49 protein-coding genes and 1 pseudogene (1 of these 50 cut by a window edge) are annotated in these 57,671 nt (G+C 71.6%); 25 read left to right on the forward strand and 25 right to left on the reverse strand.

Annotation, left to right across the window (positions count from 1 at the left end):
* Nucleotides 1-176 precede the first annotated feature (176 nt).
* From ACFYT4_RS09115 to ACFYT4_RS09130, 4 genes are all read left to right on the forward strand, one after another.
* Nucleotides 177-656: an RrF2 family transcriptional regulator gene (locus ACFYT4_RS09115; protein WP_389266816.1), complete on the forward strand. Its 480-nt coding sequence runs from the start codon at nt 177-179 to the stop codon at nt 654-656.
* A 44-nt stretch (nt 657-700) separates the two neighbouring features.
* Nucleotides 701-1,927 (forward strand): MFS transporter, encoded by a 1,227-nt coding sequence (locus ACFYT4_RS09120; protein WP_389266818.1) that lies wholly within the window; start codon nt 701-703, stop codon nt 1,925-1,927.
* 932 nt (nt 1,928-2,859) lie between these two features.
* The gene (gene acnA / locus ACFYT4_RS09125) at nt 2,860-5,580 is read left to right on the forward strand and encodes an aconitate hydratase AcnA (RefSeq protein WP_389266821.1); all 2,721 of its coding nucleotides are present in this window, start codon (nt 2,860-2,862) and stop codon (nt 5,578-5,580) included.
* A gap of 342 nt (nt 5,581-5,922) precedes the next feature.
* On the forward strand, nt 5,923-6,897 hold the full coding sequence (locus ACFYT4_RS09130; RefSeq protein ID WP_389266823.1) for a hypothetical protein: 975 nt from the start codon (nt 5,923-5,925) through the stop codon (nt 6,895-6,897).
* A 93-nt stretch (nt 6,898-6,990) separates the two neighbouring features.
* Here ACFYT4_RS09130 and ACFYT4_RS09135 read toward each other — a convergent pair whose 3' ends face one another.
* The 5 genes from ACFYT4_RS09135 to ACFYT4_RS09155 form a co-directional block, all read right to left on the reverse strand.
* Nucleotides 6,991-7,392 (reverse strand): hypothetical protein, encoded by a 402-nt coding sequence (locus ACFYT4_RS09135; protein WP_389266826.1) that lies wholly within the window; start codon nt 7,390-7,392, stop codon nt 6,991-6,993.
* Between the two features lie 139 nt (nt 7,393-7,531).
* On the reverse strand, nt 7,532-8,158 hold the full coding sequence (locus tag ACFYT4_RS09140) for a hypothetical protein (protein ID WP_389266829.1): 627 nt from the start codon (nt 8,156-8,158) through the stop codon (nt 7,532-7,534).
* A complete protein-coding gene (locus tag ACFYT4_RS09145; protein WP_389266831.1) occupies nt 8,151-8,624 on the reverse strand; it encodes a hypothetical protein in 474 nt (157 codons plus the stop codon). Before ACFYT4_RS09145 ends, ACFYT4_RS09140 begins: the two co-directional genes overlap by 8 nt.
* Nucleotides 8,614-9,666: a hypothetical protein gene (locus ACFYT4_RS09150; RefSeq protein ID WP_389266833.1), complete on the reverse strand. Its 1,053-nt coding sequence runs from the start codon at nt 9,664-9,666 to the stop codon at nt 8,614-8,616. Before ACFYT4_RS09150 ends, ACFYT4_RS09145 begins: the two co-directional genes overlap by 11 nt.
* 185 nt (nt 9,667-9,851) lie before the next feature.
* Nucleotides 9,852-10,364 carry a hypothetical protein gene (locus ACFYT4_RS09155; protein WP_389266835.1) on the reverse strand — a complete coding sequence of 171 codons (513 nt, stop codon included), beginning with the start codon at nt 10,362-10,364 and terminating at the stop codon, nt 9,852-9,854.
* 307 nt (nt 10,365-10,671) lie between these two features.
* Here ACFYT4_RS09155 and ACFYT4_RS09160 point away from each other — a divergent pair, with 307 nt between their 5' ends.
* Together ACFYT4_RS09160 and ACFYT4_RS09165 are read left to right on the forward strand one after the other, a co-directional pair.
* Nucleotides 10,672-11,136 (forward strand): prevent-host-death protein, encoded by a 465-nt coding sequence (locus ACFYT4_RS09160; RefSeq protein ID WP_389266837.1) that lies wholly within the window; start codon nt 10,672-10,674, stop codon nt 11,134-11,136.
* A 2-nt stretch (nt 11,137-11,138) separates the two neighbouring features.
* Nucleotides 11,139-11,489, forward strand: coding sequence for a hypothetical protein (locus ACFYT4_RS09165; protein WP_076094230.1), 351 nt, complete (start codon nt 11,139-11,141; stop codon nt 11,487-11,489).
* Nucleotides 11,490-11,912: 423 nt separating this feature from the next.
* Here ACFYT4_RS09165 and ACFYT4_RS09170 read toward each other — a convergent pair.
* A pseudogene (locus ACFYT4_RS09170) lies at nt 11,913-12,410 on the reverse strand (helix-turn-helix domain-containing protein); the annotation flags it as partial.
* 717 nt (nt 12,411-13,127) lie between these two features.
* Nucleotides 13,128-13,739, reverse strand: a complete 612-nt coding sequence (locus ACFYT4_RS09175; RefSeq protein WP_389266839.1) for a hypothetical protein — start codon at nt 13,737-13,739, stop codon at nt 13,128-13,130.
* A 603-nt stretch (nt 13,740-14,342) separates the two neighbouring features.
* Between ACFYT4_RS09175 and ngcE the strand changes: the two genes are divergently transcribed.
* From ngcE to ACFYT4_RS09220, 9 genes are all read left to right on the forward strand, one after another.
* Nucleotides 14,343-15,788, forward strand: a complete 1,446-nt coding sequence (gene ngcE, locus ACFYT4_RS09180) for an N-acetylglucosamine/diacetylchitobiose ABC transporter substrate-binding protein (RefSeq protein WP_389266841.1) — start codon at nt 14,343-14,345, stop codon at nt 15,786-15,788.
* Between the two features lie 97 nt (nt 15,789-15,885).
* Nucleotides 15,886-16,815: a carbohydrate ABC transporter permease gene (locus tag ACFYT4_RS09185; protein ID WP_389266843.1), complete on the forward strand. Its 930-nt coding sequence runs from the start codon at nt 15,886-15,888 to the stop codon at nt 16,813-16,815.
* Nucleotides 16,815-17,741: a carbohydrate ABC transporter permease gene (locus ACFYT4_RS09190; RefSeq protein ID WP_389266845.1), complete on the forward strand. Its 927-nt coding sequence runs from the start codon at nt 16,815-16,817 to the stop codon at nt 17,739-17,741. The genes ACFYT4_RS09185 and ACFYT4_RS09190 overlap by 1 nt, the downstream gene beginning before the upstream one ends.
* Before the next feature lie 282 nt (nt 17,742-18,023).
* Complete coding sequence (locus tag ACFYT4_RS09195) at nt 18,024-19,223, forward strand: ROK family protein (RefSeq protein WP_389266847.1); 1,200 nt, start codon at nt 18,024-18,026, stop codon at nt 19,221-19,223.
* A 122-nt stretch (nt 19,224-19,345) separates the two neighbouring features.
* Nucleotides 19,346-20,458: a substrate-binding domain-containing protein gene (locus ACFYT4_RS09200; RefSeq protein ID WP_389266849.1), complete on the forward strand. Its 1,113-nt coding sequence runs from the start codon at nt 19,346-19,348 to the stop codon at nt 20,456-20,458.
* A gap of 299 nt (nt 20,459-20,757) precedes the next feature.
* Nucleotides 20,758-21,543, forward strand: coding sequence for an ATP-binding cassette domain-containing protein (locus ACFYT4_RS09205; protein ID WP_389266851.1), 786 nt, complete (start codon nt 20,758-20,760; stop codon nt 21,541-21,543).
* A complete protein-coding gene (locus ACFYT4_RS09210) occupies nt 21,544-22,845 on the forward strand; it encodes a sugar ABC transporter permease (RefSeq protein WP_389266853.1) in 1,302 nt (433 codons plus the stop codon).
* A 336-nt stretch (nt 22,846-23,181) separates the two neighbouring features.
* Entirely contained in the window at nt 23,182-25,104 is a 1,923-nt protein-coding gene (dxs, locus tag ACFYT4_RS09215) for a 1-deoxy-D-xylulose-5-phosphate synthase (protein WP_389266855.1), read from the forward strand.
* Between the two features lie 218 nt (nt 25,105-25,322).
* Nucleotides 25,323-26,849: an amino acid permease gene (locus ACFYT4_RS09220; protein WP_389266857.1), complete on the forward strand. Its 1,527-nt coding sequence runs from the start codon at nt 25,323-25,325 to the stop codon at nt 26,847-26,849.
* A gap of 153 nt (nt 26,850-27,002) precedes the next feature.
* Here ACFYT4_RS09220 and ACFYT4_RS09225 read toward each other — a convergent pair whose 3' ends face one another.
* The 6 genes from ACFYT4_RS09225 to ACFYT4_RS09250 all read right to left on the reverse strand — a co-directional run bounded on the left by ACFYT4_RS09225 (nt 27,003) and on the right by ACFYT4_RS09250 (nt 34,511).
* A complete protein-coding gene (locus ACFYT4_RS09225) occupies nt 27,003-27,395 on the reverse strand; it encodes an NTP pyrophosphohydrolase (RefSeq protein WP_389266859.1) in 393 nt (130 codons plus the stop codon).
* Between the two features lie 144 nt (nt 27,396-27,539).
* Nucleotides 27,540-29,675: a 3-hydroxyacyl-CoA dehydrogenase NAD-binding domain-containing protein gene (locus ACFYT4_RS09230; RefSeq protein ID WP_389266861.1), complete on the reverse strand. Its 2,136-nt coding sequence runs from the start codon at nt 29,673-29,675 to the stop codon at nt 27,540-27,542.
* Nucleotides 29,672-30,892 (reverse strand): thiolase family protein, encoded by a 1,221-nt coding sequence (locus tag ACFYT4_RS09235; protein ID WP_389266863.1) that lies wholly within the window; start codon nt 30,890-30,892, stop codon nt 29,672-29,674. The genes ACFYT4_RS09230 and ACFYT4_RS09235 overlap by 4 nt, the downstream gene beginning before the upstream one ends.
* A 523-nt stretch (nt 30,893-31,415) precedes the next feature.
* Complete coding sequence (locus tag ACFYT4_RS09240) at nt 31,416-32,699, reverse strand: HRDC domain-containing protein (protein ID WP_389266865.1); 1,284 nt, start codon at nt 32,697-32,699, stop codon at nt 31,416-31,418.
* Between the two features lie 90 nt (nt 32,700-32,789).
* Nucleotides 32,790-33,455 (reverse strand): response regulator transcription factor, encoded by a 666-nt coding sequence (locus ACFYT4_RS09245; protein WP_015037008.1) that lies wholly within the window; start codon nt 33,453-33,455, stop codon nt 32,790-32,792.
* A 375-nt stretch (nt 33,456-33,830) separates the two neighbouring features.
* The gene (locus ACFYT4_RS09250; protein ID WP_389266867.1) at nt 33,831-34,511 is read right to left on the reverse strand and encodes a DUF3000 domain-containing protein; all 681 of its coding nucleotides are present in this window, start codon (nt 34,509-34,511) and stop codon (nt 33,831-33,833) included.
* Nucleotides 34,512-34,602: 91 nt separating this feature from the next.
* Between ACFYT4_RS09250 and hemE the strand changes: the two genes are divergently transcribed.
* Entirely contained in the window at nt 34,603-35,667 is a 1,065-nt protein-coding gene (gene hemE / locus ACFYT4_RS09255; protein ID WP_389266869.1) for a uroporphyrinogen decarboxylase, read from the forward strand.
* Between the two features lie 275 nt (nt 35,668-35,942).
* Here the strand turns inward: hemE and ACFYT4_RS09260 are convergent, their stop codons facing one another.
* A complete protein-coding gene (locus ACFYT4_RS09260; RefSeq protein WP_389266871.1) occupies nt 35,943-37,316 on the reverse strand; it encodes an FAD-dependent oxidoreductase in 1,374 nt (457 codons plus the stop codon).
* A gap of 28 nt (nt 37,317-37,344) precedes the next feature.
* Nucleotides 37,345-38,397, reverse strand: a complete 1,053-nt coding sequence (locus ACFYT4_RS09265; RefSeq protein WP_389266873.1) for a DUF4349 domain-containing protein — start codon at nt 38,395-38,397, stop codon at nt 37,345-37,347.
* 127 nt (nt 38,398-38,524) lie between these two features.
* Here ACFYT4_RS09265 and hemG point away from each other — a divergent pair, with 127 nt between their 5' ends.
* Nucleotides 38,525-40,042, forward strand: a complete 1,518-nt coding sequence (hemG, locus tag ACFYT4_RS09270; protein WP_389266875.1) for a protoporphyrinogen oxidase — start codon at nt 38,525-38,527, stop codon at nt 40,040-40,042.
* 4 nt (nt 40,043-40,046) lie between these two features.
* Complete coding sequence (hemQ, locus tag ACFYT4_RS09275) at nt 40,047-40,760, forward strand: hydrogen peroxide-dependent heme synthase (RefSeq protein ID WP_389266877.1); 714 nt, start codon at nt 40,047-40,049, stop codon at nt 40,758-40,760.
* Nucleotides 40,761-40,887: 127 nt separating this feature from the next.
* Here hemQ and ACFYT4_RS09280 read toward each other — a convergent pair whose 3' ends face one another.
* The 6 genes from ACFYT4_RS09280 to ACFYT4_RS09305 form a co-directional block, all read right to left on the reverse strand.
* On the reverse strand, nt 40,888-42,501 hold the full coding sequence (locus ACFYT4_RS09280; RefSeq protein ID WP_389266880.1) for an alpha/beta hydrolase: 1,614 nt from the start codon (nt 42,499-42,501) through the stop codon (nt 40,888-40,890).
* Nucleotides 42,502-42,608: 107 nt separating this feature from the next.
* The gene (locus ACFYT4_RS09285) at nt 42,609-43,463 is read right to left on the reverse strand and encodes a TIGR04222 domain-containing membrane protein (RefSeq protein ID WP_389266882.1); all 855 of its coding nucleotides are present in this window, start codon (nt 43,461-43,463) and stop codon (nt 42,609-42,611) included.
* Between the two features lie 281 nt (nt 43,464-43,744).
* Nucleotides 43,745-44,689, reverse strand: a complete 945-nt coding sequence (locus ACFYT4_RS09290; protein ID WP_389266884.1) for a TIGR04222 domain-containing membrane protein — start codon at nt 44,687-44,689, stop codon at nt 43,745-43,747.
* A complete protein-coding gene (locus tag ACFYT4_RS09295; protein ID WP_389266886.1) occupies nt 44,686-46,350 on the reverse strand; it encodes a DUF692 family multinuclear iron-containing protein in 1,665 nt (554 codons plus the stop codon). The genes ACFYT4_RS09290 and ACFYT4_RS09295 overlap by 4 nt, the downstream gene beginning before the upstream one ends.
* 250 nt (nt 46,351-46,600) lie before the next feature.
* The gene (locus ACFYT4_RS09300; protein WP_389266888.1) at nt 46,601-47,377 is read right to left on the reverse strand and encodes a DUF4142 domain-containing protein; all 777 of its coding nucleotides are present in this window, start codon (nt 47,375-47,377) and stop codon (nt 46,601-46,603) included.
* Between the two features lie 281 nt (nt 47,378-47,658).
* Nucleotides 47,659-48,360: a peptidyl-tRNA hydrolase gene (locus ACFYT4_RS09305; RefSeq protein ID WP_389267111.1), complete on the reverse strand. Its 702-nt coding sequence runs from the start codon at nt 48,358-48,360 to the stop codon at nt 47,659-47,661.
* Between the two features lie 218 nt (nt 48,361-48,578).
* Here ACFYT4_RS09305 and ACFYT4_RS09310 point away from each other — a divergent pair, with 218 nt between their 5' ends.
* The 4 genes from ACFYT4_RS09310 to ACFYT4_RS09325 all read left to right on the forward strand — a co-directional run bounded on the left by ACFYT4_RS09310 (nt 48,579) and on the right by ACFYT4_RS09325 (nt 51,284).
* Nucleotides 48,579-49,250 (forward strand): AIM24 family protein, encoded by a 672-nt coding sequence (locus ACFYT4_RS09310; RefSeq protein WP_389266890.1) that lies wholly within the window; start codon nt 48,579-48,581, stop codon nt 49,248-49,250.
* Nucleotides 49,247-50,098, forward strand: coding sequence for an ATP-binding cassette domain-containing protein (locus ACFYT4_RS09315; protein ID WP_389267112.1), 852 nt, complete (start codon nt 49,247-49,249; stop codon nt 50,096-50,098). Before ACFYT4_RS09310 ends, ACFYT4_RS09315 begins: the two co-directional genes overlap by 4 nt.
* Nucleotides 50,095-50,781, forward strand: a complete 687-nt coding sequence (locus tag ACFYT4_RS09320; RefSeq protein ID WP_389266892.1) for an ABC transporter — start codon at nt 50,095-50,097, stop codon at nt 50,779-50,781. The genes ACFYT4_RS09315 and ACFYT4_RS09320 overlap by 4 nt, the downstream gene beginning before the upstream one ends.
* 296 nt (nt 50,782-51,077) lie before the next feature.
* Nucleotides 51,078-51,284, forward strand: a complete 207-nt coding sequence (locus ACFYT4_RS09325) for a hypothetical protein (RefSeq protein ID WP_389266894.1) — start codon at nt 51,078-51,080, stop codon at nt 51,282-51,284.
* A 155-nt stretch (nt 51,285-51,439) separates the two neighbouring features.
* Here the strand turns inward: ACFYT4_RS09325 and ACFYT4_RS09330 are convergent, their stop codons facing one another.
* Complete coding sequence (locus tag ACFYT4_RS09330) at nt 51,440-52,345, reverse strand: polysaccharide deacetylase family protein (protein ID WP_389267113.1); 906 nt, start codon at nt 52,343-52,345, stop codon at nt 51,440-51,442.
* 155 nt (nt 52,346-52,500) lie between these two features.
* On the opposite strand from ACFYT4_RS09330, the gene ACFYT4_RS09335 reads away from it, so the two are divergent.
* Together ACFYT4_RS09335 and ACFYT4_RS09340 are read left to right on the forward strand one after the other, a co-directional pair.
* Nucleotides 52,501-53,022, forward strand: coding sequence for a cupin domain-containing protein (locus tag ACFYT4_RS09335; protein WP_389266896.1), 522 nt, complete (start codon nt 52,501-52,503; stop codon nt 53,020-53,022).
* A gap of 140 nt (nt 53,023-53,162) precedes the next feature.
* Nucleotides 53,163-54,566 carry a S1 family peptidase gene (locus ACFYT4_RS09340; protein WP_389266898.1) on the forward strand — a complete coding sequence of 468 codons (1,404 nt, stop codon included), beginning with the start codon at nt 53,163-53,165 and terminating at the stop codon, nt 54,564-54,566.
* Between the two features lie 55 nt (nt 54,567-54,621).
* On the opposite strand, the gene ACFYT4_RS09345 is transcribed toward ACFYT4_RS09340, so the two are convergent.
* On the reverse strand, nt 54,622-55,158 hold the full coding sequence (locus tag ACFYT4_RS09345) for a MarR family winged helix-turn-helix transcriptional regulator (protein ID WP_389266900.1): 537 nt from the start codon (nt 55,156-55,158) through the stop codon (nt 54,622-54,624).
* A gap of 183 nt (nt 55,159-55,341) precedes the next feature.
* Between ACFYT4_RS09345 and ACFYT4_RS09350 the strand changes: the two genes are divergently transcribed.
* A complete protein-coding gene (locus tag ACFYT4_RS09350; RefSeq protein ID WP_389266901.1) occupies nt 55,342-55,755 on the forward strand; it encodes an organic hydroperoxide resistance protein in 414 nt (137 codons plus the stop codon).
* Nucleotides 55,756-55,954: 199 nt separating this feature from the next.
* Here the strand turns inward: ACFYT4_RS09350 and ACFYT4_RS09355 are convergent, their stop codons facing one another.
* Both ACFYT4_RS09355 and ACFYT4_RS09360 read right to left on the reverse strand, forming a co-directional pair.
* Nucleotides 55,955-57,322, reverse strand: coding sequence for an alkaline phosphatase PhoX (locus tag ACFYT4_RS09355; RefSeq protein ID WP_389266903.1), 1,368 nt, complete (start codon nt 57,320-57,322; stop codon nt 55,955-55,957).
* A gap of 321 nt (nt 57,323-57,643) precedes the next feature.
* Nucleotides 57,644-57,671 carry the end of an OsmC family protein gene (locus tag ACFYT4_RS09360; RefSeq protein WP_389266905.1) on the reverse strand. It continues 398 nt past the right edge of the window, so the window shows 28 of its 426 coding nt (coding positions 399-426); the start codon falls outside the window, past its right edge; its stop codon occupies nt 57,644-57,646.

The raw sequence follows: 57,671 nt of genomic DNA on the forward strand, positions 1-57,671 counted from the left end.
CCTCCCCGTTACCCGGCGGCTCATGCCCCACCGGCACCACCCCCCCGTGGGCGAAACCCCCGGCGGGGGGGGGGGGCCGGGGTCGGGGCCGTGGCTGGGTCCGGTGTTCGGGTGCCGATCCGGGGCCGGGTCCCGGCATCGCGGGCGCATTAATCTGGACTGATAGCATCCAGATTATGCGGATGTCCGAGGGTGTCGAGTGGGGGCTGCACTGCTGCCTGGCGCTGGCGTGGATCGGTGACGACCGGCCGGTGCCCACCGCCAGGCTGGCCGAGCTGTTCGACCTGCCGCAGGCGTATCTGAACAAGCGCCTCCAGGCCCTCGTCCGGGCCGGGATCCTCTCCTCGGTCGCCGGCGCGCGCGGAGGGTTCCTGCTGGCCCGCCCGCCCGAGAAGATCACCTTCCTGGACGTGGTCACCGCCGTCGAAGGACCCGAGGACCCCTTTCGCTGCACGGAGATCCGGCAGCGGGGAGCGGGCGCGGAGGCGCCCGCGCGGGACTTCCGTCTGCCCTGCGGCATCGCCACCGCGATGCGGCGGGCCGAACTCGCCTGGCGGCGCGAACTCGCCGCCCAGACCCTGGCCCACATGATCGAGGTCACCCCCGAGACCGCGGCCGTCCGCATCCGCCGTCACTACGAGCGCCTGAGCCGCTGATCGCACCAGCACCCACCAGGCGCACACGTCTCTGGAGAATCTGGATGTCCGATGTCTCGATTTCCCCCCGGTCGTCACCCCGCTCCGGCGCGGAGCCCCCCGCCCGCGGGCTGTCCTCGACGTTCATCCTGGCCCTCGGCACCTTCGCGGTGGGCACCGACGCCTTCATCGTCGCCGGGTTCCTGCCGTCCATGGCCGATGAACTGAACGTCTCCCAGGCCGCGGCCGGGCAGTCCATCACCGTGTTCGCCGTCGCGTACGCCGTGCTGTCACCGGTCCTCGCCACCGTGACCGCACGCCTGCCCCGCCGGACCCTGCTCGTCGGCGCGCTGCTCGTGCTGGCCCTCGGGAACGTGGGCTCGGCACTCGCGCCCAGCCTGCCGGTGCTGATCGCGACCCGTGTCGTGGCCGCCGCCGGAGCCGCCGCGTACACCCCCATCGCCGGAGCGGTGGGCGCGGGACTCGTCCGCCCCGGACTCCGTGCCCGTGCCCTCGCGGTCGTGACCGGCGGGCTCACCGTCGCCACCGCGCTGGGCGTTCCTCTCGGCAGCCTCGCGAGCCGGACCCTGGGCTGGCGCACCGCGCTGTGCCTGGTGGCCACGCTCGCCCTGCTGGCGGCGGCGGGGATCCGCCTCAGCCTGCCGGCGCTGCCCGGCGGCCCCCGTGTGCCGCTGCGCACCCGGCTCACCGTGCTGCGCAGGCCCGCCGTGCTCACCGTGCTGCCGCTCACGGTCCTGGGGATGGGCGCCGCCTACACGGCGTACGCCTACAGCGTCCCCGCCCTGCGCGGGGCCGGAGTGCCGGGGCCGTGGGTCCTCTGGATGCTGCTCCTGTACGGGGTGGGCGCCGTGATCGGCAACGTCCTCGCCGGATACGGCACCGACCGCCGGGGGCCCGTACGGGTCCTGTGGATCGGATACGCCGTCATGGCGGCCTCGCTCGCCGGGCTCGGGCTGCTCGCGGCGGCGGACATCTCCCTGACCGCGGTGGCCGGTGCGCTGGTGCTGCTGTGGGGCGGCAGCGCCTGGTGCCAGACACCGCCCCAGCAGTTCCGGCTGATCGCGGCCGCGCCCGCCGAGGCACCCGTGGTGGTCTCGCTCAACTCCTCCGGGATCTACGCCGGCATCGCCTTCGGCACCCTGCTCGGCGGCGCCGCGCTCCCCGCGGGGATTTCCGCCGTGTACGGCCTCGGCGCGGCCCTGGCCGCCCTCGCGCTGGTCTTCCTACTGGTCACGGGTCACGGCAACGCCCGCGGCACGGCGGGGACGTAGAGCCCTCGCGCACCCGATCCGCACACCGGCTCCCGGGGCGGTGGGCGCCCACCCGACGGGGCCCCGCGCACCGGGCTCCCGTACACCGGCTCCCCGAGCGGCCCGACTCCCGTACACCGGGCTCGGGAGCCGCCCAGATCCTCGCCCTCCGCGCGGAACTCGGAGAGCTGAAGGTCGAAGTCGCCGCTGCGCAGCTGACCGGCCACCGCCGGCCGGGTCCGTCGGCATCGGGATGTCCCGAGTGTCCTTCAGCGTCCCGTGTGTCCCGTGCGGACGGGCTTCCGGCTCCCGTCGACGGGCGGGTCCCCGGCGGACCGGCTCAGTGGTTCCCCCGGCCGGTCGGTTCTCCCGGCGGACCGGCTCGGGGGCTCCCGGGCCCGTCGGCCGCCGGGACGCCCCTGTCCGTACTCCTCCGGAGCCGGCGAAGGCGCCCCGGGCACCGTGCCGCCCGGGAGACCGCGCGAGCGCGGGCCTGATCGTCACCGAGGGGATCTGGCGCAGCCGCCGCGGCCAGGCGGGCCGGCGGATGCCGGGACGCGAAACGCCCGACCACGTCCGGGGGGCGGCGGGCCGTCACCGAGGCCGTCCACGCCGCGGGCGGACGGATCCATGCCCAGCTCATGCACGGCGGACGCCACGGCCACCCGCTCTCGCGGCCCTCGGCGCGATCGACACGGAGCGCCTCTACACCCACGGCGCACGGGGCTACACGGACTACGCGCGCACACCGGCGGAGGCGCAGCACACATCTCCCGGGCATGACCGGACCGCACCGATGTACTAGAGTTATCTCGACATCGAGATAACTGCCCGGGCGTACCGCAGTCGCCATCCCGGTAAGGGTTACCTAACTAAGCCCTACCTTAGCGGATCGATGAGGGGCCATGGCGGCAGCATGGACGTAGTACGCGCCATTGATGAAGGAGACTGTCGTGTCGGCGAACAGCTTCGACGCCCGCAGCACGCTGCGCGTGGGTGACGAGTCGTACGAAATCTTCCGGCTGGACAAGGTCGAGGGCTCCGCGCGCCTTCCCTACAGCCTGAAGGTGCTGCTGGAGAACCTCCTGCGCACCGAGGACGGCGCGAACATCACCGCCGACCACATCCGGGCACTCGGCGGCTGGGACTCCCAGGCGCAGCCGAGCCAGGAGATCCAGTTCACCCCGGCCCGCGTGATCATGCAGGACTTCACCGGTGTGCCCTGTGTCGTCGACCTCGCCACCATGCGCGAGGCCGTCAAGGAGCTGGGCGGCGACCCGGCGAAGATCAACCCGCTCGCCCCCGCCGAGCTGGTCATCGACCACTCCGTCATCGCCGACAAGTTCGGCACCCACGACTCGTTCGCGCAGAACGTGGAGCTGGAGTACGGCCGTAACCGCGAGCGCTACCAGTTCCTGCGCTGGGGCCAGACCGCGTTCGACGAGTTCAAGGTCGTCCCGCCCGGCACCGGCATCGTCCACCAGGTGAACATCGAGCACCTCGCCCGTACCGTCATGGTGCGGGGCGGCCAGGCGTACCCGGACACCCTCGTCGGCACCGACTCGCACACCACGATGGTCAACGGCCTCGGTGTGCTGGGCTGGGGCGTCGGCGGCATCGAGGCCGAGGCCGCGATGCTCGGCCAGCCGGTCTCCATGCTCATCCCGCGTGTCGTCGGCTTCAAGCTGACGGGTGAGCTGACCCCCGGCACCACCGCCACCGACCTCGTCCTCACGATCACCGAGATGCTGCGCAAGCACGGCGTCGTCGGCAAGTTCGTCGAGTTCTACGGCGAGGGCGTCGCCGCCACCTCGCTCGCCAACCGCGCCACCATCGGCAACATGTCGCCGGAGTTCGGCTCCACCGCCGCCATCTTCCCGATCGACGGCGAGACCCTGAACTACCTCAGGCTCACCGGCCGCAGCGAGCAGCAGGTCGCGCTCGTCGAGGCGTACGCCAAGGAGCAGGGCCTCTGGCTGGACCCGGCCGCCGAGCCCGACTTCTCCGAGAAGCTGGAGCTGGACCTCGCCACGGTCGTCCCCTCCATCGCCGGTCCGAAGCGCCCGCAGGACCGCATCGTCCTCGCCAACGCGGCCGAGCAGTTCAAGCTGGACGTACGCAACTACGTGGACGACGACGACGAGGCCGGCAAGGAGTCCTTCCCGGCCTCCGACGCGCCCGCCTCCATCAACGGCGTGCCGTCCCGGCCGACCCTGGTGACCGCCCCCGACGGATCGACGTACGAGATCGACCACGGCGCCGTGACCGTCGCCGCGATCACCTCCTGCACCAACACCTCGAACCCGTACGTCATGGTCGCCGCCGCGCTGGTGGCCAAGAAGGCGGTCGAGAAGGGCCTCACCCGCAAGCCGTGGGTGAAGACCACCCTCGCCCCGGGCTCCAAGGTCGTCACCGACTACTTCGACAAGGCGGGGCTCACCCCCTACCTCGACAAGGTCGGCTTCAACCTCGTCGGCTACGGCTGCACCACCTGCATCGGCAACTCCGGCCCGCTGCCGGAGGAGGTCTCCAAGGCCGTCAACGACCACGACCTCGCGGTCACCTCGGTGCTCTCCGGCAACCGCAACTTCGAGGGCCGGATCAACCCCGACGTCAAGATGAACTACCTGGCGTCCCCGCCGCTGGTCGTCGCCTACGCCCTCGCGGGCTCCATGAAGGTCGACATCACGCGCGACGCGCTCGGCATCGACCAGGACGGCAAGCCGGTCTACCTCCAGGACATCTGGCCCACCGGGGCCGAGGTCAACGACGTCGTCGCCAACGCCATCGGCGAGGACATGTTCAACAAGTCCTACCAGGACGTCTTCGCGGGCGACGCCCAGTGGCAGGCGCTGCCGATCCCCACCGGCAACACCTTCGAGTGGGACGCCGAGTCCACCTACGTCCGCAAGCCCCCGTACTTCGAGGGCATGCGGATGGAGACCACCCCCGTCACCGACATCGCCGGTGCCCGGGTGCTGGCCAAGCTGGGCGACTCGGTCACCACCGACCACATCTCCCCGGCCGGTGCCATCAAGGCCGACACCCCGGCGGGCCAGTACCTCACGGAGCACGGCGTCCAGCGCCGTGACTTCAACTCCTACGGCTCGCGCCGCGGCAACCACGAGGTGATGATCCGGGGCACGTTCGCCAACATCCGGCTGCGCAACCAGATCGCGCCGGGCACCGAGGGCGGCTTCACCCGCGACTTCACCCGGGCCGCCGAAGGGGCGCCGGTGTCGTTCATCTACGACGCCTCGCGCAACTACATCGACCAGGGCATCCCGCTGGTGATCCTCGCGGGCAAGGAGTACGGCTCCGGCTCGTCCCGCGACTGGGCCGCCAAGGGCACCGCGCTCCTCGGTGTGAAGGCCGTCGTCGCCGAGTCGTACGAGCGCATCCACCGCTCGAACCTCATCGGCATGGGTGTGCTGCCGCTCCAGTTCCCGGAGGGCGCGACCGCCGAGTCCCTCGGCCTGACCGGTGAGGAGACCTTCTCGATCTCCGGTGTGACCGAGCTGAACGAGGGCACCACCCCGCGCACGGTCAAGGTCACCACCGACACGGGTGTGGAGTTCGACGCGGTGGTCCGTATCGACACCCCCGGCGAGGCGGACTACTACCGCAACGGCGGCATCATGCAGTACGTACTTCGTCAACTTGTCGGTAGTTGACCTGATGTGAACGAGCGCTCCGTCCCTGCATCTCGCGCAGAGGGCGGGGCGCTCGCGCTCGACGGGGCGGAAGGTGCGCGGGCGACCATGAACCCACGCGATCTGTTCCTGGGGTGGAGCTGAGCATCCTACGACGACGAAGAACCCTGCACCTGTACCAGGTGCGGGGTTCTTCTGTTCCTGCGAGCGGGTGGCGAACGAGAGCCGTTCGGCGATGTGCTGCAGCTGCGTGTCGTCGCCGTCGCTCCGCGACGAAGCAGATGCCGCGGAAGCGGAGTTCGGGCGGCTTCGAGACCTCGGCTGAGGCTGGTTCTCCGTCGGACGCTGCCGGAGAATGGTGTCGTGGAACGGCGGATCGACTTCACGCGCGAGCGGCAGATGCTCTGTGGGCGCTGCGATCATCGGTGGTGCGTCGAACTGGACTGGATCGATCGGTGGGAGCAGGCGCAGGAGACCTGCCCCGGCTGCGGCATTACCTGCGAGCACGAGGACTCGCCTCGGGTGACGCTCGACTCCGGCGACCCAGCGCTCGACGACGACAGGGTCGCGCAGTTCTCCTGGTACCACACGAGCACGCAGCCGGACTGGCCGACGCGGGACTTCGACCCGGCAGCCGTCTTGACTCCCGAGACCCGCAGGATGGTGGGCGGAGAGCAGCGGGTTTCCGCGTGGGCCGCGCGCCAGCGGGCGAAGGCCCTTCACGTCGGAACGTTCGAGGCCGCTGTCCACAACGTGCTGCGTCGGATCCGTGACCAGGCCGACCAGCGTAGCCAGTTCTATCTGTATCGGGTCCGTCTGAAGCCATCCGTCGTGGTGCGGGAGGGGTGGCTCGTCGACCCCGGCAACTTCGTCGGCGAAGTCGTGCTCGACGAGGTCTGCCCGCCAGGCGTCGACGTTGCCCGCTACTTGAACTACCACGAGGATCCGGGAGGGCTCTCGCTCGTGCTGGGGAGGGACGCGATCGCTAGTGTTCAGCGGATCGCGGTTCCGCTCTCCGACACCTGGGATGGTGGCTGGGTGCGCGATGCCGTCGCGGCTCTCGAGGGCGTGAGCGGCGCCGTCGTCCCGGCAACTGGCAAGCTGGCCCGCTTCAAGCGGCCGTCATCGCCGCGAGCCGTCCTGGGCCGAGAGTTCGGTGCGTCCCTGGCTGGCAGACTGCCGGTCAACCTCCAGGACCAGTTCGTGTCGGCTGCAGAGTTCGCGGAGGGAGAGGAGCCAGAGCAGTGGGCGCGACGGACCAGCGGCCTGTTCGGTCTGATGGACGATCCGACTCGCGTGCTGGCTGCGCTCGACCGGCAAGATCCCCGGGAGGTCTGAGAACAGCCAGTCCGCTCCGTAGGGGCAGGAAGCCCGGAGTCGCTGTCGGTCTTTCAGGTTGGCGCCGTCCTGAGTCGGGAGAGCGTGAGCAGCTCAAACGCTGCGGAGCGCCATACTGACCGTGGAGGCGATGTCGGCTTGGGAAAGTCGTTTCCATCCGATTTCGCTATCCCGGTCGAGTGCCGCCGTGTCGAGACCGTCGAGGCCATCGTAGATTTCGCGAATCGCGGCGTGCTCCCCGGCGCGCACCGCTTCCAGGAGGCGCAACGTCTGCATCTTGAAAGCATGCACGTCACCCCCCGCCTGGAGACTGAGCTGCTCGACCGTCATGCGTGACGCGATGCTGACGAGAATGGATAGTACTGGTTCTGGTGGCCGCCGCAGGGCTCGCCGCCGCGTACTACGAGGCGTGGGCGAGCGCCCTGACAACCGCAGTAGCCCGCCGTCGGAGGCGGCGAGGAGGGTGGTGGAGAGGTCGCCGAGGGTCACGGTCATGGCGGGCCTCTTGGTGCTGCGGGCGAGGGTGGGACGGAATGCGCGTATGTGTGTGGTCAACTGCCTCCGGCGGGAGGAGTTGGTGAAGGTTGTAGGTCAGGGAGAGGGGCTTGGGACGGGGGCGTACGAGCATTTCGTCTCACGGCGACCCGCCCGCGGGGCCGCCGGGAGCACCGGGGGCCGTCCCAGCGGCCGGGGGAGCAGGCGCGGGTGGGGGTGGCATGGCGCGGCGCGGGCGTGGGACGCGCGGGAGGAGGCGGAGGGCGCGGCCCCGGGGGCGAAGGTGCGCCTCCACCGCGGCCATGTACCGCTCGCGGACATCCGCCAGCGCCCGCAGGTCGACGACCGACGTCGGGATCACCATCGCCGTGTCGTCCGCCGCTGGGGGCGAGAGCCACGCATCCTTCATGCTCCGCCCGGCCACCGTCCGCGTACGGGCGACGAGTTCGTCATACGCGGCGCCCACCTCCGGGGCCTCGAAGCGGACCCACGCCTCGTGCCAGGTCAGTCTGGCCTGGATCTCCCGCAGCTGCTCCGACAGGCGGACGCGCTCCTCGGCGGCGGCGTCCGCGCGGCGCCGCCGCACGGCGTACGCCATCTCCGCGTACTGGATGCTCACCTCGTACGCGCTCGCTAACAGTTCCTGCTTCCGCTCCCGCAGCTGGGCGCGGCGGCTGATCCGCGCCTGGACGCCGAGGATCAGGCCGGTCACGAGTGCGGCGAGAACGGCGGCGTAGGGGCCGAAGGCCTTGATCGCGTCAGCCAATGATTTGGTCCTGTTCGTCGAGGCCCGGCGAACCGTGGCCGTGGGGTGCTTCGAAGCCCGGCCAGATGCTGGTGGCGCGATAGGCAGACTCCCAGCGCAGATGGCGGACGATGATCGCGACGAGGAGCTGCCCGCCGTCACCGGGTGACCAGCGGCGCGAGGGCGCGTCCTTCGGGTACCAGAGGCACAGGGAACCGTCGGGGTTGCGGTGGGCGGGACAGTCGGGTCCGCGTGCGTGGACGCGGGGGACTGCCGGATCGTCGGGGGCGAAGACGATGCGGAGACTGTGCGAGGGCAGGATCCGCACGTGCGGGTAGACGTGGACGGTGAACCCGGACGCGAAGTCGGCGGGCCTGTCAACCTCGCGCACGTCGAGCCCCGTCGAGCGCATCCCGGTCAGCAGCTCGGCGCGGGCCATGGGACGGGCGAACCAAGGACGGCGCGCGGGACGCCGGTCACCGCTCAACGGCCGTCTCCTCCCGCCACGAGCGCGTCTTGGGGAGGAGCAGGCTCGCGCCCGCGAGACCGAGGCTGGCGGTGGTACTCAGGGGAATGGAGGCGGCGGAGAAGGCGCGCTCGCGTTCACGCATCGTCTTGGGGAAGAGGTGCTCCAGGACCTCCGCCACCGTGTCGATGTCGTCGGGGTCGGCGATGGCCCTCGCGAGCTTGTCGGCGGCGACCCGCAGCCGCCGCTCGGCGTCCGCGTCGGGGATCAGCGGCTTGAGGTCGGGCGAGACGGAGCGCGGATCCTTGGTCGGCTCTCCGCGCTGGAGGCGCAGGGCGGCCTCCAGCAGCACCGTGTGGACCGCGCCGACGAGGCCCATTCTCGGCTCGACGAACTCGTAGGCCCACACGGAGAGTTGGTGCGAGGAGAAGCCTGGCTTCGTGGCCTGAGCATTCCACGCCTTGAGGATGCGGATGGCGCGGCGCCGGGTGCGCCGCAGGGCGTCGGCGCCGGACGTCAGCAGCTTCACGTGGCCCTGGGGGTCGCTGGCACTCCAGGACTTCTTGGAGCCCGGGGCCCGCTCCAGGTCGGGGATCCACAGCCCGCGCCCCTCGCGGCGGCGCAGCGCTACGATGAGATCGACCGTGACATCCGTGCCGTTGACCGGAGCGCCGAAGTGAATCTTGAGGCCCCGCCGGGAGGTGCACACCCGCGCCTTGGGGTAGGACGGGGTGCGCTCCGGGTCGCGGAGCCTCGGACCGATGAACGCGACGAGTTCGTCGGTGACGGTGTGCGGGGCCTCCCCCTCGCCGTCAGGACCGAGCTCCGGGTGCCGGACACGGTCCAGGATGATCCCGCCGTCCCCGTCGCTGACCGCTCCGGCGTGCGGCTGAATGTGGGTGCCCACGGGGATCGAACCCGAGCTGTACGACGTACGGCCCTCGGGGTGCTGCTCGGCCAACGTGCGGGCCAGCGCGAGACGTTCGCGCGTCGCCGTGAGGACGTCGGGATCTACGTTGATCAGGGTGAGCAGGTCGTCGAACTGCTTGTGCAGATGTGCCATGACCGTTCCTTGCGGGTGGAGAGGAGTGAGGTGCGTGGACAGACCGCCGGCACGGGTGTGTGCCGTGTTCCGAGTCTGACGCACACCACTGACAACGCCCTCGCGCTCAGCGGGGGTCATAACCCGGCGCGGCCCGGTCGACGAGACGGTCACCGAGATCACGGGACGGCGCCGCCCGCCAGGTCTCACGACTCCCCGGAGTCATCGGGTTCTTCCTTGCCTTGGGCCAGGATCCGGCCTCCGACGAAGACCACACCCAGAGCGAGCGCGGAACCGACACCGACCATGGTCTTCCTCAGCAGACCGTCCACGTGGCGTTTGTGCTCGGTGTCCTTCTGAGAAGCAAGTCTTGCCGTTTCCTGGATGAGTTCGAGGAGGTGCTTCCTCTGCTCCCAGGTCAGGTCGTCCCTGCGGAGTTCCCGCTCGAAGATCTCCCGGTTCTCCCGGAGGGCCTGGTAGACCTGATCCAGGCTGTGCCTGCCGTCCGCGAGGGTGGCCTCGTGGGCCTTCTCGATGGCGCCGAAGGCGTCCGTGGCGAACTTCCTGAACTCGGGGAACTGTTCGACGATCTTCATGGCCACTTCGGTGTCCATGTCAGGCATCATGGCCGCGAACCTGACCATCTTCTCCTTGGAGAGGTGCCTCCAGGTGTCGATCCCGAGCGCGCGCATGATCTCGGCTTCGTTCTTGTACTTCATGCCGTGGAGCCTCCATTGCTCTCCTTCGCAGCGCGCTCTTCCGCGCTGCGGGCCCGGTAGTCGATCCCCTGGATGTGCACCAGCGCTGCCCACGGACGAGACCCGCGACCTGCTTTATGCACGGCTGGTAGGCGGCTCTGTAAATCCGCTCCCCATCTCGACGATCGACCGGCTGTGCGTTCGGGTCTGATCCAAGCATCGAGGAAGGCTGAGATCTGACATCGGACCGCATCCGGAGGTCGAGTCTGGCGCACGCACTCCGCGGTTTCCACTGGACTTCCGAATACGTTCCGAATACTATGGATCCATGACCACCGCAGCAGACCTCCCCGTGGCGACTCGGCGCTCCTCGGACCTGAGCAAGCACTCCGCCGAGGTCTTCGCCGAGGCCGAGGATCACCCCGTGACGGTGACCCGGCGCGACGGCGAGGCTCTGGTCCTGATGTCGCAGCGCGAGGCCGAGGGTCGTGCCCGCTTGCTGAACTTTGCCGCGCAGCTCATCACCGTCACCCTCGACGACCGCGGCTCGCTCGCCGAGCGGATGTCCAAGGCATTCCCTTGGATGCTCGCGCTGTCGCCAGCCGACCGGGAGTCCTGCGCGCAGGACCTCGTCGATGCGGCGCGCGCGTCGTTCTCCACCAGCCAGCCGCGCCTCGCGATCGGAGAGCTGACCTCCTGGAAGGAGACGGCCACCGCCGTCGCGGCCGGGCTCAGCAGCGGCAGCGCCGGTCTGGAGTGGCTCGACGACGATGAGACCGTGGAGCGTCCGTAGCCGTGGCGGCCGCCAGGAAGGGCGAGCTGGTTCCTCGCCCTCCGAAGAAGATCGAGTACGAGATCCGCTTCGCCACAGCCGACGCGCAGAAGGGATGGCGCGACCTCGTCGCGACGATCCGCAACCCCATGACGGAGACCTGGGACTTCCTCACGCGGACGCCACTGTCCACGACGCCGACGAACTATCGGCTCAAGGGCGAGCTCGGCGTCATCGAGCGTGGCGGCGCGACCCATGAGCGGTGGCAGCACAAACCGACTGCGAAGGGCACCGCGCGCATCTGGTTCTACGTCCACGAGCGCACGGTCTTCCTTGAGCAGGTGCACACGAGCCACCCGAACGAGACGAAGTAGGCGGGCGTCGCAGCGTCGCACATCGTCGGTGAGCGCGCATCCGGCGATCACCAGCATCGCCGGTGCCACCCCGGTAGTAGTCCGTCTCGGTCGCGATCAGGGAGAACCAGACCGGCGGGCTCACGCTGCGGCGCTGGGTGAGCGTGAACGCGAGAAGAGCGTGACCGCACCCTGTTCCGCCGGTGTCGAGTACCGCTCCTGCGGCCCTCCAGCTGGCCGGTGTGGCGCTCCGCGTGCATGACGTGTACTGGTCTGAGAGCCTGCCTGGCGCAGGATGGCGACGATCAGGTCGACTTGCGCCTATGACAGAGGAGGCGCGCCCTCGGCCTTGGCGGCTCCCGCCTTCCGGAGATCCTCGAGTACGACCGCAGAGGCCGGGTGGCGCGGCCATCGTGTTCGCGAGGCGCTCTGATTGTGGGCGTGTTATACGCTCACGGTCGTGCGTGCCGAGTGTCGGACTGACCGTGGTACATCGCCGCTGTTCTCGGCTGCTGCAGCTGATGAACCCGACAGTTGCCTCCTTCCGGCCAGGTCCATCTGCCACGGGTGCGTCGGTGCCTCACGCTGCCACCGGCGGTACTTGCGTGGATGCTGCTGTTCCTGGGCGCGGACCACGCCGTTGCGGGACAGCACCCGGTGGACCGTTGCCCGCGACGGCGCCGACTCCAGCCCACGGCCGGACAGCTCGTGGGAGATCCGGCGGGCACCCCACCGGGGATGCAGGCGGCGCAGCTCGCAGATCTTGGCCTCAACCTCGGCGGACAGGCGCGTGGGACTGCTCCGCGGCCGACGGGAGCGATCCAGCAGACCGGGCATGCCCTCCTGCTCGAACCGCCGCCGCCAGCTGTGCAGGGTCTGGCGCGAGGTGCCGTACCGGGCCGCGACCTCACCGATCGCAGACCCGCCGAGCACATCGCGGACAGCCCGGTAGCGATACTAGGCCAACTGCTGTATATCCACGACTCCGACGGAAGCACACCCCTGCCGCACCGGCAGTTGGGGGATAGCGGACGTTCAGCCGAACGTGTCAACCATGTCCAGAGCACAAACGGTCAAGCATCTCCTGAGACCTCACACCGACAACAATCGCCAATGAAGCACGTTGACTCGCCGTGCCGCGCGTGTCGAGGTGCTGCGTTAGCGGTAGGAAAACTCGGCCAGATGCGCTCTCCACGCCCGGAAACCATGGTCATTGTGGCGATCTGATGCGAGGATCATTGGCCAGAACGCCATCGTCCTCGAAATCCTGCAGAACTACCGTGTAACGGGAGCATGTCTCAGTACGTCCTGCGGAACCTGATCCGCGGCTGACGGCCGGCGCGACGATGGGCCGCACCCCCCGGGGTGCGGCCCATCGTCGTACGTGCTGCGGGATCGGCCCGGCCCCGGCCCGGGTCGCCCCGCCGGTACGGCCCCCAGGAGCCCGGTCCCGCGGCCGTGAGCACCCGGGTCCGCCCACCCGTCCGGAGCTTCGGCTCACGGCCGGCGGCGAACGCCCGCGCGTGCCGCCCGCATCCGGCGCCGAAGCGCGCGTCCGCCTCGGCGGTGGGGGAGCCGGGGGGCCTCGGTCCGCCGGGGAGCGCCGCATGCCGCCGGGCGGTGGCGGGGGCCGATCGCCGCCGGAGAACCGCATGTCCGCTAATCGGGTGAGATCGGCGCCGTTGTTCCGGTGATCTCCAGCCGGTGGTGCGCATATGCCATGACCGGTGAGGGATCGCCGATGTCATCGGTTTTCGGCTGAAAACGCGCCGTCGAGCTCTCGCCTTCCCGGGTCTCGGGACATTCCGGTCCCTGCCCGTCGGCGGAGCCCCTTCCGTGGCCGTCCCCCGGGGCGCGGGAAACGAAGTCGTTCGTCGGCGTCCTGGCATATGCGGCCACCTTGACGGGCGCATCGGGGTCGAACTCCGGCCAGGACTCGGGGTCGAACTCCGGCCATTTTGTTCTTGGCTGAAGATCGGCCACATACTCCGTGGCCTCATCCGCCGCAGTGTTTTCGCCACTGGCGCGTACTTCTATGGCCTTGTCGGTGGCATTGCCCGAAATTCCGAGGGTGAAGTCGCTCTTGGCACCGGATGGCCGCTTCTTTCCGTCCGCTCCGACTTCCCCGGTATTGCGCCGGTCCGGCGGGCGTTCGCGGGAATCGGGCGCGGAGCTGGACTTGTGTTCGGAGGCGGGAGAAGTGCCGAGGTCACGGGCTGGTCGACGGCGGCCGGCGGACCCGTCGGCCGCCAGGGCGCAGGTGGCTGCCACCGGGGCTGCCGTACAGAAGGGCGGGGGAGGTGCCGGTGGTGGCGCGGTGGACGGGGTCGGGGGCGGGGGATCCGGGTTCGGCCGACACGGGCCTGCCTTCCAGGAAAACTAGGCTCAGACAACGTTGTCATCCCGTTGGGAAAGTTCTATTAGGGGGTCGAGAGGTATGCGGTGTCAAGGGTGTTGACGTGGCGTCACTGCTGGAATCGGCCATTCCGCCAAGAATGATCAAGATATGGCTCTCCGGGCGCCGTCCCCAGGTATCCGGGAGGTCTCAACTCGGGAAAGACTGCCGTCGAACATTGCTTTCGATCTTGCTCCGCCGAAGGGAAGTGGACTATACCTGTCGGCGTCCGGGCTGCTGTTGCACATGCTGCTCGGGCCAGGGGGAATGGAGAAGCGGGCAGCCGTGCGCGTAACGTCTGCTGCTCTCGAACCGTTTCCGCTGTCGAACGGTGCACAACCCAAGCTTCATGATTTCGCGCGGGAGAGCCGCGGGAGAGCACAGCAATCGACCGCGGTGGCGGGGCCCTTCGCCTGAAGGCGAGACGGACGGGCGACTTGTTCACCGCCTGAGTCCTGAATGAAGGCGAGGACTTGAGCATGGGATCCACCTCCTCCCACAACAATGAGGGCCTTGGCCGCCGTGATCTGATCAAGCGCTCCGCGGCGCTCGGCCTGCTGACGGTTCCGACGATGAGCTTCCTGTCGGCCTGCGCGAGCGGCGACAGCTCGGACAACGACTCGGTCGACAAGGGAAAGAAGACCGCGAAGAACCCGCTCGGGGTCAATGAGTCCGCCCCGCTCGACTTCGTACTCTTCGACGGGGGCTTCGGCCAGCAGTACGCCAAGGACGCGGTCAAGGTCTACGAGACCAACTACCCCAAGGCCACGGTCAAGTTCCACGCGACCCAGCTCATCCAGAGCGAGCTCCAGCCGCGGTTCAACGGGGGCAACCCGCCGGACCTGATCGACAACTCCGGCAAAGAGCAGATGGACATGGGTGTCCTCGTGGGCAAGAAGCAGCTCACCGACCTGACACCGCTGCTGGACGCCGCCTCCGCCGACGACCCGAACAAGAAGGTCCGTGACACGCTCCGCCCGGGCATCGTGGAGATGGGCCAGTTCGACGGCGCCCCCGTATGGATCCTCTACTACGCCTACACCGTCTACGGCACCTGGTACTCGCAGAAGCTGCTCGACTCGCTCGACGCGAAGTACCCGGAGACCTGGGACGAGATGCTGGCGGTCTGCGCGAAGGCCAAGAAGAAGGGCATCGCGGGCTGGACCTACGCGGGCGTCCACCCGTACTACATCCCCTTCTCGCTCTATCCGATGATCGGCAAGGTCGGCGGTCCCGAGGTCCTCGACGCGATCGACAACCTGGAGCCCAACGCCTGGAAGCACCCGGCGGTCAAGACCTGTCTTGAGGCCTACTACGAGCTGTTCAAGAAGGGGTACATCCTCAAGGGCACTCCCGGTCTCGACCACATCCAGTCGCAGACCCAGTGGACCCAGGGCAAGGCGCTCTTTCTCCCGAACGGCTCCTGGGTGGAGAACGAGGCGGCGAAGACGATGCCGAAGGACTTCAACCTGGCCGTCTCCGCGCCCACCGGCATCGACAGCGGGGACAAGATGCCGTTCGGCACCATCTGGGCCTCCGGCGGCGAGCCGTTCATCGTCCCGGCCAAGGCGAAGAACAAGGAAGGCGGGATGGAGCAGCTGCGCATCATGCTCAGCGAGGCCTCCTCCAAGAACTTCACCCAGTCGGTGAAGTCCCTGACGGCGTTCAACGGCGGCACCGACGGCATCGAGCTGACCCCGGGCCTGAAGTCCGCGGTCGCCGCCCTGGAGAAGGCCGGCACCAATGTGCTCAATCCGCGTATGCAGGACTGGTACGTGGCGCTCCAGAAGGAGAAGATCGGCGTCGCCGGTCTGGGCGAGATGATGGCCGGCCGCATCACCCCGGCCGAGGCCATCAAGAGGATCCAGGGCTACGCCGACGAGGCCGCCAAGGACGACTCGGTCAAGAAGTACAAGCACCAGTGATCCTCGGCCGGGGCCCCGTCCGCCGACCGGGAGCGGGGCCCCGGCTCTCCACACGGCACCGGCGGTGCTGCCCGCAGGAAGATCGGGGTCGTTAGGAATGCAACACGGCAAGTACCGTTTCATCATGGGGTTCTTGGTGGTGCCCCTGGCGCTCTACGCGCTGTTCGTCATCTGGCCGTTCATCCAGTCCATCTACTACTCCTTCACGGACTGGAGCGGGCTGAGCCCGGAGTTCTCGATGGTCGGGTTCGACAACTACACCAAAATGCTGGACGACGACGTCTTCTGGAAGTCGGTCCAGCACAGCCTGACCTTCGCGGTGGTGCTGCCGGTGCTGACGGTCGGGATCGCCCTGTTCTTCGCGTTCATGCTCAACGTCGGCGGCAGACGCCGCAGGGGCGCCGCGATCGCCGGGGTGCGCGGCTCGTCCTTCTACAAGATCGTGTACTTCTTCCCCCAGGTGCTGTCGATCGCGATCGTGGCGCTGCTGTTCAAGTTCGCGTACAACCCCGCCGACGGCGCCATCAACTCCGCGCTGAAGGCGGTCGGGCTGGACAGCGTCCAGCCGGACTGGCTCGGGGACCCCGATCTCGCGCTGATGTGTGTGATGGCCGTGCTGGTCTGGTCGACGGTCGGCTTCTTCGTCGTGCTCTTCTCCGCGGGCATGGCCTCGATCCCCCGGGACTTCTACGAGGCCGCGCTGCTGGACGGCGCCAACCGCTTCACGACCTTCTTCAAGATCACCCTGCCGCTGCTCTGGGACACCGTGCAGTCCGGGTGGATCTACATGGGCATTCTCGCGCTGGGCGCCGAGTCCTTCGCGGTCGTACAGATCATGACGGTGGGGCCGAACGGCGGTGGTCCCGACTACTCCACCATCGTCATGCCGCTGTACGTGTATCAGAAGGCGTTCCGGGACGGCCAGGCCGCCTACGCGACCACGATCGGCGTCGCCCTGCTCATCGTCACGCTGCTCTTCGCGGCTGTGGTGATGCGGCTCGGCCGTCGCGAGCGGCTGGAGTACTGATGAAGACGACTGACACCGCACACACCGACGTCGAAGGAGACGGCGGCCATGTGATGAAGACGGCGGCTCACGAGCCGGGTGAGCCCACCGGGCAGAAGACCGGGGGCTCGGTCCTCAACGTCTTCTCCCACGGCGTCCTCATCATCTGGGCGATCATGGTCGTGCTGCCGCTCCTGTGGGCGGTCATGACCTCCTTCAAGACGGACCGGGCGATCTTCTCGTCGCCCTGGGCGCTGCCCGACAAGCTGCACTTCGAGAACTGGTCGCGCGCCTGGAGCGAGGCGCACATGAGCGACTACTTCCTGAACACCGTCCTGGTGGTCGGCGGCTCGCTCATCGGCACCCTGCTGTTCGGGTCGATGGCGGCCTATGTGCTCGCGCGCTTCGACTTCCCCGGGAACCGCTTCATCTACTTCCTCTTCATCGGAGGGATGAGCTTCCCCGTCATCCTGGCGCTGGTGCCGCTGTTCTACGTGCTGCAGAACATGGCCCTGCTGAACACGCTGCACGGTCTGATCCTGGTGTACATCGCGTACTCGCTGCCGTTCACCGTCTTCTTCCTCACGGCCTTCTTCCGTACGCTGCCGACCTCGGTGGCCGAGGCCGCGTTCATGGACGGGGCCTCGCACACCCGGACGTTCTTCCAGGTCATGCTGCCGATGGCCAAGCCGGGGCTGATCAGCGTGGGCATCTTCAACTTCCTGGGGCAGTGGAATCAGTATCTGCTGCCCACCGTGCTCAACACGGAGCCGGAGAAGAAGGTGCTCTCGCAGGGCCTGGTGCAGCTGGCGGTGAGCCAGGGGTACAAGGGGGACTGGTCCGGCCTCTTCGCCGGTCTGGTGATGGCGATGCTGCCGGTGCTGGCGGCGTACATCATCTTCCAGCGGCAGGTGGTGGCGGGACTGACGGCAGGCGCGCTCAAGTAGCGGGGCCGACAGCCGGCGCCGGGCGGTCGGCGCCCCGCGCGCCGGGCCGCGCACCCGGGGCCGCCCTTGGACGAACGCCCTCCGGTGGATCACTCCACCGGGGGGCGTTCGGCGTGCCCGGGACCCCTGCTCCCACCCCCTTCTCGGTCAAGGTCTTGACGTGATAACCCCTGGACAGCGAGGTTGGAGTTCACAAGTTGGAGGAATGCCGGAGATCCAACGAGGATTTCCGGCCGGAGGACGGCCGTCGTGCCGCCCTCCGGGAGCAGGAGTGGATCAGCCATGGAGACTCCGGGATCGCAGACATCGCTGCACCGGGCCAATCTGGAACGGGTCGTCCGGGCCGTTCGTACGGCGGGCTCGCTGACGCAGGCGGAGATCGCGCGGAGTACGGGCCTGTCGGCGGCCACGGTCTCCAATATCGTCCGGGAGCTGAAGGAGAGCGGAACGGTCGAGGTCACCCCCACCTCCGCGGGCGGCCGACGGGCGCGCAGCGTGTCGCTCAGCGGGGACGCGGGCGTGGTCGTCGGCGTCGACTTCGGCCACACGCATCTGCGGGTGGCGGTCGGCGATCTCGCCCACCGGGTGCTGGCCGAGGAGTCCGAGCCGCTCGATGTGGACGCCTCGGCCGCGGACGGCTTCGACCGGGCGGAGCACCTGGTCACCCGGCTGATCGAGGCGACCGGGACCGGCCGGGACAAGGTGATCGGCGTCGGCCTCGGGGTGCCGGGACCCGTCGACGGGGAGGCCGGCACCCTCGGATCCCCCTCGATACTGCCGGGCTGGACCGGGGTCAACCCCGGCAAGGAGCTGTCCGGGCGGCTCGGTGTCCCCGTCCACGTCGACAACGACGCCAATCTCGGCGCACTCGGGGAGCTCGTCTGGGGCGGCGGCCGGGGGGTGCGCGACCTCGCGTACATCAAGGTCGCGAGCGGTGTCGGGGCCGGGCTGGTGATGGGCGGCCGGATCTACCGGGGGCCCGGCGGCACGGCCGGGGAGATCGGGCACATCACCCTGGACGAGTCGGGTCCGGTCTGCCGCTGCGGCAACCGCGGCTGCCTGGAGACGTTCGCCGCCGCCCGGTACGTCCTGCCGCTGCTGTACTCCTCGCACGGGCCCGGCATCACGATGGAGCGCGTGGTCGCGCTCGCCCGCGACGGTGACCCCGGCTGCCGCCGGGTCGTCGCCGATGTGGGCCGCCACATCGGCAGCGCCGTGGCCAGCCTGTGCAATCTGCTCAACCCGAGCCGGGTCGTCCTCGGCGGAACCCTCGCCGACGCCGGTGAGCTGGTCCTCGGCCCCATCCGCGAGTCCGTGGCCCGGTACGCGATCCCCAGCGCCGCCGCACATCTGGTGGTGGTGCCCGGCGCGCTCGGCGGACGGGCCGGGGTCCTGGGCGCGCTGGCCCTGGCGCTGAGCGAGACGGGTGATTCCACCCTGCTCGGATATGAGCCACCCAGCGGGGCCAAAGCCTTCACTTAGAGAACACATGGCACCGTTGTCATCTCGTTAAGGATTTACTCCTTGACGCTGACAGCGGGGCCGAGTTGACTGCCTGCCACCTCGGCCGCACCGGCGCGGCCCCGTCAGGGAGGTTTGCCCAGATGAACGCACATCTGCGTCGTGCCGCGGCCACCACCGCGGTCACCGCGATGGCCGCCATGCTCACCGCCTGCGGCAGTGCGAAGGAGTCCGGCGACAAGGCGAAGCAGTCGGGCGGCGCGAAGGGGGACGACATCACGGTCGGACTGCTGCTGCCGGAGAACCAGACGGCACGGTACGAGAAGTTCGACAAGCCGCTCATCGAGAAGAAGATCAGTGAACTGACCGACGGCAAGGGCCGGATCGTCTACGCCAACGCCAAGCAGGACGCGACGCTCCAGACCCAGCAGGTCGACACGATGATCACCAACAAGGTCGATGTGCTGATCCTGGACGCGGTCGACTCCAAGGCGATCGCGGGCGCGGTGAAGAAGGCCAAGGGCGCCGGTATCCCGGTCGTCGCGTTCGATCGGCTGGCCGAGGGGCCGATCGACGCGTACACCTCCTTCGACAACGAGGAGGTGGGCCGGGTCCAGGGCAAGGCGCTGCTGACGGCGCTCGGTCCGAAGGCCGAGGACGGCCAGATCGTGATGATGAACGGCTCGGTCACCGACCCGAACGCCGCGCTGTTCAAGAAGGGCGCCCACTCCGAACTGGACGGCAAGGTGGACATCGGCAAGGAGTACGACACCAAGGAGTGGAAGCCGGAGAACGCCAACGCCAATATGGAGGCGGCGATCTCGGCGCTCGGCAAGGACCGGATCATCGGGGTCTACTCCGCCAACGACGGTATGGCGGGCGGCATCATCACCGCCCTGAAGGCCGCCGGCTTCGCCGCGCTGCCGCCCGTCACCGGACAGGACGCCGAACTCGCCGCCGTACAGCGCATCATCGCCGGTGAGCAGTTCGCCAGCGTCTACAAGCCGTACGCGGGTGAGGCGGACGCCGCCGCCGAGATGGCGGTCGCGCTCGCCCAGGGCGGGAAGCTCGGCAGCGTCGCCCGGGACACCGTGGACAGCCCCACCACCAAGGGCGTGCCGTCGGTCCTCGTCCCGGTCGTCTCCCTGACGAAGGACAACATCAAGGACACCGTCCTCAAGGACGGCATCTACACCGTCGCCGAGATCTGCACCCCGAAGTACGAGGCGGCCTGCGACAAGCTCGGCCTCCGTTAGCGGCTGATCACACCCCCGATCCGCACCCCCCTGCCCCCACTGGACGACCCCGAGACCCCGCGCGGTCGAGCCGCCTCCAGAGCCACATCCGCCCCGGGATTCCCGTACCGCACAAGGCCGCACCCTCCGACCGCACGCCCCCGGCCCCGGGGGCTGCCCCCAGCTCGTCCGGCGCCCCCCGGCCCAACCACCCCGCTGCCGGCGGGGTGCCGGACGACCCGCTTGTCTCTCTTGCCCTGCTGCTCAGCATCCGCGCCCCACCCCGGCGCGGCGCCCCCGCCGGTCAGGCGGCGAAGGAGATGGTTCATGTGTCCGCTGCGCCCGTGCTGGCGTTGCGAGGGGTCTCCAAACGCTTCGGTGCCGTCCAGGCGCTCACCGATGTCGAGATGGAGGTCCGCTCGGGCGAGGTGGTCGCCCTCGTGGGCGACAACGGCGCCGGAAAGTCCACCCTGGTCAAGACGATCGCCGGAGTGCACCCCGTCGACGGCGGTGTCATCGAGTGGGACGGTGCCGCGGTGTCGATCACCCGGCCCCACGACGCCCGGGCGCTGGGCATCGCGACCGTCTACCAGGACCTCGCGCTCTGCGACAACATCGACGTCGTCGGAAACCTCTACCTCGGCCGGGAGATCCGCAGACACGGCATCCTCGACGAGATCGAGATGGAGCGCCGCGCCCGCGAACTCCTCGACACCCTCGCGATTCGTATCCCCAGCGTCCGTATCCCGATCGCCTCGCTCTCCGGCGGCCAGCGCCAGACCGTCGCCATCGCCCGCTCCATGCTGGGCGAGCCCCGGCTCGTCATCCTGGACGAGCCCACGGCCGCCCTCGGCGTCGAGCAGACCGCCCAGGTCCTCGACCTCGTCGAGCGGCTGCGCGAGCGCGGCCACGCCGTCATTCTCATCAGCCACAACATGGCCGACGTCAAGGCGGTCGCCGACCGGGTGGCCGTCCTGCGCCTCGGCCGCAACAACGGCGTCTTCGACGTCCGTTCCACCTCGCAGGAGGACATCATCTCCGCCATCACCGGCGCCACGGACAACGCCGTGACCCGCCGGGCGGCGCGCGACGCGGAGGGGCTGTAGATGAACCTCGACAAAACCCCCGAGGGCGCCTCCGGGGCCGACCGCGCACCCGTCGTCAACACGGAGGCGGCCACGGCCGCCGTGACCGCGGTCGACCCCCGGCTCCTGGTGCGCGAAGAGGGCTTCGCCGGCTATCTCTCTGAGTTCCAGCGGAAGCTGAGCGCGGGTGACCTCGGCTCCCTCCCGGTCGTCATCGGCCTGATCCTCATCGGAGCGGTCTTCCAGACCCTCAACTCCCACTTCCTGTCCGCCGAGAACCTCAGCAACATCGCCGTCACCATGGTCGCCACCGGAATGATGGCCGTCGGCATCATCTTCGTCCTCCTCCTCGGCGAAATCGATCTGTCCGTCGGCTCGGTCAGCGGTGTCTCCGGGGCGATCGTCGCCGTGCTGACCGTGACCCACGGCATGAACGAATGGCTCGCCGTCGCCGTCGCCCTGGTGAGCGGCGCGGCCATCGGGGCGCTGCACGGCTTCTTCTTCGCCCGGCTCGGCGCCCCCGCTTTTGCCGTCACCCTCGCCGGACTGCTGTTCTGGCTCGGCTTCATGCTCCAACTCCTCGGCGAGAACGGCACGATCAACATCGACAGCGAGGGTGTCGTCGGCAGGCTGACCACGTACTACTTCACCGATGTGGCCGCCGCCTACGGACTCGCCGCCGTCGCCGTCGCCGTGTTCCTCTGCTCCGGCCTCCTCGACAGCCGCCGCCGCGCCGCCGCAGGCATCCCCTCCCGCCCGCCGGCCGACATCGTGCTGCGCACGGCGCTGCTCGCCGTGATCGCGTTCGCGGCGGCCTTCGTGTTCAACCAGTACAAGGGACTGCCGCTGGCCCTCGTGCTCTTCCTGGCGGTGCTGGTGACGACGGACTTCGTGCTGCGCCGCACCGCCTACGGCCGCATGATCATCGCTCTCGGCGGCAGCGTGGAGGCGTCCCGGCGGGCCGGTATCAATGTCACGGCGGTACGGATCTCGGTCTTCGCCGTCGCCGGCACCTTCGCCGCGATCGGCGGACTGTTCTGGGCGTCCAAGATCGCCGCCGCCAATCAGAGCGCCGGCGCGGGCGACCTCCTGATGAACGTGATCGCCGCGGCCGTCATCGGCGGCACCAGCCTCTTCGGCGGACGCGGCCGGACCTGGAACGCGCTGCTCGGTGTGATGGTCATCGTGTCCATCCAGTACGGTCTGGCGCTGGAGGGCATCGCCACCCCGATCCAGTACATGATCACCGGCGGTGTGCTGCTGGCCACCGTGGTGATCGACTCGGTCACCCGCAGGACCCAGAGGACGGCGGGCCGCGCCTGATCCCGGCCACCGGTGACACCCGTCACCTCATCGCCCGGTCCCGGGGCAGGGGCCGGGCGTCGCGGTGTACGGACCCGGGGTCGCGGTGTACGGACCGCGGGAGCGAACGGCGTACGGACCGGGCCCGAACGGTGGCCGCTGTGTCCGGGATCACGGGCGTCGCGCGTCCCGGAGCCCCGGCGGGCCGGGCATTGTCGCGTATCCGTCCCGGGACGGCCACCGGTATGACGCAGAACGCACCGCCCGATGACCAAGGGCAGCGGGGGAACATTAGACTCGGTCGAATCGCCACGCTCGACCGCAACGCTCACCAGCTCAATACGCAAGGAGGCACGGGTGGCACTGCTTACCCGTATCAGGGGACCGCGCGATCTGGACCGGCTCAGCCCGGAGGAGCTGGATCAGCTGGCCGAAGAGATCCGGACCTTCCTCGTGGACGCCGTCTCCAAGACCGGCGGCCACCTCGGTCCCAACCTCGGTGTGGTCGAGCTGACCATCGCCCTCCACCGGGTCTTCGACTCCCCGAAGGACAAGGTCCTGTGGGACACGGGCCACCAGAGCTATGTGCACAAGCTGCTCACCGGCCGCCAGGACTTCTCCCGGCTGAAGATGAAGGGCGGCCTCTCCGGCTACCCGGCGCGCGCCGAGTCCGAGCACGACGTCATCGAGAACTCCCACGCCTCCACCGTCCTCGGCTGGGCCGACGGCATCGCCAAGGCGAACGAGGTCCTGAAGAAGGACGACCACGTCGTCGCGGTCATCGGCGACGGCGCGCTCACGGGCGGTATGGCCTGGGAGGCGCTGAACAACATCGCCGCCGCCAAGGACCGCCCGCTGGTGATCGTCGTCAACGACAACGAGCGCTCCTACGCCCCGACCATCGGCGGTCTCGCCAACCACCTCGCCACCCTGCGCACCACCGACGGCTACGAGCGCTTCCTGGCCCGCGGCAAGGACATCCTCGGCCGCACCCCCGTCGTCGGAAAGCCGCTGTACGAAACCCTCCACGGCGCGAAGAAGGGCCTCAAGGACTTCATCGCCCCCCAGGGCATGTTCGAGGATCTCGGCCTCAAGTACGTCGGACCGATCGACGGCCATGACATCGAGGCGCTGGAGTCGGCGCTGGCCCGTGCCAAGCGCTTCGGCGGGCCCGTGATCGTCCACTGCCTCACCGAGAAGGGCCGCGGCTATCAGCCCGCCCTCCAGGACGAGGCCGACCGCTTCCACGCCGTCGGCAAGATCCACCCCGACACCGGGCTGCCGATCGCCAGCTCCGGCCTCGACTGGACCTCCGTGTTCGGCGAGGAGATGGTCAAGCTCGGCCGGGAGCGCGAAAACATCGTCGCGATCACCGCCGCCATGCTCCAGCCCGTCGGACTGGACAGGTTCGCCAAGGCGTTCCCCGACCGGGTCTACGACGTCGGCATCGCCGAGCAGCACGGCGCGGTCTCCGCCGCCGGTCTCGCCACCGCCGGAGTGCACCCCGTCTTCGCGGTGTACGCCACCTTCCTCAACCGCGCCTTCGACCAGGTGCTCATGGACGTCGCCCTGCACGGGTGCGGAGTGACCTTCGTCCTGGACCGCGCGGGCATCACCGGCACCGACGGCGCCTCCCACAACGGCATGTGGGACCTGTCGATCCTCCAGGTCGTCCCGGGCATCCGGATCGCCGCGCCGCGCGACGCCGACCAGGTCCGCGCCCAGCTGCGCGAGGCCGTCGCCGTCGACGACGCCCCCACCGTGGTCCGCTTCTCCAAGGGCGCGGTCGGCCCGGCGGTCAAGGCCGTCGGCCGTATCGGCGGGATGGATGTGCTGCGGCCCGCGGAGGCCGCGCAGCCCGATGTGCTCCTCGTCTCCGTCGGCGCGCTCGCCCCGATGTGCCTGGAGATCGCCGATCTCCTCGACAAGCAGGGCATCTCCACCACCGTCGTCGACCCCCGCTGGGTCAAGCCGGTGGACGAGGCGCTCGCGCCGCTGGCCGAGCGCCACCGCGTGGTCGTCACCGTCGAGGACAACAGCAGGGTCGGAGGCGTCGGCTCCGCCGTCTCGCAGGCGCTGCGGGACGCCGGCGTCGATGTGCCGCTGCGAGACTTCGGCATTCCGCCGCGCTTCCTCGACCATGCCTCCCGCAAGGAGGTCCTGGCCGAGATCGGTCTGACGGCGCCGGACATCGCGCGCCAGGTGACGGGTCTGGTCGCCCGGCTCGACGGCCGTTTCGGGAGCACCGCGGCCGAGGCGGTGGAACCCGCACGCGACTGACGCTCTTCCCCGCGCGGCGGGAAGGCGGGCCGGGACTCCCCGGGTGAACAACGGGGAGTCCTTGCCGAAGCCACGGTGAACACGAGTGAAGCGGGCCGGTGAGGGCACCCTGGACGGGTGGTCCTACCGGCCCATTCGCGTGAACTCCACCCGTATGGGGGCCTCCGGGCCGTTGGCCGTCCCGATCATGTCGGGGACGACAAGCGTGGAGGTGCACGGTGAGCACTCAGTCAGATCCCGCCGACCGGGCGGGAGCCTTCCGGACGAAGACCATCGAGCAGTCCATCCGCGACACGGAAGAACCGGAGCACGCACTCAAGAAGTCCCTCTCCGGGCTGGATCTCACCGTTTTCGGTGTCGGTGTCATCATCGGCACCGGCATCTTCGTCCTCACCGGGGCCGTCGCCAAGGAGAACGCGGGCCCCGCGACCGCACTCGCCTTTGTCGTCGCCGGTGTGGTCTGCGGTCTCGCGGCCCTGTGCTACGCGGAGTTCGCGTCCACGGTCCCGGTCGCGGGCTCGGCGTACACCTTCTCGTACGCCTCCCTCGGTGAGCTGCCCGCGTGGATCATCGGCTGGGACCTGGTGCTCGAATTCGCCCTCGGTACGGCGGTGGTGGCCGTCGGCTGGTCCGGCTATCTGCGCTCCCTGATGGACAACATCGGCTGGCATCTGCCCAACGCGCTGTCCGGCACCAACGACATCACGGGATTCGGCTTCGATCTGCTGGCGTTCCTGCTGGTCCTGGCCCTCACCTGCATTCTGGTCCTCGGGATGAAGCTCTCCGCCCGGGTCACCTCGGTCGTCGTGGCCGTCAAGCTCACCGTCGTCCTCGTGGTCATCGTCGCCGGGGCCTTTTTCATCGAGGCGTCGAACTACGACCCGTTCATCCCCCCGGCGGTGCAGGCGGAGGGCGCTACGGGCATCCAGCAGCCGCTGGTCCAGGTGATGTTCGGCTACGCCCCCACCAACTTCGGCGTCATGGGCATCTTCACCGCGGCCTCCGTGGTGTTCTTCGCCTTCATCGGCTTCGACGTGGTGGCCACCGCGGCCGAGGAGACCAAACACCCGCAGCGGGACATGCCCCGGGGCATCCTCGGATCCCTGTTCATCTGCACCACGCTCTACGTCGCGGTGTCGATCGTCGTGACCGGGATGCAGAACTACAAGGACCTGTCCATCGACGCCCCGCTCGCGGACGCGTTCAAGGCCACCGGGCACCCCTGGTACGCGGGTTTCATCAGCTTCGGCGCCGTCATCGGGCTCACCACCGTCTGCATGATCCTGCTGCTCGGCCAGACCCGGGTGTTCTTCGCGATGAGCCGCGACGGGCTGCTGCCCCGGTTCTTCTCCCGGACCCACCCGCGCTTCCGCACCCCGTACCGCGCGACCGTCCTGCTCGGCGTCATCATCGCGATCATCGCCGGATTCACCAACCTCCACGAACTCGCGGCCCTGGTGAACATCGGCACCCTCTTCGCCTTCGTCCTCGTCGCGATCGGCGTCATCATCCTGCGCCGCACCCGCCCCGACCTCCCGCGCGCGTTCCGTACCCCGCTGGTGCCGTGGCTGCCGATGGCGTCGGTCGCCGCCTCGCTCTGGCTGATGCTCAATCTGCCGACCGAGACCTGGATCCGGTTCGGCATCTGGATGCTCATCGGCGTGGCCGTGTACTACCTCTACGGCCGCAAGCACAGCCGGATCCGCATCACCGGCACCCCTTCGGCCGACACCCGGTCGGCGTAGCCCCGATCGGAGCAGTCCCCGGCCGGGGAGCCCTGGCCCGGGGAGTCCGGCCGGAGCGGTCCCGTCCGTAGCGGAGCGATCCCGTCCGTCCCTCCGGAGCGACCCGACCGGGCCACTGGCCGGGCGGACCGGCCGGACTCCGGACGGCAGGTCCTACCCCCGGTCGGCGGGCCCGTACACGGCACGGGGACCGATCGTCCGCGCGCCCACCGCGGTGACCCTGTCGCGCAGTTCACGGTCGGCGGTGACGACCACCGTGGGCCGGTCCCTGCCACCGGCCGCCAGCTCGGCGATCAGATCGTCCCCGCTGCCCCCGGCCTCGGCGACCCGTACCCCGGACACCGACGCCACACCGCGCGCGGCACCCTCCACCACCAGCACGATCTCCAGCGCCCCCGGAACACCGGGCACACCGTCCCGGGCATGCCGTGCGAGCCGGTCCCGCAGGCGCTTGGCGGCGGCGCGCCGGTCGCGCCACCAGCCGTCGGGGACGGAACCGACGACGTTCGCGCCGTCGACGATCAGCAGCGTCGGCTTGTCACTCATGGTGCTCCACGGACGGGGAGCCCGTACCCGCGGGGCACGGGACGCGGGACGAAGGGCCCAACAGACTGTTCCGTAAGGGACGAAGGGGCCGCACGGAGTATTCCGTACGACCCCTTTCCTCCACCACGCCCCGGGAGGTGCCGGCTACGCGGGTACGCTCGCCACGCCCGGGGCCAGGAATGGCTTGCCGTTCACCCGCTCCGAGACACCCTCGCGGTCCAGATACGGCGTGATGCCACCCAGATGGAACGGCCAGCCCGCGCCCGTGATCAGACAGAGGTCGACGTCCTGGGCCTCGGCCACGACACCCTCCTGGAGCATCAGCCCGATCTCCTGGGCCACCGCGTCCAGGACCCGGGCGCGCACCCCGTCCTCGGTCAGGACGGTGTCACCCTGCTTCAGCAGCGCGGCGACCTCCGGGTCCAGCTCCGGCTTGCCCGAGTCGTATACGTAGAAGCCGCGCTTGCCCGCCTTGACGATCGCCGCCAGGTTCTCCGAGACCGTGAACCGGTCCGGGAAGGCCCGGTTGAGGGTCTCGGACACATGCAGACCGATCGCCGGACCCACCAGCTCCAGCAGGACCAGGGGTGACATCGGCAGGCCCAGCGGCTCGACGGCCCGCTCCGCCACCGCGACGGGGGTGCCCTCGTCGATGACGTTCTGGATCTCGCCCAGGAAGCGCGTCAGGATGCGGTTGACCACGAACGCCGGGGCGTCCTTGACCAGGACGGCGGTCTTCTTCAGCTGCTTCGCGACAGCGAACGCCGTCGCGAGCGACGCGTCGTCCGTCCGCTCGCCGCGGACGATCTCCAGCAGCGGCAGCACCGCGACCGGGTTGAAGAAGTGGAAGCCGACGACCCGCTCGGGGTGCTTCAGCTTCGACGCCATCTCGGTCACCGACAGCGAGGAGGTGTTGGTGGCGAGGATCGCGTGCGCCGGGGCGACGGCCTCCACCTCGGCGAACACCTGCTGCTTGACGCCGATCTCCTCGAAGACGGCCTCGATGACGAAGTCGGCGTCCGCGAAACCCTCCGCCTTGTCCAGCACACCGGTGACCAGGGCCTTGAGCCGGTTCGCCTTGTCCTGGCCGATCCGGCCCTTGCCGAGCAGCTTGTCGATCTCGGCCCGGACGTAGCCCACACCCTTGTCGATCCGGTCCTGGTCGATGTCGGTCAGCACGACCGGCACCTCCAGCCGGCGCAGGAAGAGCAGCGCCAGCTGAGAGGCCATCAGGCCCGCACCCACGACACCGACCTTGGTGACCGGGCGCGCCAGGCTCCTGTCCGGCGCGCCGGCCGGGCGCTTGCCCCGCTTCTGCACCAGGTTGAACGCGTAGATACCGCTGCGCAGTTCCCCGCCCATGATCAGATCGGCGAGCGCCCGGTCCTCGGCGTCGAAACCGGCCTGGAGGGCCGCGTCCCCGGTGGCCTTCGCGGCCTCGACGATGTCCAGCGCGCGGTAGGCGGCCGGGGCCGCGCCGTGCACCTTGGAGTCGGCGACGGACCGGCCGTGGGCCACGGCCGCGTCCCACGCCGGGCCCCGGTCGATCGGGGCGCGCTCGACCGTGGTCTCGCCCGTGAGGACGGACGCGGTCCACACCAGCGACCGCTCCAGGAAGTCCGCGCCGTCGAAGATCGCGTCCGCGATCCCCAGTTCGAAGACCTGGGCGCCCTTGAGCTGGCGGTTCTGGTTCAGCGAGTTCTCGACGATGACCGAGATCGCCTTCTCGGGGCCGATCAGATTCGGCAGCAGTGTGCAGCCGCCCCAGCCCGGCACGAGTCCGAGGAAGACCTCGGGCAGCGAGAACGCGGGGATCGCCCGGGAGACCGTGCGATAGGTGCAGTGGAGCCCGACCTCGACACCGCCGCCCATGGCCGCGCCGTTGTAGTACGCGAACGTCGGGACGGCCAGCGCACCCAGCCGCTTGAACACATCGTGCCCGCCCTTGCCGATGGCGAGCGCGTCGTCGTGCGTACGCAGCAGCTCGACGCCCTTGAGGTCGGCACCGACCGCGAAGATGAACGGTTTGCCGGTGATGCCGGCGCCGGTGATCGAGCCCTCCGCCGCCTCCTTCTCGACCTGGTCGATCGCGGTGTTCAGATTCGCCAGCGACTGGGGGCCGAAGGTGGTCGGCTTGGTGTGGTCCAGGCCGTTGTCGAGCGTGATCAGCGCGAAGCGGCCCGCCCCGGCGGGGAGGTCGAGATGGCGTACGTGCGCGCTGGTGACGACCTCGTCCGGGAACAGCCCGGCCGCGCCCTTCAGCAGTTCAGCGGTGCTCACTTGCTGCCTCCCTCGAAGTGCGGGTTCTCCCAGACGACCGTCGCGCCCATGCCGAAGCCGACGCACATGGTGGTGATGCCGTAGCGGACTTCCGGCTGCTCCTCGAACTGGCGGGCCAGCTGGGTCATCAGCCGTACGCCCGAGGAGGCCAGCGGATGGCCGAAGGCGATCGCCCCGCCGTACTGGTTGACGCGCGGGTCGTCGTCGGCGATGCCGTAGTGCTCCAGGAACGCCAGCACCTGGACGGCGAACGCCTCGTTGATCTCGAACAGACCGATGTCCGCGATGGACAGCCCCGCCTTGGCGAGGGCCTTCTGGGTGGCGGGGATCGGTCCGTACCCCATGACCTCCGGCTCGACGCCGGTGTACGCGTACGACACGAGCCGCATTCGCACCGGCAGGCCGTTCGCGCGCGCGAACTCCTCGGACGCGACGAGGGAGGCGGTGGCGCCGTCGTTCAGCCCGGCGGCGTTGCCGGCGGTGACCCGGCCGTGCGTACGGAACGGGGTCTTCAGCCCGGCGAGGTTCTCCAGTGTGGTGCCGGGCCGCATCGGCTCGTCCTGGGTGGCCAGCCCCCAGCCGGTCTCCCCGGCCTCCGGGCTGGTGCGGCGCACGGAGATCGGCACCAGGTCCTGCTGGATCTTCCCGTTCGCGTACGCCTTGGCCGCCTTCTCCTGCGACCGTACGGCGTACTCGTCCGCGCGGAGCCTGGTGATGGACGGGTAGCGGTCGTGCAGATTCTCGGCGGTCATGCCCATGAAGAGGGCGGACTCGTCGACGAGCTTCTCGCTGACGAAGCGGGGGTTGGGGTCGACGCCCTCGCCCATCGGGTGCCTGCCCATGTGCTCCACGCCGCCGGCCACGACCACGTCGTACGCGCCGAAGGCGATCGATCCGGCGGTCGTCGTGACCGCGGTCATCGCACCCGCGCACATCCGGTCGATCGAGTACCCCGGCACGGACTGCGGCAGCCCCGCGAGAATGCCGGCCGTGCGGCCCAGGGTGAGCCCCTGGTCGCCGATCTGCGTGGTGGCGGCGACGGCGACCTCGTCGATCTTCGCCGGATCGAGGCCGGGATTGCGGCGCAGCAGCTCCCGGATCGCCTTGACGACGAGGTCGTCGGCGCGGGTCTCGTGGTAGATGCCCTTGGGGCCCGCCTTGCCGAACGGGGTGCGGACGCCGTCGACGAAGACGACGTCCCTGACGGTACGAGGCACGATGGCTCTCCTCCAGGGTGCGGATGGCACTGCTGCGGGGCGCGGGACTGAGCGCGCGCTTCCCTTCATGCTACTTACGGGTAACCATAGTGCCCAGCCCCCCTGCCCCGAACGTCGAACATCACACCCCGCCCCCGTGTCCACCCGTTTCCCCCATACCCCACCCCACCCTCACGGCCCCCGGACGCCCCGCCTCAGCCCCCGGACGCCCCGCCTCAGCCCCCGGACGCCCCGCCTCAGCCCCCGGACGGGCCATCCCCGGCCTCTCCAGCGCTCTGAGACGCGGGGAAACCCAGCCGCGCTGACGGGGGAAACTCCAGCCCCGCTGACGGGGAATCCCAGCCTCGCCGGCGTTTGAGGCGCGGGGTCCGGGGCGGAGCCCCGGGGGAGCGCGGGGGCTGCCCGCGGCCTCGGGTGGCCGGGGCCGCGTGCCGGGCCGCCCCGGGCCTCAGTGCCGGGCCACCGGGGGAAACCCAGCCCCGCCGGCGTTTGAGGCGCCGGGCCCGGGCCCGAGACCCGAGAACTACGCCACCGCGGCCAGCGCCGCCGACAACAGCGGCGCCACCAGCTCCACCTGCCAGGGCCTCGCCCCGAGGGACGTCAGCGCCGCCGCGACACCCTCCACGGACGGGTCCTGCGGCGGCTCCCAGCACACCCGCCGCACCGTGTCCGGAGTGATCAGGTTCTCCTGGGGAAGGTGCAGCTCGTCCGCGAGCGTGGACACCGCCGCCCGGGCCGCCGACAGCCGCGCCGCCGCCACGGGGTCCTTGTCCGCCCAGGACCGCGGAGGCGGAGGCCCGTTCAGCGGCTGCCCCGGCTGCGGCAGCTCCGCGTCGGGAAGCGCCTTCGCCCGGTCCACCGCCGCCTGCCACTGCTCCAGCTGTCGCCGCCCCATCCGATGGCCGAAACCCGTCAGCGCCGTCAGCGCGTGCACATTCTCGGGAAGCGCGAGCGCCGCCTCGATGATCGCGCCGTCGCCCAGCACCTTCCCGGGGGACACGTCGCGCCGCTGCGCGATCCTGTCGCGGGCCGTCCACAGCTCCCGTACGACCGCCATCTGGCGCCGCCGCCGCACCTTGTGCATCCCGGACGTCCGCCGCCACGGATCCTTCCGCGGCGGCGCCGGGGGCGCGATGGCGATCGCGTCGAACTCCTGGCGCGCCCACTCCAGCTTGCCCTGCCGGTCCAGCTCCTTCTCCAGCGCGTCCCGCAGATCGCCGAGCAGCTCCACATCGAGCGCCGCGTACCGCAGCCAGGGCTCGGGCAGCGGGCGGGTGGACCAGTCGACGGCGGAGTGGCCCTTCTCCAGGGCGTAGCCGAGGACGGACTCGACCATCGCGCCGAGGCCGACCCGGGGGAATCCGGCCAGCCGCCCCGCCAGCTCGGTGTCGAAGAGCCGTGTGGGGATCATGCCTATCTCGCGCAGACAGGGCAGGTCCTGGGTCGCGGCGTGCAGGATCCACTCCGTATCGGCGAGCGCGTCGCCGAGGACGGACAGATCGGGGCAGCCCACCGGGTCGATCAGGGCGCTGCCCGCGCCTTCCCGGCGCAGCTGGACGAGGTACGCCCGCTGGCCGTAGCGGTAGCCGGAGGCGCGCTCGGCGTCCACGGCGACGGGCCCGCTGCCGGCGGCGAACGCGGCGACGACCGCCGCCAGCGCCTGGGCGTCGGCGACGACCGGGGGTACGCCCTCACGGGGCGCCAACAGGGGAATCGGTGCCTCTTCGGCTGCGACGCCGGCGTCCGGGGGAGCGCCCCCGGCGGTTCGCAGTGCGGTCTCTGCTGCGGTGTCTTGGGCGTCGGTCACGTGTCAAGGGTATCCGTGAACGGAGCGCGCCTGTCGACGGAAACGATCCGCCGACAGGCGCGTGGGGCAGGTGCGGGACAGATGTAGGGGTCAGTGGATGATGCCCGTACGCAGGGCGACGGCCACCATCCCGGCCCGGTCACCCGTGCCGAGCTTGCGCGCGATGCGGGCGAGGTGGCTCTTGACGGTGAGGGCGGACAGGCCCATGGAGACGCCGATCGCCTTGTTGGACTGGCCCTCCGCCACCAGCCTGAGCACCTCGACCTCACGGCCGGAGAGCTCCCGGTAGCCGCCCGGGTGGCTCGGGGCACCCGGGGGGCGCCGGTGGCCGAGACGGGCCGCCGCAGCGCCGATGGGGGCGGCGCCGGGGCGGGTGGGGTGACCGATGTTCGTACGCGTACCGGTGACGACGTAGCCTTTGACGCCGCCGGCGAGGGCATTGCGGACCGCGCCGATGTCATCGGCGGCGGAGAGCGCGAGGCCGTTCGGCCACCCCGCGGCTCGGGTCTCGGACAGTAGGGTCAGCCCGGAACCGTCGGGCAGGTGGACGTCGGCAACGCAGATGTCGCGCGGGTTGCCGACGCGGGGACGGGCCTCCGCGATGGACGATGCCTCGATCACGTCACGCACTCCGAGTGCCCACAGGTGGCGGGTGACTGTGGAGCGGACGCGCGGGTCGGCCACGACGACCATGGCCGTCGGCTTGTTCGGGCGGTAGGCGACCAGGCTTGCGGGCTGCTCGAGAAGAACGGACACCAGGCCTCCTGGGGGGAAGGATGCGGGACGGGGCCGGCTCGGGGATGAAGCCGGGGCGAACCGTGAAGTTAGGGTCACTGACCTCTTCGGCAGCAAACCCGGCAGCCTTTAGAGAATGATCACGATTTGGTGAGTAACAATTGGTGCAATTCGGACGTGTGATCGATCATCCTACGAGCGATCTGACTGACCGTTACGAACGATGGGCCCGCGCGGCCCCGGCACTCCGCAACCGGTCCGCCACCCGCCCCGGCGCAATCCGCCGGGGAACGGCCGACAAGGCCCGGAAAGGGACCCGGGAGGGGAGTGGCCGAAAAGCGGCGCGGCCCGGACCCAGTGTCCCGGACCGCGCCGCACCGCCGCACCCGCGAAGCCTCACCGATGCTGTGGTCCCCGCCGCTGAGGGAGCGTCACCACACCCGTCGCCGTGTCCGCCGGACCGGCCGGTGACGGGGGCAGCCCGGCGATCTGGCAGAGCAGATCGCACCAGGCCGCGAGGTGTGCCGCGGTGTCCGGCACCCCGCCGTGGCCCTCCCGGGGAGTCCACGACGCCCGGATCTCGATCTGGGTCGCCGGCCGCCGCTCGGAAAGTCCACCGAAATAGTGAGACCCCGCGCGGGTGACGGTACCGCTCGGCTCTCCGTACGAGAGCCCGCGCGCCTCCAGCGCACCCGTCAGCCACGACCAGCACACCTCGGGCAGCAGCGGGTCCGCCGCCATCTCGGGCTCCAGCTCCGCACGCACCAGCGTCACCAGCCGGAACGCCCCCTGCCAGGCCTCGTGGCCCGCCGGTTCGTGCAGCAGCACCAGCCGCCCGTCCGCGAGATCCTCCTCGCCGTCGACGACGGCCGCCTCCAGGGCGTACGCGTACGGTGCGAGCCGCTGCGGTGGGCGCGCCGGGTCAACCTCGATCTCCGGGCGCAGCCGCGCCCCCTTCACTCCTTCCACCGCGAGCCGGAACGCGGGTGGGACACCATTCCCCTCCGCGCCCTCCGCGGAGTCGGCGCTGTCTGAATGTTCAGCATGATCGGAAAAACGTCCCTGAGCCGCAGCCATGCGGGGAAGAGTAGGCGGAACGGGGCCCCGGCGCAGGGAAGGACACCCGTACCGGGCGGCCACTTTCCGCGTACGTGCGAAGATTCGGGTCGTGAGTGCCAACGACCGCCCCTCGGGCCAGCAGCCGAAGACGTACGAATCCGCCTTTCTGAAGGCGTGCCGACGTGAGCCGGTGCCGCACACCCCGGTCTGGTTCATGCGGCAGGCCGGCCGGTCGCTGCCGGAGTACCTCAAGGTGCGCGAGGGCATCGCGATGCTGGACTCGTGCATGCGGCCGGAGCTGGTGGCCGAGATCACCCTGCAGCCGGTGCGGCGGCACAAGGTCGACGCGGCGATCTTCTTCAGCGACATCGTCGTGCCGCTGAAGGCCATCGGCATCGATCTGGACATCAAGCCCGGCGTCGGACCGGTCATCGCCGAGCCGATCCGCACCCGCGCGGATCTGGCGCGGCTGCGGGACCTCACACCCGAGGACGTCTCGTACGTCACCGAGGCGATCGGCCTGCTCACGGCGGAGCTGGACACCACCCCGCTGATCGGCTTCGCGGGCGCGCCCTTCACGCTGGCGAGCTACCTCGTCGAGGGCGGGCCCTCCCGCAACCACGAGCACACCAAGGCGCTGATGTACGGCGACCCGGAGCTGTGGGCGGATCTGCTGGACCGGCTCGCGGAGATCACCTCCGCCTTCCTCAGGGTCCAGATCGAGGCGGGCGCGAGCGCGGTGCAGCTGTTCGACTCCTGGGTGGGGGCGCTCGCCCCGGCGGACTACCGGCGCTCCGTGATGCCCGCGTCGGCGAAGGTCTTCGACTCGGTCGCGTCCTACGGCGTCCCCCGGATCCACTTCGGTGTCGGTACGGGGGAGCTGCTCGGCCTCATGGGCGAGGCGGGGGCGGACGTCGTCGGCGTCGACTGGCGCGTACCCCTCGACGAGGCGGCACGCCGGGTGGGCCCCGGCAAGGCGCTCCAGGGCAATCTGGACCCCTCGGTCCTCTTCGCGCCCCCCGCGGCGGTGGAGGCCAAGGCCCAGGAGGTCCTGGACGCGGCGGCGGGACTTGAGGGGCATGTGTTCAACCTGGGCCACGGGGTGCTGCCGACGATCGATCCGGACGCGCTCACCAGGCTCGTGAGCTTCGTCCACGAGCGCACGGCGCGCTGAGGGGCCGCCTCCCCGCGCCCTGCGGGGGCTCCGCAGGGCGGGGCGCCGGGGCAGGAGCTTCCGCCGGGCGAGGGCCACCGCGCCCGGGGAAACGCCCGGCACACGGCCTCTGCCGCACCACCGCACGGGGGCGACACGAGCTGCCGCCCCGGCCGGACCACCGTCCTGGGTCCCGGGACGTGCTCGGCACACGCCGGGCCACCGCAGCCGTGCGCCGGGCCGGGCCGTCCGCCGTGGAACGGGCCCGCGCACCAGGGATCGCGGGACAGCAGCCCTCAGGACCGGGCGACCAGACCCGAGACCTTGCGGGCGGCGACCAGGATCGGGTCCCAGACCGGGGAGAACGGCGGGGCGTATCCCAGGTCCAGGGAGATCATCTGGTCCACCGTCATCGACGCCGTCAGGGCGACCGCCGCGATGTCGACGCGCTTCGCCGCCGCCTCGCGGCCGACGATCTGGACGCCGAGGAGCCGGCCCGTGCGGCGTTCGGCGAGCATCTTCACGGTCATGAGGCTGGCGTCGGGGTAGTAGCCCGCCCGGCTGGTGGACTCGATGGTGGCGGTGACGTACTGGAGGCCGACCGCCCTCGCGTCCTTCTCCCGCAGTCCCGTCCGGGCGATCTCCAGGTCGCAGACCTTGCTGACGGCCGTGCCGACCACGCCCGGGAAGGTGCCGTAGCCGCCGCCCACGTTCGCGCCGATGATCTGGCCGTGCTTGTTGGCGTGGGTGCCGAGCGGGACATGGCGCTCCCGGCCGGAGACCAGGTCGAGGACCTCCACGCAGTCCCCGCCGGACCAGATGCCGTCCTGGCCGCGGACCCGCATGGAGAGATCGGTGAGGAGGCCGCCGTACGTGCCGAGGGGGAGCCCCGCCTCACGGGCGAGCGTGGTCTCCGGCTCGACACCCATGCCGAGGACGACCACATCGGCGGGGTACTCGGCGTCCGCGGTCGCCACCGCCCGTACCCGGCCGTCGCCGCCGGTGAGGATCGCGGTGACGTCGGCGCCCCCGACGGTCGTGATGCCGAGGCCGTCCATCGCCTCATGGACCAGACGGCCCATGTCGGGGTCGAGCGTGGCCATGGGCTGCTCGCCGCGGTTGAGGACGGTCACCTCGAAGCCCCGGTTCATCAGGGCCTCCGCCATCTCGACGCCGATGTAGCCCGCGCCGACGACCACCGCGCGCCGCCCGTCCGTGGCGGCCAGGGTGTCCAGCAGGGCCTCGCCGTCGTCGAGGTTCTGCACCCCGTGGACGCCCGGAGCGTCGATGCCCGGCAGCGGGGGGCGTACGGGACGGGCACCGGTCGCGATGACCAGCTTGTCGTAGCCCGTCCAGGACTCCTCACCGCTCTCCAGGTCGCGTGAGCGCACCCGGCCGGCCGCGGTGTCGATCTCCGTGACCTCGGTGCGCATCCGCAGATCGATCGCGCGTTCGCGGTGCTCGGCGGGCGTCCGGGCGATCAGGTCGTCCCGCCCCGGCACCTGGCCGCCGATCCAGTAGGGAATCCCGCACGCCGAGAACGAGCTGAAGTGGCCGCGCTCGAAGGCGACGATCTCCAGCTCGTCCGGGCTCTTGAACCTGCGTGCCTGCGATGCGGCGGACATGCCCGCCGCATCGCCCCCGATGACCACCAGCCGCTCCGTTGCCATGGGTGACACGCTACGCGGGAAGGATCACTCAGCCCTGGTCGGGTTCCGGATCCTGCCCCGGCCCGGACCCGGCTTCCGCCTCGGCCGCGGGTGCGGGTACGGGACCGGTCCCGTACGCCGGCAGCGGGGCGGGCGCCTGAGCCCGGGCGGCCACGGCCGTCCGCCGCTTCGGCAGCAGGGGCCGGATCACCAGGCGCCACAGCGCGTACAGCACACCCAGGGCGACGGCGAACGGGAACACCGCCCCCAGCACCACCCCGATCCAGCGCACGGTCGCCGTCAGCGCGTCCCAGCCGCCGCCGAGCGCGTCGGTGAATCCCGGGTCGTCGTCCTGCTTCCGCTTCTCCTCGGCCGCGGGCTCGCTCAGCTCCAGGGTGATGGTGGACATCGACGTACGGTCCTTCAGCGCGGCCTGCTGGGCGAGCAGCGACTCCAGCTCGGCCTGGCGATTGCTCAGTTCGCCCTCCAGCGTGACGATGTCCGCCAGCTTCACGGCCCGGTCCATCAGCTCCCGCACCCGGGTCACGCTCGCCCGCTGGGTGGCGATCCTGCTCTCCACGTCGACGACCTGATCGGTGACGTCCTTGGCGTCGGACTTGCGGGAGATGAGCTTCCCGCCCTTCGCCAGGTCGGCCAGCACCTCGGCGTACCGCTGCTGCGGGACGCGCAGCACGATCCGCGACGACATCTGGGTGTCGTCGAGGCGCTCGGTGGATTCGTCGGCGACGTGGCCGCCCGCGTTCTCGGCCGTCCGGCGGGCGGCGGCGAGGGCCTTCTCGGCGTCCTTGACCTCGATCTCCAGCACGGCCGTACGGATGACATGGGACGGCGCCACCGAGATCTTCCCCCGGGAGGCTCCGGGACCGCCCGACGCCTGTGGGGCGGCGGTCTTCCCGTCGCGCGGTCCCTCCGCGAGCGCGGCGTCGGAGTCCGCACCGGGCCCGGCGCCCGCCTCCGGTGCCGCGCCCTGCGCCTTGTCCAGCGCGCTCTCCTGTGACGAATCGCCGCCGCCCGCGCCGCATCCCGCGACGGCGAGTGATGCGGTGAGCAGCAGTGCGGCGAACACGCGTCGTCCACGCATATCCGGCCCCCCAATGGTCGTACGGATTGTTGATTCTTCGACGCACGGACCGCCCGAAGCGTTTGAGGTTTCAGGTTCCGAACCAGTCACGTTCAGGACTCGGAACGGGGTTTGAGACAGTGGGGGCATGCAGTTTTCCCAGCATGTGGACGCCCCCGCCCCCGCCCCCGGCGCAGGTACAGGCACCGACACGGGCACAGGCACCCGTACGGGCAGCGGGCCCGGCGCGGTCGCCGGTCGTGTCGTCGTCGTCGGAGGCGGTATCTCCGGACTCGCCGCCGCCCACCGCCTCGTCACCGCGGGAGCGCGCGTCACCCTCGTCGAGGCCGGTCCCCGGCTCGGCGGCAAGCTCCGCGCGGGCGAGATCGAGGGCGTTCCCGTCGACCTCGGCGCCGAGTCGATGCTCGCCCGCCGTCCGGAGGCCGTCGCCCTGGCCCGTGCCGTCGGCCTCGGCGCCCGGCTCCAGCCGCCCGCCACGGCCACCGCCGCCCTGTGGACACGCGACGCGCTGCGCCCCATGCCCCAGGGCCATGTGATGGGAGTCCCGGACGGTCCCGAGTCCCTCGCCGGGCTGCTCTCCCCGGAGGGAGTCGCCCGGATCGGCCGTGAGCGCGACCTCGGCCCCGCCGACCTCGGTGACGATGTCGCGATCGGCGCGTACGTCGCCGAACGCCTCGGCCGCGAGGTCGTCGACCGGCTGGTCGAGCCGCTGCTCGGCGGGGTGTACGCGGGAGACGCGTACCGCATCTCGATGCGCGCCGCCGTGCCCGCGCTGTTCGAGGCCGCCCAGCGCCACGGCTCCCTGCTCGACGGCGTCCGGGAGGTCCGGCGGAAGGCGCGCGACGCGGCCGGCGCCGGGCCCGCCTTCATGGGTATCGCGGGCGGTGTCGGCACCCTGCCCGGCGCGGTCGCCGACGCCGTACGGGCCCTGGGCGGCGAGATCCTCACCGGGACACCCGTCACCGGGCTGAGCCGCACCGCCGGGGGCTGGGAGATCCGCACCGGCGACGCCACGCTGGCCGCCGACGCGGTCGTCCTCGCCACCCCGGCCGGGCCGGCGGCGGAACTGCTCGCCGCCGAGTCCCCGGCGGCCGCGGCCGAGCTGGGCGGGATCGAGTACGCCTCCATGGCCCTGGTCACCCTCGCCTTCCGGCGCGCGGACGTGGCCGGAGTCCTGCCCGACGGCAGCGGATTCCTCGTCCCGCCCGTCGACGGCCGCACCATCAAGGCGTCCACCTTCTCCAGCCGCAAGTGGAACTGGGTGAACGAGGGCTCGTCCGGCCTCTTCGTCCTGCGGACCTCGGTCGGGCGGTACGGCGAGGAGGAGCATCTGCACCGCGAGGACAGTGAGCTCGTGGCCGTCTCCCTGCACGACCTCGGCCTGGCCACCGGACTCACCGCCCGTCCCGTCGCCGGCGAGGTCACCCGCTGGACCGGCGGCCTGCCGCAGTACCCCGTCGGGCATCCCGCGCGCACCGCCCGGATCCGCGCGGAGGTCGCCCGGCTCCCCGGCCTGCGGGTCTGCGGAGCCGCGTACGACGGCGTCGGCATCCCCGCGTGCATCGCCGACGGGCAGCGGGCCGCCGACGAGATCCTCGCAACGGCCACCCTGGCGGGAAGCACGGATCGGGGCGCGGGACAATAGCCTCATGAGTGCGCCAGAGAAGATCCCCCACGCGGGCAAGAAGGCCAAGGACCTCAATGAGGTCATCCGGTACACGCTCTGGTCCGTCTTCAAGCTGCGCGATGCGCTCCCCGAGGACCGGACCGGCTACGCCGACGAGGTCCAGGAGCTGTTCGACCAGCTCGCCGCCAAGGACGTCAGGATCCGCGGCACCTACGACCTCTCCGGGCTGCGTGCCGACGCCGACGTCATGATCTGGTGGCACGCCGAGACCGCGGACCAGCTCCAGGAGGCGTACAACCTCTTCCGGCGCACCCGCCTCGGGCGCGCGATGGAGCCCGTGTGGTCGAACATGGCGCTGCACCGCCCCGCCGAGTTCAACAAGTCGCACATCCCGGCGTTCCTCGCCGACGAGGTGTCGCGCAACTACGTCAGCGTGTACCCCTTCGTACGGTCGTACGACTGGTACCTGCTGCCCGACGAGGACCGCCGGCGCATGCTCGCGGACCACGGAAAGATGGCGCGCGGCTACCCGGACGTCCGCGCCAACACCGTCGCCTCCTTCTCGCTCGGCGACTACGAGTGGATCCTCGCCTTCGAGGCGGACGAGCTGCACCGCATCGTCGACCTGATGCGCCATCTGCGGGCCTCCGAGGCCCGGATGCACGTCCGCGAGGAGGTCCCGTTCTACACGGGCCGCCGCAAGTCGGTCGCGGAGCTGGTGAGCGGGCTCGCCTGAGGGCCCGTCCCCGGGCCGGGCGGCCCGGGGGTGACGTACGACCGGAGGCCGGGTCCGCGCGATGGGCGCGGGCCCGGCCTCTTCGGTGGCCCGGGTGCCATCTGCCCCGGACCTTCGGCGCGCGGGGTCAGACGGCGGGGCGCGCCGGCTCGGGCTGCCGCGCCCGCCGCTGCGGCGACGTCGGGTCCGGCTCCGGGCGCGGCGCGCAGGACGCGCGCCGTACCGGCGTCTCACCGCGCAGCAGATAGTTCTCCAGGTGGGTGTTCACACAGGCGTTGGGTCCGCCGCCGATGCCGTGCGTCCCGGCGTCCTCCTCCGTGATCAGCACCGCGCCCTTCAGCCGCCGCGCCAGCTCCCTGGCACCCTCGTACGGCGTCGCCGCGTCCCGCTCGGCCGCCAGGATCAGCACCGGGGGCAGCGCGCCCCGCTTCGTCCGGACGTCGAGGGGCCGCTGCCTGGGCCCGGACCAGTAGGCGCACGGCAGATTCATCCAGACGTTGTCCCAGGTCTCGAACGGGGCCCGGCGGGCGAGTTCGGTGTTGTCGCGGTCCCAGACCGCGAAGTCCGCCGGCCAGGGCGCGTCGTTGCACTCGATCGCGGTGTAGACGGCGGAGGCGTTCTCGGCGGCGGGCGCCGACGCCGGCCTCGGCGCGGCCTGGGCGATCAGCGGCTTGTCGTTGCCGCGCAGATACTCCGAGAGCGCGGTCGCGCGCGGCACCCAGTAGTCGTCGTAGTAGCCGGCGCCCAGGAACGCGGCCTGGAGCTGCCCGGGCCCGACCCTGCCGCCCGCGGGCTTCTCCGCCAGCCGGGCGCGCGCCTGCTCGTAGCTGCGGGCCACCGCCTCGGGCGTGGCGCCCAGACCGTAGACCGCGTCGTGCCGGGCGACCCAGGCCCGGAAGTCCGCCCAGCGGCTCTCGAAGGCCAGCGACTGGTCCAGGTTGCTGCGGTACCAGATCTTGTCCCGCGCGGGATTCACCGGCGCGTCGAAGACCATCCGCCGCACATGGGACGGGAAGAGCGTCGCGTACAGGGCACCGAAGTACGTGCCGTACGAGGCGCCCATGAACGTCAGCCGCTCCTGGCCGAGCGCCGCCCGCAGCACATCGAGGTCGCGGGCGTTGTTGAGGGAGGTGTAGTGCCGCAGCGCCGTGCCGCCCCGGCGCGCACAGCCCTCCGCGTACGCCTTCGCCTCCGCGATCCGCTCCAGCTTGTACGACGGTGAGGGATGCACCGGCGCGAGCGTCGGGCCCTGGGTGCGGTCCGCGGGGTCCTGGCAGGCGAGCGGGGCGGAGCGGCCGACACCGCGCGGCGCGTACCCGACGACGTCGTACGCGCGGGCGATCCGCTTCCACTCGGGGAGCCCGGTGACCATCGGGAAGTACATGCTGGACGCGCCGGGGCCACCGGGGTTGTAGACGAGGGCGCCCTGGTACTCCTCCGCTCTGCCGCTCGCCTTCACCCGGCTGACGGTGAGGGAGATCTTCCGGCCGTCGGGCCGCGCGTAGTCGAGCGGGACCTCGACGGTGCCGCAGGAGACGGACTCGGGCAGTCGCTCGGCGGCGGGGCAGACGCCGAAGGCGATGCCCGCGCCGGCGGCGCGGCGGGCGGCGATCGCGGTGCCCCGGGACTCGTCGACGGCCTCGGCGGCCGTGCCGGCGCCGACGGCGGACGGCACGGCCAGGGTGGTGACGACCAAGGAGCCGAGACCGGCAACGAGTCCGTACTTCGCCCGTGCTCTCATCGCGTTCCCTTCGTGCGGACGGCAGCCGGATGGCATGCGGACTGCATAGGGGCGCCAGCCTTCGCCCGGTGTTCCGCGATGTAAAGCACCTCTGGGAGGTGTCGCGGTCAATAACCCCGATGCGCCGTACGCCCGCCCGCGCGCTCCCGCCGCCCGCCGGTGAGCGCCTCCCGGAGCAGGGGGTCGCCGACGGCGTCGGGCCCCCGGAGCGCGAAGGCCGTCAGCTCACCGTGGGCGGTGCCGTCGGGGGCGGGGGCGAGCGCGCCGAGCAGCCGCCGGCCCTCGGGGGAGGCCCAGCGGGTGTACGGGCGGACCTCGACCCTCGCTATCGCCAGACAGCTCAGCGTCAGCAGCAGCGGCAGGGCGAACCAGGCGAGGGCCGTACCTCTCGCGGGCGGGCCCTCGGGGAGTGTCACGGCGGCCACCGCCAGCACGGCGACGAGTACGGCGGCGGCCCGTACCGCGCGCAGCGCGGCGGAGGTCCGGGTCCGGGTGGTCTCCGGGACGGCGAGCCCCGCACGTACGAGACCGTCGGCGACGGCACGCAGGGCACCGGCGCTGGACACGGCGGTCCGGACCACCGCTATCGGGGCCTGGTGACCGGCGGGCCCGATCGAGCGGACGACCGAGCGCTCCAGGGCGTCGGTGCCCTCCGGGGCGACGAGGGTGGCCCAGCCGGTGTGCGCGAGCAGCAGCCCGCGGCGGCGGTGCATCGAGACGAGCACGAGGTCCGTGACCCGGCCGGGGCCGCCCGAGAGGAACGCGGCCTCGTAGAGGGTCAGCGGTCCGTCCGCCCGGTCGTCCGCGCCGCCGTCCGCCCGGTCGCTCGCCGGTCCGTCCGCGTGGCCGTCCGCCGGTTCCCGGGCGGGGCGGCGGGCGGCGGTGACGGCGGCCACACAGACCCGGGCACAGGCGATACCCGCCACGGCCCAGGCCAGGAGCAGAAGGACGACCCAGAGCATGACCGAGTTCTACGGGAGACGGCTTCCCGGCGCCAGGGAGTTTTTCCGTACGTGCGTATGCGCGTATGCGTGTACGGGTGGGCGGGTACGCGGTCGGCGGCGCGGGTGCTCACAGGGGCAGGGCGGGCTCCCGGGCCGGGCTCGGGCTCCCCGGGCCGGTCCGCTGCCCGGGGTGCGAGCCTCCGCCGTCCCGGCCGCCGCCGCGGGCTGGAAGCCCGCCGCGCCGGAGGCGATCGGCGCCGGATCGGGGGAACGCCCGGGCCACGGGAGCCGTGCGCGGGTCAGCCGCATCCGCCACCGCCGCCGCACCCACCGCCTCCGCCGCATCCGCCGCCGTCCCCACCGCCGCTGCCTCCGCCGTCGTTCGCGCCGGTCCCGCAGCCGGGACCCCCTCCCGTACCGCACCACACGGCCGCGGAGTCCGACGCGTCGCCGCCCGACGCCGAAGCGGTGGCGCCCACCATCGCCACCGCGGCCGCCGCGACCAGCAGCGCCCGGAAGCCCGGGTCCGTGACCCCGCGTGCTCCCCTGAGGGCGACACTCCGGGCGGGCGTCTGAGGCCGCGGGTGCCGCTTCTTGTGCGCGCGCAGGGCCCGGCCGCCCAGCGGCAGGACCCGGCCCCGGGGGCCCGTGATCCCGGAGAACCCGATGATCATCCCGGCGATCAGGCCGGGCAGCACCAGCAAGGCGAAGGGCACCGTGGGGCGGTCCCAGTCGCGGACGTAACCGACCACCGTGAGAGCGATGGCGCCCGGGATCCCCAACAGACAGAGGAGGGACTGGGCGAAGCTCCACCCGGGCATCACCGCCGACCACCGATCGCGCGCCACCACCATCCCGCGCTCCGCGAGCCGGTCGCCGATCGCCTGCACGACGGGGGAGCGCATCACGCTGTGGCGCAGCGCGCTCAGCGCACCGTTCGGCGCGGCGCGCAATTCGTCGAGCACCGTCTGCTCCACCGGGTCGTGGGCGACCGGAGCGACCACCGAGACGACGCCGGGCTCGGCGGACACCAGCCGTCCGTCGGCGTGCATCGTCGCCAGTGCCGCGTCCGCCACCCGGCCCGGTCCGCCGCCGAGGAACGCCGCCTCGTACACGTCCTCGACCACATAGCCGGGCTCCACCGGCGGGTTGCGCCTCTGGTGCACCCTCCGGCGGGTGATCAGCAGGGCGCTGGAGGGCACCAGGACGAGATGGACGAGGACCGCGAGTGTGCCCGGGTTCACCGTTGCCTCCTGACGAGCGCGGCACGGGCCGCACGGACGATCCGCCGGGTACGCCGGGGCGGGCGCGGGACCGCGCGCTCCTGCCACCAGCGGCTCAGCCGGGCGCGGGCCTCCGCGTCGTCGGGCCGGCCCGCGAGCAGCAGGTGCTCGACGAACTCCATGGCGTCCCGGCGGTACCCGGCGTGCATCGGCCGGGCCCTGGCGTACGCGAGGAACGCCGGCCGGTAGCCGTCGCCGAGGATCGCGGGCAGCTCCGGCGCGAGCTTCGCGACGACCCTGGACCGCTTGGCGGCCAGCGCGTGGCTCTGCACCCGCAGGCGCCCGCGGTCGAATCCCTCGGGCGCGGGCGTCCCGGCGACCAGGGCGGACAGCAGCGCGGCCTGCGCGATGCCGAGCCGGTCACGGGCCGGGGCGCAGGTGGAGGCATCGGAGGAGCCACCGGACGCCGTGCCTCCGGAGCCGTCGGGAGCGCTGGCGGGGGCTTCGGCGCCGTCGGGCGCTGTGCCGTCGGGAGCGATGGCGGGGCCGTCGGTGCTATCGGGAGCGTCGGTGCCGTCGGGCACGCCGCCGGGGGCGGCCCCTCGGGCACCCGTTTCCGGAGCGTGCGCCGCCCCGGCCCGCTGCCCGTTGCCTTCCGGGGCGCCCCCGGCCCGCTCGGCCGCGGCTGCGCCCGGCTGCCCCGCGCCCGGTGCGGTGTCGGCCGCGACGGCTGCCGCCTCGGGCGCCCCCGCTGCTGCTGCCGCTTCCGGCGAATCCGCCGCCGTGGCAGCGCTCAGGGGAGCCGTCCCCTCGCGGGCGGCGTCCTCCTCGGCGGTGGTGCCCGCCCGGCGCGGCGCCGGCGAAGCCGACGTCAGCACCGCTCGTACCGTTTCCAGTTCACCCGCCAGCTCGTCCGCCGGGGGGAAGTCGTCGTCGCGCTCCAGCAGGACGCCCGGGGGCGAGATACGCGAGGTCAGCTCCCGCAGCACCGCGAGAACCGGCTCGGTGACCGGATGGGAGTGGGTGTCGTGCCAGACGCCGTCCCGCTCGACACCGCCCGCCACATGGACGTAGGCGATCGCCTCGACGGGCAGTTCGTCGAGGGCCTTCACCGGATCCTCGCCGCGGTTGACGTGGTTGGTGTGCAGATTGGCCACGTCGACGAGCAGCCGGACACCGGTGCGCTCGACCAGTTCGGCGAGGAACTGCCCCTCGGTCAGCTCCTCGTCCGGCCAGGAGATCAGCGCCGCGATGTTCTCCAGCGCGAGCGGCACGGGCAGCGAGTCCTGTGCGATACGGACGTTCTCGCACAGCACCGCGAGGGCGTCCCGGGTGCGGGGGACCGGCAGCAGATGGCCCGCCTCCAGCGGGGGTGTGGCGGTGCGGACGCCTCCGGCGCGTACAAACGCGATGTGCTCGCTCACCAGGGGCGCGTCCAGCGCGACCGCCCGCTCCGCCAGATCCTTGAGCCGCTGTTCGGACGGACGGTCCGCGCCGCCGAGGCCGAGGGAGACACCGTGCGGGACGACCCGGGCGCCGCGGGCGCGCAGCCGGTTCAGGGAGTCGGGCAGATGGCCGGGGCAGACGTTCTCCGCGACGATCTCGACCCAGTCGACGCCCGGCAGCCTCTCGACCGCGTCGGCGATTTCCGGCCGCCAGCCGATTCCGGTGCCGAGTTTCATCGTGTCCCCTCCCCGTGACCACCATGCCCCGCTGTGGTGCGTGCATTGGTCATGGCCCCGCCAGCCGGCGGTGAACCCGCAGAAGGGGACGTTCAGAGCATCATTTGAGGTTCCCCGCCAGTTCGGAGGCGGTACGCATCATTCCGGCGACGGGCGACGGGCGACCGTAGAAGTCGGCGAGCGTGCGGGCACCGCAGCGACCGGGAGGGGCCGGCGCGCGCCGGCCCCTCCCGTCACCCACCGTCCGTGGTCATGACGACGACGGCGCCGGACGGTTGGTGTTGATGGACGTCGGCGCCCCCGGCTGGGTGGACGGCCTCGACGTCAGCTCCCCTCCTCCTCGCGGCTGCGCGGGCGCGGGCGCCGCCGGGAGACTGCCGTTCGGCGGCGGCGGACCGGTCGGGCTGGCCGTCGCCCGGCCCGCGGCCTCGTTCGCGAGCGCGTCGAAGTCGACCATCCCGGTCGCCTCCAGCATGGTGATGTGGTCCAGCACGGTCTGGTTGGCATCGGTCGCCAACTGGCGTATCAGCGTATTGCGGGTGGTGTGCCGGACCTGCGCGACCAGCGAGAACACCTTGCCGTGAGCGTTGCGCAGCAGATTGGCGAACTTGCGCTCGTACTCCTGCCCGCTCGCCGCGGACAGCTCCCGCAGCCACCCCTGCTGCTGCTCGTTCGGCTGGTTCGGCAGCTCCACACCGAGCTTCGACGCCACATCGCGGGCGCGGACGTCGAGGTCCGTGTGACCGACCACGAGGTGGTCACCCGCGTCCCTGATCGCCTTCGTCGGCGCCCGCTCGATGGCCTGCTGCCCCGCGGGCAGCTCCCACAGGCCGGCGAGCCGCACCTTCACCAGGAAATCCCGGTCGGTGGCCGAAAGGGGCCCCCACTGGGTCGCCACGGTCGAGGCGTTGAGATTGTCCTGACCGGTGCCGGAACGGTCCGCGTACGACCACACGGGGAACGCCAGCGCTCCCACGGTGGCCACGAGTGCCGCGATGATGAGTGCCGTCCCGTTGATGCGCCGCAACAATGTGCCTCCCGTGCCGATCCGACTGACGGCCAAACCAACCGCCAACTGAACATCGATTCAATGCGTTTGGCGGTACTGAGAGGTACGTAACGCGCGGCGCCGGTGTTCAGCGGCGGAACGAGAGGTTCTGCGGTTGCCCCGGGCCGGCCGCGCGCCGGGGCCTCGGCGTCCGGGTGGCCAGAGGCCCGGGGGAGAGGACGCCGGTGGTCCTCCGGCACGGCGGTCGCGCCGGACGGCGCGGGCGGGCCCGCGGGCGACCGCGTCCCGGCCGCGCGGGCTCAGCGGCGCAGGGCGGGGTGGTCGGCGACCACCGTGCAGGAACCAGCCGCGATCTCCGTGAAACCGGCATCCCGTACGACCGGCAGTCCGGAGGCCATGAGGGCGGCCCACCGGGCGGGCGCGGCGGTGCGGACGGCGAGTGCGAACCCGGTCGCGGCCCACGCCTTGCGGTCCGTCTCCGGCAGTTCCCACCAGGCCAGTTGGGCGCCGTGTCCGGCCTGGGCCATCGCCTTGCCCGCGGACATGTCCACCTCCGGGCTGAGCCACAGCACCGGACCGGCAGGGTCGGGCGCGGCCGGTGGCCCGGGGTCGGTCAGATCGGTGCCCGAGACCTGGAGCCTCGCCAGCTCCTTCGGCCAGCCGTCCAGCGGTACGGGCGGGAAGACCCGCACGTCCGCGGTGCCGCCGGTCACGGTGATGCCGTCCAGCGCCGACGCGCGGCGCCACTCCGCGCCGCGCGCCCGCCGGACCACCTTGCGGATCCGGGCGTCCTGCCAGTCCCGCATCGCGCGGGCCCACGGCCCGTCACCCGTGGACCGCTCGTCGGCCAGGACGGCGAGCACGGCGCGGGCGGCCGTCTCCAGCGCGTCGGTACGGGACGGGGGAGCGGTCTTCTCGATCCGGGCGACCAGCGGCAGCACGAACTGCGGCGCCTCGTCCCGGTCGGTGTTCCCGTGCCGGAAGGGGCTGTCGGGGCTCAGGGACGCGTCGGGGCCCGGCGGCCCGTCGGAGCCGGAAGCACCGGGGGAGCCGGGACCGAGGGGGCTGAGGGGGCTTAGGGGCCCGTCCGGGCCGCGGGATGCGCTGCTCACATCCGTAAGTCTGCCACCGCGCCCACCTCACCGGATGACCGGCGGGAGAGCCCCCGCGCTACCGCGCTTCTTGGCGGAATGAGTGGCTCCGGGTGAGGATGCACCCCATGAAAAGCGACCTCTTCGCGTCCGAAAACATGGCTCAGCAGGCGACCGCCCCCGGTATGACGCTGCAGAACGCCAAATCCGTCAAATACGTCGTCAATGGTGAAATGCACGCCCGGCAGGGATCGATGGTCGCCTACCGGGGCAATCTCCAGTTCGAACGCAAGGGCCAGGGCATAGGCGGCATGCTCAAGCGCGCCGTCACCGGCGAGGGTCTGGCGCTGATGGCCGTACGCGGCCAGGGCGAGGCGTGGTTCGCGCACGAGGCCGCGAACTGCTTCATCGTCGACATCGAGCAGGGCGACGCCCTCACCGTCAACGGCCGCAACGTCCTCTGCTTCGACCCGTCCCTCTCGTACGAGGTCAAGGCCGTGAAGGGCGTCGGCGCGGCCGGCGGCGGCCTCTTCAACAGCGTCTTCACCGGATACGGCAAGCTCGCCCTCATCTGCGAGGGCCAGCCCATCGTGATACCCGTCACCTCGTCGCAGCCCGTGTACGTGGACACGGACGCCATCGTCGGCTGGAGCGCGAACCTCGGCACCTCACTGCACCGCTCGCAGTCCTTCGGCTCGATGGTGCGCGGCGGATCGGGCGAAGCCGTGCAGCTGGTGCTCCAGGGCGAGGGCTTCGTGATCGTTCGCCCCAGCGAACTCGTCCACCAGAGGCCGAGCTGAGGCTGCGAGGGGTGGGCCGCCGCTACGGACTCGGCGGCCCGTGGGTGCTGCGCGGAGTCGACCTCGAACTCCCCCCGTCCACCCTGACGCGGATCGCCGGGACGAACGGCACCGGGAAGTCCACCCTGCTGCGGCTGCTCGCCGGCATCGACGCGCCGACGGAGGGCCGGATCGAGGGCCGCCCGCGCACGGCCTACGTTCCCGAACGCTTCCCGGCCGTGCTGCCGTTCACGGCCATCGGCTATCTGACCCGTCTGGGGCGGATCCACGGTCTCGGCCGCGCGGTGTCCCGGGCGCGGGGCCTCGCGTGGCTGGAGCGCTTCGGCGCGGCGGATCACGCCCGTACACCCCTGGCCGAACTCTCCAAGGGCACCAGCCAGAAGGTCGCCGTCGCCCAGGCCCTGCTCGCGGAACCAGGGCTCCTGGTGCTCGACGAGGCGTGGACGGGGCTGGACACCGGCGCCCGCACCGGACTCGACCTCGCGGTGGCTGAGCGGGTCGCCGCGGGTGGGTCCGTCGTCTTCGTCGACCACGACCCCCGCCGCCTGGAGGGTGCCCCGCACGCGGCGTACGAGGTGAGCGCGGGAACGCTGGTGGCGCGGCCGGCCGGACCGGAGCGCGGCGGGACTCCGGCTCCGGCCGTACGGATCGTGGCGTCCGGCGGCACCGGGCAGCCGGCGGACCTTCCGGGCGCACCCTCGTGGGAGTACGGCCCCGGCGGCACCCTCGTCCTGACCGTGGTGGCCGACCGCTCCGACGCGGTGCTGCGGGCACTGCTCACCACCCGCCCGGCCTGGCACATCCACCGGGTCGAGCCCTCCGGGGCGAGGACGGGGAGGCCCGTGTGACCGCGCTGTTCGCCTATCAGACCGCCTTGCTGCTGCGCTCCCAGCGCTGGCTGCCGCCGCTGCTCCTGTACGCGGTCTTCGTCGCCGTCGGTGTCCAGCCGGGGCAGCCCGTGCTGGACTCCCTCGGTTACACCGCCGCCGCACTGGTGCCGGTCACGGCCTGGCTGGTCAGGATCTGTGCGAACCAGGAGCCGTCGGCCGCGCGGGATGTCGCGGCGGCGGCGACCGGCGCGCCCCGGGTCCATCTGGCGGCGCTGCTCACCGCGCTGGCGGGCGCGGGCTCGCTCGGCGCGGTGGCCGTCGCCGTGGTCACCCTCGTCAGCAGGGCGTCGAGCGCGGACAACAGCGTCGCCGTCCCCCGGCTCGACGCGGGGGCGGCCGGACTGCTCGGCGCGGCCGTGTGCGTGCTGACCGGCGCCGCGGTCGGCGCGCTGTGCACCCGGCCGCTGCTGCACGGGCGCGGCTGGTCCCTCGCCGCCACCGCGCTGCTCACCCTGCTGGCCCTGGTGGGCGACGGCTCACCCGCGAAGGAGGCGGTGACCGGGCTGGTCACCGGCTCACGGACGGGCGCGGTCCCGCTGGGCCTCCTGCCGCCGGTGGCCGCGCTGCTCATCGCGGGGACGGTGGTCGCGCTGGTCTGCGCACTGACCACATGGCGCGGGCCGGCGGGCGGCACGTCGTGAGGCTCCGCCCCTGGGCCGCTTCTGGCTTGCGATGCGTCCCCTGGGCCCTGGCGGGCCCGGGGAGACCCCACGCCTGGGCCTTGGCGGGCCCGGGGAGACCCCACACCTGGGCCTTGGCGGGCCCGGGGAGACCCCAGCCCTGGGCCTTGGCGGGCCCGGGGAGACCCCAGCCCTGGGCCCTGGCGGGCCCGGGGAGACCCCAGCCCTGGGCCCTGGCGGGCCCGGGGAGACCCCAGGCACCAGACCCCGCTCCCTGACCCAGCCCGATCCATCAGAAACGCCCTAAGCTCGTCCGCATGGACGAGTCGTACTGCCGGACGCCGGGTCCCCCGGGTGCGCCGGATCCCCGGGCCACGCCGACCGCGCCGGAAGGGGACGGGCCGCCGTTCGCGGAGTGTGTGCTGTGCCGTGAGCCGACCGAGTATCCGGAGTCGGCGAAGGGCATCACCCTCTGCCCGGTCTGCGCCTGGCGCGAGGCCCAGCGGACGGCCTGCTCCGGTTGACCGCTGGCCTCCGGCCCCAGTCGTTCGGACGGGTCCTTCCGGGCCCGGGTGCCGGGGCGCCGCTCGGATGCCGGCGCGCGGCGCCTCCTCCGTAACCCTTCGGGAGCGGGCGGACGCGTCCCGGGCCATGTGCGGCCCGGCCCCGGCGAAGGATCTCAGGGCCCCGGCTTCTCGGGCGGCTTCGCCACCTTCTGGGCCGAGCGCATCAGTTCGGAGACCTTCACCGTGCGGTAGCCGCGTTTGCGCAGTTCGGGGACGATCCTCTCGATCGCCCGCTCGGTCACGGGAGCCGCGCTGCGGGTGCAGTGCAGGACCACCAGGGAGCCCGGTTTCACCCCCGCGAGCACCTGCTCGGCGACCGCGTCGGCGTCCTTGGCGAAGGCGTCCCCGCTGACGACGTCCCACTGGACGGCGGTCACCCCGGCAGGGCCGATGGCCCGCAGGGCCCGCTCGTCGTAGCAGCCGCCGGGGAAGCGGAAGTACGGGACCACATGGCGCACCCCGGCCGTGCGGAACGCGCGGAACGCGCGGTCCACATCGGCCTTCATGTTCCCTTCGGCGATCGTCGGCAGGCCGTAGCAGGGGGAGGTGAAGGCGTGGTGGCTGTAGGAGTGGTTCGCGATCTCGAAGAGCGGATCGTTGCCGATCGCCTTCGCCTGGTCCGGGTACTCCTCCGCCCAGCGGCCGGTCATGAAGATCGTCGAGGGGACCTTCATCCGCCGGAGCGCGGCGATGAGCGCGGGGTTGTCGAAGCGCTCGCCGCCCGCGGCGCGCGGCCCCTGATCGGCCGTCATATCGGCGTCGAAGGTGAGGGCGACGGTCTTCTCGGCCCGGTCGGGGGCGGTGGCCGAGCGCTCGAAGACCGGTGTCACTCCGCCCGGTCCGGGCGCCAGGTTCGGCGCGGACTGGGCCGGGACGGACTCGGGAGCGGCCGCCGTCGCCCTGCCGTGACCGCCGGTACGGGCGGGCGCGGACCCTCCGGCGGCGTCCGGCTCTCCGGTACAGCCGGACAGCACGGCGCCCAGGACGGCCACGGCCGCCAGTCTTCGTACGGAAATCATCACAAAGAGAAAGTATGTGAACTTTTCGGTGAAGCAGGGTCGCCTTGCGTCCGTGTCAGCCGTACGGCCAGGCTGTCCACCCGAGCGGGTGCGGCTCCCACCGGCCCGCGCCCGGCGGTGGCCCGGATCCGCCGCGCACGCTCAGGAGGAACGCCATGCCCCAGTCCCCGACGGCCCGGGTCCTCGCCCGGGTGGCCGACGCCGCCGCCGTGCCCGACGACCGGGGCGGCGCGGTGTGGCGGCTGGCGGAGCCGGGACGGCAGCTGGACGCGAACATCATCCGCGTACGGCCCGGGGCGCGGATCGACTCCCATGTCGAGAGCGACCTCGACGTCCTGCTGTGTGTGCTGACCGGAAGCGGTGAACTGGAGAGCGACGCCGGGCCGCAGCCCCTGGAGCCGGGGGCCGTGGCCTGGCTTCCGCGCGGCGCCCGGCGGGCGCTGTCCGCCGGGCCGGACGGGCTCGTCTGCCTCACCTCGCACCCGCGCCGGCCGGGGCTGTCGATCACCCGCGCGGCGACGGGCACGGTCGTGGCGCCCGAGACCCGTCCGGGCGACGGCGGCGAGGGCGGGGAGGCCGCCTGCATGCTGAACCGGATCTGCCCCGGCTGTGACCTCCCCGCCGAGAGCGTCGGCGCACGTCACTGCAGTCGCTGCGGTACCCGGCTGCCGTCCTGAGCCCTCTTCTGACGGGTATTCACCAACACTCCTTCGCCTTCGCGATGAGCAACTCCGTCGTCCCATCCGTACCAAGGGGCGGACGCGTACCCCGATGCCCCCGGCACCGGGCTCCGTACCCCCCAACAGGAGGCGACGAGTTGAGTCACAGGCGAATACCGAAGAGAAAGGCCATTCTGGCGGGAGCCGGTGCCGTCGGCATCGCCGCGGCGGCCGTGCTGCTGCCGCAGGCGTACGCCTCGCAGGACGGGCCGGAGCCCGAGATCCGCCCCAAGAGGCTGACCGCGGCCTCCGCGGCCGAGCTGGTGCGACAGCTCGGGCCACGGCTCGGTGCGGACACCTACGGCGGCGCGTACTACGACGCCGCCGAGCAGCAGCTCGTCGTCAATGTCGTCGGAGACGACAACAACGTCATCGTCCAGGTCAAGAAGGCCGGCGCGGTACCGCGCAGTGTCCGCAACAGCGCGAGCGACCTGCTCACCGCCAGGAACACCCTGAGCCGGCGGGCCGCGATTCCGGGCACGTCCTGGGCCGTCGACCCGAAGAACAACCAGGTCCTCGTCACGGCGGACCGCACCGTCGCCGGAGGCAAGTGGGACACCCTGGAGGCGGCGGTGAAGGCGCTGGGGCCCGGAGTGGCCCGGATCCGGAAGTCCGCCGGTGAGTTCAGGCCCTTCCTCGAAGGCGGCGACGCCGTCTTCGGCGGCGGCGCGCGCTGCTCCGTCGGCTTCAACGTGACCACCCAGGACGGCAGCCCGGGCTTCCTCACCGCCGGGCACTGCGGCGTCGCGGCCGACCGGTGGTCGGAGAGCCAGAACGGCGCGCCCGTCGGCACGGTCCAGGAGGCCGTGTTCCCGGGCGCCGGTGACTTCGCGCTGGTGACGTACGACGACCCGGCGACCGCAGCCCCCAGCGAGGTCGACCTGGGCAACGGCCAGACGGTCGCGATCAGCCGGGCGGCCGACGCGGCGGTGGGCCAGGAGGTGTTCCGGATGGGAAGCACCACCGGACTCAGCGACGGCCAGGTGACCGGTCTCGACGCCACGGTGAACTACCCCGAGGGCACGGTCACCGGTCTCATCCAGACCACGGTGTGCGCCGAGCCCGGAGACAGCGGCGGTGCGCTGTTCACCCGGGACGGCAACGCGATCGGCCTCACCTCGGGCGGCAGCGGTGACTGCACCTCGGGTGGCGAGACCTTCTTCCAGCCGGTGACCACGGCCCTCGAAGCGGTGGGCGCGCGGATCGGCACCGGTGACGCGGGCAGTGCGGGCGGCGGCGGCAACGCGGCCGGGGCGCAGCAGAACGGCGGTGCCGGGAACGACGGAGGCGCCGGTGCCGACGGCGGCGCGAACGGCGGAGACCCGAACGCGCAGAACGGAGGCGCGAACGGTGACGCCCAGAACGGCGGCGCGGACGGCGGTAACCAAGACACCGGCGGTAACCAGGACGCCGGCGGCGAGGAGGACGGCGACAGCGGCGGCGCGGGTGATGCGGGCGGCGCGGGCGGCGCCGCCAACGACGCGGCGCAGCAGTACAACTGACACCCGGCGCACCGCGCCGACCACGACCCCATGAATGCCGGGCGGGCTGAGTCTCTCAGTCCGCCCGGCGTTTTGCGTCCGGCGTCGGCCCCGGCGCGGGCCCCCCGGCCAGGACCGCCCCCGCCGAGTCCAGCGTCGCCGTCAGCTCGTCCAGCTCCGCCCGCAGCGCCCGGATCCGCTCCAGCGGCAGACCCGTGGCGTCCGCGATCCTGCGCGGCACCCCGAGCGCCTTCTCCCGCAGCGCGGCGCCCGCGGGGGTCGGCCGCGCGGTCACCGACCGCTCGTCCTCCCGGCTGCGTCTGCGCTCCACGTGTCCCGCCGACTCCAGCCGCTTCAGCAGCGGCGACAGCGTCCCGGAGTCCAGCCGCAGACGCTCGCCGATCCGCTTGACCGGCAGCTCGCCGTGCTCCCAGAGCACCAGCATCACCAGATACTGCGGATAGGTGAGCCCCAGCTCCTTCAGGGCGGTCCGGTAGACCCCGTTGAAGGAGCGGGACGCGGCGTGCAGTGAGAAGCAGATCTGGTTGTCCAGACGGAGGTACTCCGCCTCCGGCACATCGATCGGCACCGTCTTCTCCATGACGTCCAGCATACGCAGGAAGATGAGCGACGCCATTCAGTTGTACACAATTTAATTGTGTGCTCTAGTTGTTCCGGCGGATCGGCCGCCACGAGGACCCGCGACGACGCGACGCCCGCCGGACGGCCACCGACCGCACGCCACCGAGCACCGTCTCCGGCGACCCGATGAAGAGGAAGAAGAGGTAGGCACTCCATGGACGCGCTCTACACCGCAGTGGCCACCGCCAATGGGCGCGAGGGCCGCGCCGTCAGCACCGACGGACAGATCGACCTGCCGCTCGCGTTCCCCCCGGCTCTGGGCGGCGACGGCCGCGGCACCAACCCCGAGCAGCTCTTCGCCGCCGGTTACGCGGCCTGCTTCGCCAGTGCCATGGGCGCCATCGGCCGGCAGGAGAAGATCGACGTCACGGACGCCTCCGTGACCGCGGAGGTCAGCATCGGCAAGGACACCGACGGCGGCTTCGGCCTCTCCGTGGTCATGCGCGTCGAACTGCCCGACCACCTCCAGGGCGAGGCGGGGCGGGCGCTGCTGGAGAAGACCCACGCGTACTGCCCGTACTCCAAGGCCACCCGCGGCAACATCCCGGTCGAACTCGTCGTCGAGTGACACGACGGGATTCCCCCTGACCTCCCCGGCCGTCCGGATCCCTCACCTCCCCGGCCGTCCGGATCCCTCACGGCGCGAGGGCCGGGCGCGTCCCCGGAAGCCGTCCGGGCGCGTCCGGCCCCCTTCCGGGTAGCTTCCCGGGCGCGTCCGGATTTCTTACGCCCGCCGCGGGAACGAGCGGCGCGGCGGGCGACGGCGCTCAGCGCCAGGGTCCGGTGACCGCGAACGTGGTACCGGGCGTATAGCAGTTGACGTACATCGTCTCCCCGTCCGGCGAGAAGACCACGCCCGCGAACTCACCCCACTCGGGAGCCCCGGGCGTGCCCAGGTTCTGGCGGTTGCGGGCCAGTTCGTAGACCTCGCCGCGCCGGGTCACGCCGATCACGTGCTGGGCGCCGCCGCCGTCCTCACACACCATCAGACCGCCGCCGGGCGCGAGACAGATGTTGTCCGGCGACTCCCCGGGCAGCCGGACGTCGGTCCCGGGGCCGAAGACGACGGTCAGTGTCAGTCTGCGGCGCTGCGGCTCGTACTTCCACACCTGGCCGTAGTGGTCGCCCGCCGAGCCCTCGCCGCTGCGGGCGTAGCTGGACACGAAGTACACCGAGCGCCCGCCCCAGTAGCAGCCCTCCAGCTTCTGGGCGTGCGTGATGCCTCTGGGCCCGAAGTCCTGCTCCCGGATGGGGGTCTGCCGGGCCAGGACGTCGGGCACGGGCACCCATTCCACCCGTCCGAAGGACGTCCCGGGCTCGTCGATCGCGGACAGGTCCGGTACGCCCGGCACCCGCATGGCCTCCAGCTCCCCGCCCGCGCGCAGGGAACCCGTCCCGCCGAGCGGACGGTCCGGGAGGAAGCGGTAGAACAGCCCGAACGGCCACTGGAAGGCGTCCTCGGTCTCGTACACGATCCCGCTGTACGGGTCGAGGGCGACCGCCTCGTGCTGGAAGCGGCCCATCGCGGTCAGCGGCACGGCGCCGGTGCGGCGGGGGTCGGCGCCGTCGACCTCGAAGACGAAGCCGTGGTCCTTGGTGCAGCCGTTGGTGCCGGCCCGGTCCTCGTTCTCCTCGCAGGTCAGCCAGGTGCCCCAGAGGGTCTGTCCGCCCGCGCAGTTCACGGCCGTACCGGCGATCGCGACCCGTTCCGCGACCACCTCGCCGCGGCTGTCCAGCTCCAGGGACGTACAGCCGCCCCTGGCGGCCGGGTCGTAGGTGAGACCGTCGACGGGCGGCACGCCGAGCCGGGCGGTGTGCCGGGTCTCGTGGTTGCGCACCAGAAGCGTTCTGCCCCGGCGGGCGGCGAAGGCGCCCATACCGTCGTGGTTGCCGGGGACCGTGCCCTCGCCGGAGCGGAGGGGGTCGCCCTCCCGGGAGAGGACCGTGTAGCGGAAGCCCTTCGGCAGATCGAGCAGTCCGTCCGGGTCGGGGACGAGCGGGCCGTATCCGCGGCGCCCGTGGGCCTCGGCGGTGCCCGCGAAGAGTTCGGAGAGGGTGCCGCTGAAGGCGATCCCGGCCGCCAGTGCGCCGGTACCGGCCAGCAGTCGGCGTCGTGTCGTGGGGGCATGGGGCAACTCCCTGCTGGGGACAGAGATATGACCCGCACGTGTCTAGCACGCACCCGGCGGGCGCGTGAACCGTGTCGGTCACGGTGCCCCGGTGTCGGCCGGATCCCGCCGGCCCGCCGTGCGGCCCGGTGTTCACGGGTGCGGTACGGCGGCCGGCCGGGGCCTTCGGCGGACGGCCGGAGGCGGCCTCCGCGGCGGCGGGCCCGGGTGCCCTGGCCGGGTCCTCCGTCCCCGGAGCCGGCCCCCACGGACCGGAACCGGAACCCCGGACCCGGGGTCACCGGGCCGGGCCCGGGCATGGCCCCGGCCCGGACCCGGCGTCCCGGCTCAGGCCAGTTCGGCGGTGAGCGTGATG

The organism is Streptomyces sp. NPDC004609 (genome assembly GCF_042873655.1).
Taxonomy (GTDB): Bacteria; Actinomycetota; Actinomycetes; order Streptomycetales; family Streptomycetaceae; genus Streptomyces.

Bases quoted from the DNA above. Each gene is read 5' to 3' on its own strand.
- ACFYT4_RS09195 (WP_389266847.1), top strand. From the start codon at position 18,024: ATGGAGACTCCGGGATCGCAGACATCGCTGCACCGGGCCAATCTGGAA.
- ACFYT4_RS09325 (WP_389266894.1), top strand. From the start codon at position 51,078: ATGGACGAGTCGTACTGCCGGACGCCGGGTCCCCCGGGTGCGCCGGAT.
- ACFYT4_RS09150 (WP_389266833.1), bottom strand. From the start codon at position 9,666: ATGGCACATCTGCACAAGCAGTTCGACGACCTGCTCACCCTGATCAAC.
- ACFYT4_RS09260 (WP_389266871.1), bottom strand. From the start codon at position 37,316: ATGGCAACGGAGCGGCTGGTGGTCATCGGGGGCGATGCGGCGGGCATG.
- ACFYT4_RS09210 (WP_389266853.1), top strand. From the start codon at position 21,544: ATGAACCTCGACAAAACCCCCGAGGGCGCCTCCGGGGCCGACCGCGCA.
- ACFYT4_RS09330 (WP_389267113.1), bottom strand. From the start codon at position 52,345: ATGATTTCCGTACGAAGACTGGCGGCCGTGGCCGTCCTGGGCGCCGTG.
- ACFYT4_RS09160 (WP_389266837.1), top strand. From the start codon at position 10,672: ATGACCACCGCAGCAGACCTCCCCGTGGCGACTCGGCGCTCCTCGGAC.
- ACFYT4_RS09335 (WP_389266896.1), top strand. From the start codon at position 52,501: ATGCCCCAGTCCCCGACGGCCCGGGTCCTCGCCCGGGTGGCCGACGCC.
- ACFYT4_RS09225 (WP_389266859.1), bottom strand. From the start codon at position 27,395: ATGAGTGACAAGCCGACGCTGCTGATCGTCGACGGCGCGAACGTCGTC.
- ACFYT4_RS09265 (WP_389266873.1), bottom strand. From the start codon at position 38,397: ATGCGTGGACGACGCGTGTTCGCCGCACTGCTGCTCACCGCATCACTC.
- ACFYT4_RS09115 (WP_389266816.1), top strand. From the start codon at position 177: ATGCGGATGTCCGAGGGTGTCGAGTGGGGGCTGCACTGCTGCCTGGCG.
- ACFYT4_RS09250 (WP_389266867.1), bottom strand. From the start codon at position 34,511: ATGGCTGCGGCTCAGGGACGTTTTTCCGATCATGCTGAACATTCAGAC.
- ACFYT4_RS09155 (WP_389266835.1), bottom strand. From the start codon at position 10,364: ATGAAGTACAAGAACGAAGCCGAGATCATGCGCGCGCTCGGGATCGAC.
- ACFYT4_RS09295 (WP_389266886.1), bottom strand. From the start codon at position 46,350: ATGAAACTCGGCACCGGAATCGGCTGGCGGCCGGAAATCGCCGACGCG.
- ACFYT4_RS09310 (WP_389266890.1), top strand. From the start codon at position 48,579: ATGAAAAGCGACCTCTTCGCGTCCGAAAACATGGCTCAGCAGGCGACC.
- ACFYT4_RS09205 (WP_389266851.1), top strand. From the start codon at position 20,758: ATGGTTCATGTGTCCGCTGCGCCCGTGCTGGCGTTGCGAGGGGTCTCC.
- ngcE (WP_389266841.1), top strand. From the start codon at position 14,343: ATGGGATCCACCTCCTCCCACAACAATGAGGGCCTTGGCCGCCGTGAT.
- ACFYT4_RS09280 (WP_389266880.1), bottom strand. From the start codon at position 42,501: ATGAGAGCACGGGCGAAGTACGGACTCGTTGCCGGTCTCGGCTCCTTG.
- hemQ (WP_389266877.1), top strand. From the start codon at position 40,047: ATGAGTGCGCCAGAGAAGATCCCCCACGCGGGCAAGAAGGCCAAGGAC.
- ACFYT4_RS09190 (WP_389266845.1), top strand. From the start codon at position 16,815: ATGAAGACGACTGACACCGCACACACCGACGTCGAAGGAGACGGCGGC.
- ACFYT4_RS09120 (WP_389266818.1), top strand. From the start codon at position 701: ATGTCCGATGTCTCGATTTCCCCCCGGTCGTCACCCCGCTCCGGCGCG.
- ACFYT4_RS09135 (WP_389266826.1), bottom strand. From the start codon at position 7,392: ATGACCGTGACCCTCGGCGACCTCTCCACCACCCTCCTCGCCGCCTCC.
- ACFYT4_RS09350 (WP_389266901.1), top strand. From the start codon at position 55,342: ATGGACGCGCTCTACACCGCAGTGGCCACCGCCAATGGGCGCGAGGGC.
- ACFYT4_RS09185 (WP_389266843.1), top strand. From the start codon at position 15,886: ATGCAACACGGCAAGTACCGTTTCATCATGGGGTTCTTGGTGGTGCCC.
- ACFYT4_RS09200 (WP_389266849.1), top strand. From the start codon at position 19,346: ATGAACGCACATCTGCGTCGTGCCGCGGCCACCACCGCGGTCACCGCG.
- hemG (WP_389266875.1), top strand. From the start codon at position 38,525: ATGCAGTTTTCCCAGCATGTGGACGCCCCCGCCCCCGCCCCCGGCGCA.
- ACFYT4_RS09345 (WP_389266900.1), bottom strand. From the start codon at position 55,158: ATGCTGGACGTCATGGAGAAGACGGTGCCGATCGATGTGCCGGAGGCG.
- ACFYT4_RS09285 (WP_389266882.1), bottom strand. From the start codon at position 43,463: ATGCTCTGGGTCGTCCTTCTGCTCCTGGCCTGGGCCGTGGCGGGTATC.